The organism is Paenibacillus sp. JJ1722, from assembly GCF_048282685.1.
Classification (GTDB): domain Bacteria; phylum Bacillota; class Bacilli; order Paenibacillales; family Paenibacillaceae; genus Paenibacillus; species Paenibacillus polymyxa_B.
This window is the reverse complement of the sequence record NZ_CP182500.1, coordinates 5,433,077-5,490,747: the sequence shown is the minus strand read 5'-3', so window position 1 is coordinate 5,490,747 and position 57,671 is coordinate 5,433,077. Positions and strand designations below refer to the sequence as shown.

The following is a 57,671-nucleotide window of genomic DNA, read 5'->3' as shown; positions in this document are numbered from 1 at the left end:
TCAAGGTCGTGTTTAATACGGCTGTTCCGGTATTAGCGATGAGAAATGAATAAGTAATCGTCCCGCCAACGCTGGCACGGTTGGAGCTGGCGCTTTTGGTAATCGTCGGCGCTGCAATAACGACAGGTATGGTTACAAGATTGGACAAAGATGATCCGGTAAAGGCCCCGGAAGTGAAGCTGACAGTTGCACGATTGTTGATTTGTGCAGGAGAAGGTAGAGAATTAATGGCTGCCCGAAATACAACCGTAACCGATGCGCCTGGAGCTAAAGTGCCGATCGGAATACCGTTCACAGGTGTAGCAGTCGCAGAAGCAGTTCCGTTCACGGTGACGCTACCAGGTACAAAGGCAACTCCGCTTGGAAGCGGATCGGTAACGACTACATTGGTCACATTGGCGATTCCGTTGTTTGTGGCGGTTATGGTAAATTGAACAGTCTCTCCGACTGCGGTTGCCGCCAGGGAAGAGGCTTTTGTCACGGTCACATTTGGTGAGGATACGGGAATGGTGAGCGTGTTGGACGTCCCGCTTCCGTTCAATATACGTCCGTCAGGCGGTGTGAAGGTATACGTGTAAGCCGCCTGATCGGTCAAATTACCAGAGGCGGGAACCGCGTTGACGAGGGCCTGGAAGGTCACGGGTACAGTAGCACCTGTATTAATCGTTCCTACTGAAAAACCAGTAGCGGGATTGGCAGCAGGCACGGAAGAACCACCAATGGTCACACTGCCCGGTATGAAGGATGATCCGGCGGGAATGCTCTCCGAAAAGCTGAGATTTGCAGCAATGCTGCCCGTGTTGGATATCTGAAACGTGTACGTAATCGTATCTCCAACTGTAGCAGCCGTTGTATTGGCACTTTTAACAATTCCAATAACAGGTTGGTAGATTGGTGTACTGGCAGTGTTGGACGGAACGTTGCCAGAAATGACAGGTCCTCCAGGCACGGTTTGGAAGGAAAAGGATGCCGATGCTTGATTGCCCAGCTGGGTGTTTGCTGGCAATGAAGTGACGGTTGCACGGAATGTAATGGTCACCGTGGAAGCAGGAGCTACACTGCCCACTGTGATACCTGTAGCGGGATTGGCTGTTGGCTGGGCTGTGCCCGCGACAACAACACTGCCGGGTACGAAGGTAGCCCCAGCTGGTATGGTATCGGTAAGTACTGTGTTGGAAGCACTGACGAGCCCCGTATTCGAAATGTTAACCGTATAGGTCACAGTATCGCCAATAACCAAGCCTGTAGAGCTGGCAGTTTTGGTCAGGGTCACCAGTGGAGCATTGATATCAATTTGAATGGCATTGGCATTTACAGTGTAAATGTCACCATTTGTTGTCAGCTGGAGGACACCTGTGGTTTGGCTATTGAGCAGCGTGGAGGAAATATCGACATTGGTAATGTCCCAACCTTGCCGTCCACCCGTGACCTGCGTTCCAGGTGCTCCATTCACGGCATTAGTTGTACCGAAGGTCCCCGTCGTGACCAATGTACCGTCGTCTCCGTTAATTTGGGAAGCGAAAAAATTAGTCGAAAAATTATTAGGCCCAGACAGCGCAGTCAAACTCGATGTGGTAGGTCCAAACAACGCACGGTCACCCGTAATGTCCACGTCACCCTCTTGGGCGCTAATCAGCGCCCTACCACGCAAAGTCCCCTGCACAGGTGTGGCAAAGCCGCTCACCACTACATTGACCGAGCCTGTAGCGGTACTGACCCCTTCACCACCAACACGTAGCGACAGGTTGCGGAAGGGCAGAGACGGGTTATTGTACACCACAGCCAGCGTCCAGCCGGCATGGTTGGTGTTGGTGGAATCGGGAACCGTGATGGTGCCCGTCACATTTCCGACCGTATACGCACCAGCGCCACCTTGAATGACCAGATTTGTGACATTCGCTGTTCTCACATAGGTACTGAGACTAGTGACGTTGACCGATGTTGCAGATTCAGGACTGACCGTAGTAGATAAAGCAGGTGTCTGAAATGTGACAGGGTTGCTGGTGCTGGACAATACATTGGTACTGCCGTTGGCATAACTTCCTCCCCAAATAAGCTCAGCATACAGCACCGTACTGCCCGCAGGGAGCACAAGGAATGCTGTCGATGAGTTACTGGTAAAGGTAGAAGTCGTGCCAAATGGATACGTACCGAAGCGAGAGGCTGTATTAGTTGTGATGAACGCGCCAATGCTGGTCGCTGTTCCCGGCACTCCTACCGAATTAGAGCGTGCCAGCCCAAGTGTATTCCCTATAAAGGTGACAGCCCCCGTCTGGTTCGTTACGTAACGCTGAATAAAAGCCATGGATTAGCTTCCTACTTTCCATCTCTTCCAAATCCGTTATCTTAGGATTTTCGTATAGGAAGAGCCAGCTAGGCTGGGTGTAATAATCCTTTCGTATAAATTGCCTGCGTTATAACCAGGCCTTGCATATCGCACAAGCCCATGTACCTAATCCAGCGGGAAAAGGTCACCCCCTTTTCGATAAAATAGCTTAGCATGAAGCCCAAAATAGTTGTTTGTCGTGACGTCAGCGGGGCAATATTTATATATGCACTCATTATTCACATATGTATGCAAGTCAATTTTAAACATACCTGTTTTCAAAGAATGACGTTATCGGAAGCGTTTTAGCGAAAAAAGAAGAATTTTGTAAAATAGCTTCGAAATGTTGGTCTCTTTTTTTACTTGGCGTTAACATATGTGCTATACTGAAGGAGCAAAGGAGGCGTGCCCTATGAACTTAACAGTACGAGGTCAACAGATCGAGGTTACCGACGCTTTGAAGGACTACGTTGATAAGAAATTCAGCAGACTTGAAAAGTATTTCGATGCACCCCCGACGTCTGATGGAAGTGTAACGTTAAGCACAACCAGAGATTTGCACACTGTAGAAGTAACCATTCCTTTGCCGGGGCTTGTACTCCGTGCCGAAGACGAGAGCGATGACATGTATTCATCCATTGATGCCGTGGTAGACAAGCTTGAACGGCAAATTCGCAAGCACAAAACCAAGCTAAACCGTAAATTCCGTCAGGAAGGCAGTTTGAAAACCCTTTTTGTGGAAGATCCGGCAGGTGGCGTGGCTGTTGCTGAAGATGAGGATGTAGAACTGGATGAGCTGGAAGTCGTCCGCACCAAGCGTTTCTTATTGAAACCTATGGATGTGGAAGAAGCTATTCTTCAAATGAACATGGTTGGACATAATTTCTTTGTGTTTTCCAATATTGACAACGAAGAAGTTAACGTAGTTTACAAGCGCAATGATGGTAAATACGGTCTGATCGAACGAGAATAGCCTGTGAAGTAGGAACTTTTCACATTTTAAAATGAATAGAACGATTTCGATTGAAGCATGCTTCATGGATATTAGGAAAATGAAAACAACACGAGCCTTATCCTTGCGAACCTGGCGGGATAGGGCTCTTTTATATGTTTTTTTGTAAATGTAAGGAAATTTTAACTTGGATAAGCGTAACTAAGTTGTGTATTTCGTGCGTCAATTGTTTTGGTATCTTTAACCGGATGCAAATCTGGAGGCTGCTTGTGTTGCGGCATGTCCTACAAACTGTTACAATTTATGCAAAGAACATCGCACGATGGGCTGGTACAGCCGGGCCTGTCAAACATATCGGGAATCAATTTCATCATGGACCCTTTCTTATTGTGAAATTGATTCTATTAATTGTTTTGCGCGAAAGGGGTAAACCATGCTAGGAATTGTTAAGAAAATCTTCGGAGATACCAATGAACGTGACGTCAAGCGTTTAATGAAGACGGTTGAACTGATCAATAAGATAGAGCCGGATTTCGAAAAGCTCTCGGATGAGGAGTTGCAAGCGAAGACGGCAGAATTTAAAGCTCGGGTCGAACAAGGGACTACGGCTGAAGAAATTTTGCCGGAAGCTTTTGCAACGGTTCGCGAAGCGTCCAAGCGGGTGCTGGGTAAACGTCATTATGACGTACAGATGCTCGGCGGTATTGCGCTGCATGAAGGTAAAATTGCCGAGATGAAAACCGGTGAAGGTAAAACACTGGTAGGAACACTGCCGGTTTATTTGAATGCTCTGTTGGGCAAAGGCGTGCACGTGGTTACGGTCAATGACTATTTGGCGCAACGTGACAGCGGAGAAATGGGACAGATTTATAACTTCCTGGGAATGTCCGTAGGGCTGAATTTGGCCAATATGGATCATGCCGCCAAGCAGGCAGCCTATGCTTGTGACATCACGTACGGTACAAACAACGAGTTCGGGTTCGATTATCTGCGTGATAATATGGTGCTTTACAAAGAGCAGATGGTACAACGTCCGTTGTACTTCTGTATCATTGATGAAGTCGATTCTATTCTCGTCGATGAAGCCCGTACGCCATTGATTATTTCAGGACAAGCTCAGAAATCGACAGAGCTGTATTTCGCGGCTGACCGTTTTGTGAAGAGCCTGAGTGTTGAAGAAGATTACACTCTGGATATTAAGGTGAAGTCGGTTGCTTTGACCGAAAACGGCGTATCCAAGGCCGAGAATTTCTTTGGTCTTGAAAACTTGTACGATCAGGAAAGTGTTACAATCAATCACCACATTGTACAGGCATTGAAGGCTAATGCTATTATGCGTTTGGATGTGGACTATGTCGTAGCTGACGGTGAGGTCCTGATTGTCGATGAGTTTACAGGTCGTCTGATGGCTGGACGCCGTTACAGTGATGGTCTGCATCAAGCCATTGAAGCGAAGGAAAACATCATTGTACAAAATGAAAGCATGACGCTAGCGACGATTACATTCCAAAACTATTTCCGTATGTACCGCAAATTGGCGGGGATGACGGGTACAGCGAAAACAGAAGAAGAAGAATTCAAAAAAATATATGGTCTGGAAGTACTCCAAATTCCAACGAATCGGCCTAACCAGCGTGTAGATATGCCTGACGTTGTATACAAGAGCGTAAAAGGCAAATTCCATGCAGTGGTGGATGAAATCCTGGAGCGCAACAAAAAGAACCAACCGATATTGGTAGGTACGGTTTCTATTGAAAACTCGGAGCTTCTTTCTGAAATGCTGAAACGCAAAGGCGTTCGTCACAAAGTGCTTAACGCCAAGTATCATGCTGAGGAAGCTGAGATTATTTCCCGTGCAGGTGAAGCTGGCGCAGTTACCATCGCTACCAACATGGCTGGACGCGGTACTGACATCGTACTGGGCGAAGGCGTATCAGAACTCGGTGGTTTGCACATCATCGGTACAGAACGTCATGAATCCCGTCGTATTGATAATCAGCTTCGCGGACGTGCAGGACGTCAGGGTGATCCGGGCTCCACACAGTTTTACTTATCGCTGGGCGATGAGTTAATGAAGCGTTTTGGTGCGGACAACGTGCTGAGTATGATGGAGCGTTTGGGCTTCGAGGAAGACCAACCTATCGAGAGCCGTATGATTACACGTGCTATCGAATCAGCTCAAAAACGTGTCGAAGGCAACAACTTTGATCAGCGTAAAGTTGTTCTCCAGTATGATGATGTAATGAACCAGCAGCGTGCTATTATTTACAAGCAACGCCGTGAGGTGCTGGAATCAGAGAACATCAAGGAAATTGTGTTCGATATGATCAAGCCTGTCATTGAGCGCGTAGTGGAAGCTCATTGCGGCGATGACATTCCTGAAAACTGGGAGCTTGAAGAAGTAGCAGAGTATGTGAACAACAACCTGCTTGAGGAAAATACACTTACGCGTGACGACCTGTGGGGCAAGGAAAAAGAGGAGATCGTGGATATGATCTTCGAGAAAGTTACCAACAGATACCACAGCCGTGAAGAAATGATTGGCGAAGATATGGTACGCGAGTTCGAGAAGGTTATCGTATTGCGTGCAGTCGATAGCAAATGGATGGACCATATTGATGCTATGGATCAATTGCGTCAAGGTATTCACTTGCGTGCTTACGGCGGTACCGATCCGCTGCGCGAATATCAATTTGAAGGCTTCGAAATGTTCCATGCTATGATTGCTAGCATCCAAGAGGAAGTAGCCACATACATCATGAAAGCACAAATCGAATCCAATCAAGAGCGTCAGGCTGTCATCGACGAAGACAAAATCTCGACGAGTGGTGAACCTGCGGCTCCTAAAAAGAAATCCGCTCCTTCGCGTCCGCGTAGAAAATAACGGATTGAAATTAAGGGAGAGATCTTGAGATACACTATTCCCTGCAGTGCATATAATGGCAGGCGGCAGTTCAACCACTGACCGTCGGCCATTTTGTGCCATACAGGGGTGAGACTGATGTTTTCAACTTATAGGTCTCTGTTGGAGGATCAGTTTGAACATTGATGAATGGCTAGCTTGATCTCAATTCTTTTTAAACAATTATGACAAGCAAGCTGGTCTCTGCTTGTTTGTCAGTTAATTCAGCAGTTAATCTGGCTCACATAACCAGAGCCAGTTATTTAAAAGCAGTTTGACTTTACGACGGTCGGTAGCGAAGCGGAGGATTTGAATCTGGAGAAGCGTCAGCGTTCGCCTTTGCAGTGAGATCAAATCATTCGCGCAGCGCCTACCCACCAGCCGTAACTCACAACGCTTTTACTCCCCTAACCCTATATTAAAAGGAGAATGTCATCATGATTGATCCAAATGTAAAACATGATTTAAGAGAAATAGGCAAGAAACTAACAAACCTTAGGGGGTCTCTTTGACTTAGATCTCAAACAGGAAATGATCTCAAACTTTGAGGAAAAGATGGCTGCGCCTGATTTTTGGGATGATAACGATAAAGCTCAAGCCGTGATCGCGGAAATGAACGCGGTTAAGTCTTCTGTAGACAGCTATGAACAGCTCCGTCAGGAATATGAGGATGCGGGGATGATGGCTGAGCTAGCTGATGAGGAAGGCGACGAAACACTGGCTGGAGAAATTGAAAATAGTATCAGATCTTTGCTGAGCAAGCTTCAAGAGTTTGAACTCCAATTGCTTTTGAATCAGCCATATGACAAGCTTAATGCCATTTTGGAGTTGCATCCGGGGGCGGGTGGAACCGAGTCGCAGGACTGGGGTCAAATGCTGCTACGGATGTATACACGCTGGGCAGAAAAACGCGGTTTTAAGGTAGAAACGCTGGATTACCTTGCGGGTGATGAAGCAGGGATCAAAAGTGTAACGCTGCTGATCAAGGGCTATAATGCTTATGGCTACCTCAAAGCAGAAAAAGGCGTGCATCGTCTCGTTCGCATTTCTCCATTTGATTCCTCGGGTCGTCGGCATACGTCGTTCGTATCCTGCGATGTCGTACCGGAAATTGCGGATGATGTGGACGTTGAGATCCGGACAGAGGATCTTAAAATTGATACGTACCGGGCCAGCGGTGCAGGTGGTCAGCATATTAATACGACCGACTCAGCCGTTCGAATTACGCATCTTCCTTCCGGCATTGTTGTAACTTGTCAAAATGAGCGCTCCCAGATCAAGAACCGTGAGCAGGCAATGACGATGCTCCGTTCCAAGCTCTACGAGCGTAAGATCGAAGAGCAGCGTCAGCAATTGGACGAAATCCGCGGAGAACAGTCCGATATTGCATGGGGAAGTCAAATTCGCTCCTACGTGTTCCATCCATACAGCATGGTTAAGGATCATCGTACTAGCGTGGAAACTGGCAACGTAGGAGCTGTCATGGATGGCGATCTCGATCCGTTCATCGATGGTTACCTGCGCAGCCAAATTAAGCTGGACGCAGAATAATAGCCTGAACGTTTTCCTACAGTCTGCAGACCATGTGCCTGCGGACTGTAGGAATTTTTGTGTAACGGTATTTTTAACTAAAGGAGAACACGAATGATGTCTCAATTGAATCCCCCCGCTGCCCGCCGAAGACGCCGCAAGCCTCTGATTGCCGCCAGCGGACCCGCACGCAACGTGACCGACATTTTGCTGATTATACTCGGCTCTTTCATTACAGCGCTGACCTTTAACATGTTCTTGCTTCCAAACCGGATTGCATCCGGGGGTGTATCGGGCTTGTCTATCTTGGGTGAGGACCTGTTTGGCCTGGAACCAGCCTATACGCAGTGGGGAATGAATATTCCGTTATTTATAGCAGGGGTCCTGCTGTTAGGGAAAAAATACGGTTTGCGTTCTTTACTGGGAAGTATTATGCTGCCGCTATTCGTTTATGTCACGAAGGACTGGGCAGTTCCGACAACAAATCCGTTGCTGGCTTCGCTATATGGTGGAATCGGAGTAGGGTTGGGTTTGGGGACTGTATTTCGGGGCAGGGGCTCGACGGGTGGACTGGCTATTTTGGCGCAGATTATTCAAAAGTATACGGGCTTTAGTCTTTCTCTCTGTGTCATGTTGATGGATGGCACGGTGATTACACTGGCTGGTTTCGCCCTCTCGCCGGAACGTGCGCTGTATGCGTTGATTGGCTTGTTTGTAACTGGTAAGGTCATTGATGCTGTGGAAATGGGACTGAGCTACTCCAAAGTAGCTTACATCATATCCAATCAGAAAGAAACGATCACGCAGGCTATTTTGCAGGATTTGGACCGAGGATTGACAGAGCTGGCAGGGCGGGGCGGTTACACGAACGAAGAACGTCCTGTTCTTATGGTTGTAGTCGGACAAAACGAGGTAACTCGCCTCAAGACGCTCGTCCGCTTGGTAGACCCGGAAGCTTTTGTGATTATTAGTAATACTCGTGAGGTATTGGGTGAAGGGTTTAAGAAGGAAAGCTAAAACAAAGGGGCCTGTCTGAGACTTGCTCTTAACTGAATCAATGCAGGAGAGCCCACTAATGTAGTAGGCTCCTCTCTCTTTTAGAATAGCTTTACTAGATTCTTTTTACTAATCGTTCAAGCCAATTTGCCGGTTGTCCTTGATTGAAATACGAGGTTAGCGTTCCTCTTACCCCTGTTTTGACCATAAATAGACCGCCTGCTAATGGTTGATCGGCACTATCATTATCTTGAGCAGTCGTAATATATAACTCATCCAGATGTTCACCGCCAAAAGCACACGAAGTCACACAATTGACGGGGAGTGACACCTCAGCAATCACTTCTCCATGAGCAGGATGGATACGGGAGACACGTTTACCACCCCATCGCGCGACCCACAACATGCCCTCTGCATCGATTGTCATGCCATCTGGATACCCTTCACTTTCATCCAATCTAGCCACCAGTTGCTTATTCCTAATCGTGCCTTGTGCCACATCGTAATCGAAGGAGACGACCTCCAATGTTGGAGTATCAATGTAATACATTGTACGATGATCTGCGCTCCAGGCTAATCCATTAGATATGGAAGCTTTATCAACCAGTAAGGAGACATTGCCTTTTGTGCTCAGACTATACAATGCTCCTTGCGCGTGTTCGCCATTTAGGCTCATTGTTCCTGCTAAAAAACGTCCTGTAGGATCGCATTTTCCATCATTAAAACGATTACCTAGTTTACCTTCCTCAGGATCATGGATCAATACTTTGGCCCCTGTCTCAATATCCAAACAATATAGACCGCTAATCAGCGCTACGATCACTTTATTTTTGAGATAAGGTACAACTGCACCAATATGTTCACCAACCTCTATTGTACGATCTGTGCACGTAGAAGGATCATAGATATGCAATTGAAAACCTTCAATATCGACCCAAAATAAACGCTGAAACCGCTGATCCCAGCTGGGACCCTCGCCTAACTTTGCCTTTGCATCTATAACGATATTCGCTGTATATGTTTCGATGTGTAGCACCCCTAACGTTTAAGTTTATTTTCGACCCCAATTATCCGCTTCAGCGGCTCCTCTGCGCAGATTCACTAGATGCAGCCCATGTGACTCCCTTCATGTTCAACAAGTTCATAAAGTGCAGCAAACAGCCAATCGAGATGAATACCAATATATGAGATAATTTAAAGGGAATATCCCCCCCTTTTCTTTATGCAAAACGGCAGACTGTATTCAAGAGACTCTCTGTCTATTTTTTATTTCCTTTATTATAGCTCGTACAGCTTGTCCGTCAAAAGAATAGACAAGAGCGCATATTTTAAATTTGGAGGAATAACATGACATGAGGTGTTGTATTTATATGAATAGAGTCGTATAATAATACATATTTCATAGGAACGGAATGGAGGAAGGTCTGTGAGCAGCAAGTTAAAAGTGGCAATTGTCGGTTCCACCGGGTATGGCGGGGTGGAGCTGATTCGTTTTTTGGTTCATCATCCGCAAGTAGAGATTGTATCTGTTATTTCTTCGTCCAGCGCGGGTGTCCCAATCAGTGACGGGTTTCCACATCTAACGGACATTGTGGTGCAGGATTTGGACGGTGTCGAAGTCCACGAAATTGCTGCCAAGGCCGATCTGGTTTTCACTGCTACGCCATCGGGCGTTAGTACCAAGTTAGTGCCGCAGCTTCTTGATGCAGGACTGAAAGTCATTGACCTTTCCGGGGACTTCAGGCTTCGAAGCGGGGAAACGTATGAAGCATGGTATAAAAAGCCTGCGGCTTCACCCGAGTATCTCAAGCAAGCGGTATACGGACTCAGTGAGGTGTATGCAGAAAAGCTGGCGGGCGTTTCTTTTATTTCAAATCCAGGCTGTTATCCGACCGCAACATTGCTGGGGATTATTCCTGCGCTGAAAGCGGATTGGATTGACCATCGGTCGCTGATTGTGGATGCCAAATCCGGTGTATCCGGCTCGGGTAGGGGAACAAGTCTTGTTTCGCATTATGCGGAAATGAACGAGAATTTCAAGGCTTATAAGGTGAATAAGCACCAGCACATCCCTGAGATCGAACAGGTACTAGGTGATGTTGCGGGCGAGGACGTTACGATTACGTTTACGACACAACTTGTTCCCATGACCCGAGGAATTATGAGTACAATTTATGTCACGCTAAAGGGTGACCATACAGATCAGGATCTTATCGGGTTATACCGGGATTATTATAAAGGGCATCCTTTTGTCCGGGTACGTGGCGAAGGTATATGGCCAGCAACGAAGGAAGTATTGGGTTCGAATTACTGCGACATCGGTTTTGCAGCAGATGCCCGAACCGGGCGTCTTACGATTATTTCTGTCATTGATAATGTTGTGAAGGGTGCCGCTGGACAGGCGATTCAGAATTTAAATTTGATGATGGGATGGGAGGAGAACCTCGGGCTGGGCTTCATACCGGTATATCCGTAAGTAGCAAGTAACCGCAACAAGATGCAGGAAACGTCAGCGAGCGGAATTTCGAATACAGGCAGCTGTCATTCATCGAATATGTTGCGAACGAGGGCACATAATTATGGGCAAAGTAGAGTTTACAGTAGTAAACGGGGGGAACATCGTAACTCCGCGTGGCTTTACAGCCGGGGGATTACACTGCGGACTAAAAAATACGAACCGCAACGATATGGGCGCGATTCGTTGCGAGGTAGAGGCGACAGCTGCTGCGGTGTACACCACCAATGTGTTTCAGGCTGCACCGCTGAAGGTGACCCGCGAGAGCTTGGCAGATGGTCGATTGCAGGCAGTAGTGGTGAACAGCGGGAACGCCAATGCCTGCACGGGACAGCAAGGGGAGCAGGATGCCTACGCTATGCGTTCGGCTGCGGCTCGTGAACTGGGTGTTGCTGAGAGCAATGTAGCCGTCGCCTCGACGGGCGTGATCGGCGAGCATTTGAAAATGGATCGTGTGCTTGGCGGAATATCCTCCTTACCTGACCGTATGAACGGGGCAAACGATGGAGCGGAGCAATTTACCCAAGCCATTCTGACAACGGATTTGGTTAAAAAGGAAGCATGTGTGGCGGTTGAGGTGGACGGTGTGACCGTACACATCGCCGGGGCGGCCAAGGGATCGGGCATGATACATCCGAATATGGCAACAATGCTCGCTTTTATGACCTGTGATGCAGTGATCGGACAGACGGCGCTTCATCAACTATTAAAGCAGGCAACGGATACCAGCTTTAATATGATTACGGTGGATGGGGATACGAGCACGAACGATATGCTAATCGCCATGGCGAGCGGACTGGCTGGCAACCGTGAGCTGCACGTAGGGCATCCCGATTGGGACGCTTTTGCCGAGGCGTTCACCTATATCTGCCGAGAGCTGGCGAAGGCAATTGCTCGCGATGGAGAGGGTGCTACGAAGCTGGTAGAGGTGTCTGTAAGCGGAGCGGTAAGCGATGCGTCCGCCCAAGCGATAGCCAAGACAGTGGTTGGGTCCAGTCTGGTCAAGTCGGCCGTTTTCGGAGCAGATGCGAATTGGGGACGGATTATTGCGGCCGTAGGGCGTGCCGGAGAACCTGTTAATCCAGATACGGTAGATATTCGCTTGGGTGATATTGTTGTGCTAAGCCAATCGAGTCCGGTCGCTTTTGGCGAAGAAGAGGCGCTAGCCTATTTGCGGGGAGATACGGTGCAGATTATTGTTGATTTGCATCACGGGAACGGAACCGCTACAGCATGGGGCTGTGACCTAACCTATGATTATGTGCGGATTAACGCAGCTTATCGGACATAGGTACCAGAATAAAATACGGATTGAATAAGGATAGTAGTTGTTAGAAGCAACGAGCGGATGGAAGTCCAGTATCATTTGAAAATGGCACGGATATGCAGAGAAGAAAAGGAGAGATGATATGCAATCGGCAGTGGAACACGCGGATCAAGCGAATCATGCGGGAGTGGCACGTCGTAATTTTGTGATGAAATGCGGAGGAAGTACGCTGGCTGCGTTACCTGATTCCTTTTTTGAAGATTTGGCGCGTTTGCAGTCGGAAGGTCTTCAACCTGTCATTGTACATGGCGGTGGCCCTGCGATTTCCGACAACTTGGCGAAGCTGGGGATCGAAACGGAGTTTATTCATGGATTACGCAAAACGACCGAACCTGTGTTGGATGTCGTGGAAATGGTACTGGCAGGCAGCATTAACAAGCAGATTGTACGTAGAATAGGGATGCATGGGGGCCGAGCGTTGGGGTTGTCAGGCAGTGATGGCTATTTAATCGAAGCCAAGCCTGTGTCGAATGCCGCTGAGGTCGGTTGGGTCGGAGAGGTAACATCCGTTCAAGCCTCGATTATTACAGGTGTACTGGATATGGACTATATGCCTGTTATTGCACCCATCGGGATTGATCGATCGGGTCAGCGTTACAACATTAATGCGGATACAGCGGCGGGTGCGGTAGCCTCTCATCTGGGGGTCAGTCGGATGATCGTCGTTACAGATGTACCAGGCATATTGAAGAAGTATGGCGGAGAAAAGAGAGTGCTGGACTCTATCACTGTACAGGAGATTGAGGATATGATCAGCACAGGTGAAATATACGGTGGTATGATCCCGAAAGTGAGAGCGGCTATTGCCTGTATCCACGGCAAAGTGAAGGAAGTCGTCATTGTGAACGGTAGCCAACCGCAGGTACTAAGCCGTGTGCTGGGCGGAGAATCGATTGGAACACGCATCGTGCGTATGCAGTAATTACAATATATAGCTTGACCTATATAACCAAACGATAAAGGAGCGTGAACATAATGAGTAAGGAACCGAATACGCTGGTGAGCGAGGAAATGCCAAGTACGGATGGAAGCGGAGTGCAAACGGAAAAGGTGTCGGCAAAAGCGCAGACAGAAAGCTCTCTTTTTCCAACCTACGCAAGATACCCGCTTACACTGGTAAAAGGACAAGGAAGCTGGCTGTGGGATGATCAGGGCAAGCGTTATCTGGATTTCATGTCAGGCATTGCCGTTACCAATCTCGGCCATGCGCCTCAAGCAGTAGCTGAGCGATTGAAAAAACAGATCGATGAACTGTGGCATGTATCCAATCTGTTTCATATTCCGGGGCAAGAACGAGCCGCTGCCTTGCTGACAGCCAATAGCAGCGCGGATGCTGTGTTTTTCTGCAACAGCGGGGCCGAAGCGAACGAAGCTGCAATTAAGCTGGCGCGTCGTTACCACCAGAAGGTAAAGCAGACTGGTCGCTACGAAATCATTACGTTCACGCAATCCTTTCACGGACGGACGCTGGCAACCTTGACTGCTACGGGTCAGGACAAAGTTAAAGAGGGTTTTTTACCGCTTCCTGCTGGGTTCAAAAGTGTTCCGCTTCATGATCAGACGGCGCTTGAAGCAGCCATCAGTGAGCATACGGCGGCAATTATGCTGGAAATGGTGCAGGCCGAAGGTGGCATGTATCCGGTAGACCCTGCTTTCGTAGATGTGATCACAAAGCTGTGCCGCGAGCATGGTTTGCTGCTGATCATTGACGAGGTACAAACAGGTATGGGACGGACGGGCAAACTGTTTTCCTTTGAGCATTATGGTATAGAGCCGGATATCTTTACATTGGCGAAAGGACTGGGCAGTGGTTTCTCTGTGGGTGCGATGCTAGGCAAAGGATATTTGCGTGAAGCGTTCACAGCGGGCAGTCATGGTTCTACCTTTGGAGGTACGCCACTTGCTATGGCAGCGGTTCAAGCTACTATTGAAACGATTATTGATGACAAGCTACCAGAACGTGCAGCTGAGATGGGAGATTACCTTTTCCATAGTCTGCAAAAGCAGCTTGGAGATAGTCCTTTTGTAAAGGATATCCGTGGAAAAGGTCTGATGGTCGGTATTGAGTGTGCAGAACCGGTAGCGGAGCTTGTTTTGGCAGGACAGAAGAAGGGGATTCTGTTCATTACAGCAGGACCGAACGTGATTCGTCTGTTGCCTAACTTGTATGTAACGAAAGACGAAATAGATCAGGCTGTAACATTGATTGCTGAATTGATTCGGGAGCATGTGGCTTAGTGTAAAGGCCAAATCATCCTAGACTAGAGTACAAAAGGAGACGATAGCATGAGCCAGGGCGGCGCACTGCAGCAGATGAATTTGAAGGGGCGGGACTTCCTGGAACTGGACGATTACTCTTCAGAGGAAATCCAGTATTTAATTGATCTCGCCATTGAAATTAAGCGTAAGCACAAAAACGGAGAAACCTATCAGCCGCTAAAAGGGAAAACGCTCGGACTGATTTTCGAAAAATCCTCTACACGTACACGGGTATCTTTCGAAGTCGGTATGTATCAATTGGGTGGGCATGCTCTTTTCCTCAGCAAAAATGACATTCAACTGGGACGCGGCGAACCGATTAGCGACATGGCTCAAGTCATGTCACGTTATCTAGATGGCATTATGATTCGTACCTTTGGGCACGATAATGTTGTAGAGTTGGCACGTTATGCGTCCGTTCCTGTGATCAATGGATTGAGTGATTTAGCTCATCCGTGCCAAGTGCTAGCTGATTATCAAACCTTGTATGAGCAAAAGGGTAAGCTAAAAGGGCTCAAATTGGCTTACATCGGAGACGGTAACAATATGGCTCATTCCCTCTTGATTGGGGGAGCGAAGCTTGGAGTGCATGTGTCCATCGCAAGTCCAGCTGGATACGAGCCTGACCCGAGTGTGGTCGCAGCTTCCCGTGAAATTGCCAAACAGACAGGTAGTGAGATCGTTATAACCCAAAGTCCGCAGGAAGCAGTACAAAATGCGGATGCGATCTACACAGATGTGTGGGCGAGCATGGGCTTTGAGGAAGAGCAGAAGGAGCGGGAGCTTGCTTTTGCCGACTTCCAGGTGAATGAGGAGCTGGTCAAGCTGGCGAAGCCGGATTATTTATTCCTGCACTGTCTCCCTGCGCATCGTGGGGAAGAAGTGAGCGCAGGCGTAATCGATGGTCCGAATTCGGTCATTTTTGATGAAGCGGAGAATCGTCTGCATGCGCAAAAAGCGCTGTTAGTTGCTTTAATGGCTTAAGATTGATAGGTATTGATAGGTAAAGAAGATAAAGGTAAGCAATCGGGGAGGACTTCAACAATGGCAAAAGAAAAAATCGTACTCGCATATTCCGGCGGTCTGGATACGTCGGTCATTCTGAAATGGCTCAAAGAAACTTATGATGCTGAAATCATCGCATTCACCGCAGATATCGGTCAAAAGGAAGAACTGGACGGTTTGGAGGAAAAAGCACTCGCTACGGGGGCCTCCAAAGTGTACATTGATGATCTGCGTGATGAATTCGCCAAGGATTTTATCTATCCGATGTTCCAGGCGGGTGCTTTATATGAAGGACAATATTTGCTCGGAACGAGTATTGCACGTCCATTGATCGCTAAGCGGATGGTCGATATTGCGATTGCCGAGGGAGCAACAGCCATTGCTCACGGGGCAACAGGCAAAGGTAACGATCAGGTGCGCTTCGAGCTGAACGCGGCGGCGTTGACGCCGGATATCAAGGTGATCGCACCTTGGCGGCTGGAAGAGTTCCGCAATCAGTTCCCGGGCCGTGCAGAAATGATTGCCTATGCGGAAAAACACGACATTCCGGTAACTGCTTCTGCAGCCAAGCCATACTCCATGGACCGTAATCTGCTGCATATCAGCTATGAAAGCGGCGTGCTGGAGGACCCTTGGTTTGATCCAAGTGCTCCTGAAAATAAAGAAATGTTCTTGCTCAGCAACGCGCCTGAGGACGCTCCTGATGAAGCAGAATATTTGGAGTTGGAATTTGAAGCAGGTAACTGCGTCGCTTTGAACGGAGAACAGCTAAATCCACTGCAAGTGATGGAAAAACTGAATGAACTGGGCGGCAAACATGGTATCGGACGTGTGGATATGGTGGAGAACCGTTTTGTTGGTATGAAGAGTCGGGGAGTCTATGAGACGCCGGGCGGTACGATCCTGTTCACAGCTCACCGTAAAATGGAATCTATCACGATGGATCGCGAGGTTATGAATCTGCGTGATAGTCTGATTACCCGTTATGCTACCTTGGTTTACAACGGTTTCTGGTTCGCACCGGAACGTGTCGCTTTGCAGGCTCTGGTTCATGAGAGTCAGAAAAATGTCAGTGGTACCGTGCGCGTGAAGCTGTACAAAGGCAACGTTATCGGTGCAGGCGTTAAAAGTCCAGTTAGCTTGTACAACCCGGACATTGCGACCATGGAAGCCGATCCGACACAAGCCTACGATCAAGGCGATGCAACAGGCTTTATCCGCTTGAATGCTCTGCGTTTGAAGGTCAACGCGGGCGTAACACAAAATCATAAATAATGATGTAACCTAAAAAATGTACGGGATGCGGGCCGTTCTTGTCCAAACGACGAGGGCGGCTTGTATTGCAGAGAGGGGATCATGCAATGAGTAAGCTATGGGGCGGACGGTTTACGAAGCAAACGAACAAGCTGGTAGAGGAATATACGGCTTCTATCGGGTTTGATCAGGCGTTGGCGGAAGAAGATATTCAAGGCAGTTTGGCTCATGTGGCCATGCTGGGGAAATGTGGAATTATTCCGCAGGAGGATGCAGACACGATCAAGGAAGGACTGCACACGGTCCTAGAGCGTATCCACCGTGGGGAAATTGAATTTTCTGTTTCGGATGAGGATATTCACATGAATATCGAAAAAAATCTAATCGAGGCCATTGGTCCGGTCGGGGGTAAGCTGCACACTGGGCGTAGTCGTAACGATCAGGTAGCAACGGATATGCACTTGTATTTGCGCGGACGTGTGGTATCGCTGGTGGGTATGCTGCATGATGTACAAGCTGCATTAATCGGGCAGGCAAAGGATAATCTGGACACGATTGTACCTGGATACACACACTTGCAGCGTGCGCAGCCTATTTTATTTGCACATCATCTGCTGGCGTATGTGTCTATGCTGGAGCGTGATATTGACCGACTCAAAGACAGCTACAAGCGGATTAACGTGTTGCCGCTCGGTGCTGGCGCTTTGGCCGGGACCACTTTTCCGATCGACCGTCATTTTGTAGCCGAGCAACTGGGATTTGATGGCGTATATGAAAATAGCCTCGATGCCGTCAGCGACCGGGATTTTATCGTAGAGTTCCTGGCTGGCGCCTCGCTGATTATGACGCATTTGTCTCGTCTGAGCGAAGAATTGGTGCTATGGAGCAGCACGGAGTTTGGTTTTATCGAGCTGGATGATGCTTTTTGCACAGGCAGCAGCATTATGCCGCAGAAGAAAAACCCGGACGTGCCCGAGCTGGTACGTGGTAAAACCGGACGTGTCTATGGAAACCTCATGGGCTTGTTGACTGTACTGAAATCCTTGCCGCTGGCATACAACAAGGACATGCAGGAGGACAAGGAAGGGATGTTCGATACCGTTGCCACGCTGGAAGGAGCCTTGCAACTGTTCGCACCGATGATCGCCACGATGAAGGTGAACAAGGATCGCATGCGTCAAGCGGTCAACCAGGATTTCTCCAATGCAACTGATATTGCGGACTTTTTGGTCGGCAAAGGGCTTCCGTTCCGTCAGGCGCATGAGGTCATTGGCAAAACCGTGCTGTATTGCATCCAGCATGGAAAATATTTGCTTGATCTGACACTGGACGAATTTCAGCAGTTTTCGGATCTGTTCGACGATCGTATTTATGAGGTGCTTCAACCAGAAGCGGTAGTTAATGCACGGAATGTATATGGCGGAACCGCTACTGGGCAGGTACAGGCAGCCATTGGGCGCAGTGAACAGCTCCTGGCGAATACATCAACATGGTTTGAAGGGCACAAGCCGAAAAATTAATCAGTAAAGAAAGATATTATTGTCTTGCACAGTAGCGGGATGCTGTGTAAAATCAGATTTTAAGGAATTAGCAATCTAGGTTTCAAAGGCACCGTTCGCGGTGTCTTTTGTGCTTTTTGAGGTATTTGTTTTATTCATGATCCCAATGATCATGAAATGCATAGATTTCCTGGAAGGTATTTTTCATAGCATTTAATTTATAGTTCTAAATACCTACTAATACGCTAGTGTGAAAGTTTCTAGAATTTACATTTTTGTATACTACGCCTACGATGATTATGGTAGAATAGCACTAAGTTTTTCATTGAATTACCAATTCAATAGGACAAGAACTATATTCAATAAATAAATGTCAAGTTACTAGAGGCACTTTTGATTAGGACAATTTCATAAATGTGTAAATGAAGGGCTTGAATGAGAACATAGGTATGTCCTGGTTTCGGGAGAACGGCAAGTAAAAGCTCTAAAGTCGATGTAGCTGAAGGCAGAGTCGGGATGATCTAGGGAGGTATTATGAGAACTAAAAGGACGGCGCGTCAGTTAAAGAGCGCTTGGTTCGGTTATCGCGCTTCTGAAGCCGATCAACTGATATCTTCATTGCATGAGGAACGGGTGCAAGCGGAGGAGTTACTGCGTGAGGAGCGGGAACTTTTCCACGCGGCGCTGGAACGGAAAAAGCAGCGGGATGCGGAGTTAAAGCAGCTGCTTGCGGATGCGCTTGCGGAAGAGCGGCGCTGGATTGAAAGGGCGGGAATTCATGGGTGACAAGCTTAGGTGGCAGGTTGGAGGAGTTTCAATTCGCCAAACCAAGAGAAGAATAAAAGAAGAGCGTCAGCGAATCGAACAACTGCAACAACAGCTAGAGGCTCAGCGGTTAGAGCAGGCCCCGGTGCTGTACAAGCTTGATTTTCATATTGAAGAGTTAGAACGGCGACTTCAGGATACAGAACTTCGTATCCAGGCGATACAGAACGCCAATGATACAGCAGCAGCTGTGGAACAATTGCTGGATGAAGGGATACAGGATGGACAGGTGCAGGAGGCTCAAGTCCAATATGCCTCTGGGCAGGAACAGACAGCAGCAGGAGCTGCTATGGGCGCTGGTTCCAGTATCCCTGGTACGGAAGGCGAAGAGGCGGCAACAGGAACGCAGAGTGGACGAAACGGCAAGGCCCGTCTGGGGGATCAACTGGTGGAGAACGGGATGATCACCCGCGATCAGCTGACAGATGCCATCCGTAACCAGAAGCGTTACGGTGGCAGGTTGGGTGATATTCTTGTAGAGATGGGCTTCATTACAGCCGAGCAGCTCCAAGAGCAGGTTGACGGCGACGAGTCCAAGGAGCGCCTAGGCGATATGCTGGTTCGTTCCGGCTATATATTACCGGAACAACTGGAGCGCGCACTGGAGTTCCAGGCGAAGAGCGGCGGGCTGCTCGGCGACATCTTGCTGTCATTGCAAATGCTGGAACCTGCGGATTTGTACCGCGCGATTGCTACACAGAACCGAATCGGGCGCATTGGTGAGGAGCTGGCGCTGGATGCGGCGTACAAACTACCCGAGCAAGTGGCAATGGCTTATGGCGTGGTCGTCATCCATCAGTATATGAACCGATATATTGTGGCGGTTAGCGATCCGTTGCCAGAAGAGCGACGCTTGAAGCTGGAGGAAATCCTGGGTATGCCGGTAGAGCAGGTGCTTGCTACGAAGGAAGAGATGGAGCAGCTCTGGGGTAAAATCTACGGTGAAGAAATGATGCAGGAGAGCACGACTGGGCTATTGGAAAAAGAACCGCACAATTCGGCGCGGACGACTTTTACAAAGGGACAACTTTGGGTGTTCGCAGCTATGGGTATGATTACACTGCTCGGTCTCTTGTGGAACAGTTGGAAAACGGTGTTGATCATCAATATGATGATTCAGCTGTTTTATTTTGCGATGACGCTATTTAAATTTGGCATTATTTATCTCGGTTCCCGGCGTGGGGCGCAGCTTCGTTTTACGAAGGAAGAGGTTGACGCCATGGATGAAAAGAAACTGCCGATCTATACCATTCTTGTACCTATGTATAAGGAGGCGGGCGTGCTTCCGATGTTGTTGCGGAATTTGGAGCAGCTGGATTATCCAAAGTCCAAGCTGGACGTGCGGCTGCTGATTGAAGAGGATGACATTGAGACGATCGAGCTACTTCGTGAAATGAAGCTGCCGGCCTATTACACGACACTGGTCGTTCCAGACGGTTTGCCGAAAACCAAGCCGAAGGCATGTAATTATGGACTTATTCGGGCACGTGGCGAGTTTGTCGTGATTTACGATGCTGAGGATCGTCCCGACGCTGATCAGCTTAAAAAGGTCATTGCAGCGTTCGATTCACTCCCTGAGCATTATGCATGTATTCAAGCGAAGCTCAACTACTTTAATAGTACACAAAATTTGCTGACCCGCTGGTTCACTCAAGAATACAGTATGTGGTTCGAGTTACTGCTGCCGGGTATTATGCAGTTAGATACCCCAATTCCTTTAGGCGGCACATCCAATCATTTTCGGGTATCTGTATTGAAAGATATTAATGCGTGGGACCCCTACAATGTAACCGAGGATGCCGATCTGGGCATACGTCTGTATAAAGGCGGCTACAAAACTGCTATTGTCGATTCCCGCACATGGGAGGAAGCTAACAGCCGCGTGGGCAACTGGATTCGTCAGCGGTCACGCTGGATCAAGGGGTATATGCAGACATGGCTGGTTCATATGCGCAATCCGGTTAAGCTGGTGCGCGAAGTGGGCTGGAAGGGCTTTTTCGGCTTTCAGGTGATGATTTTGGCAACTCCGATGTTGCCGTTGCTGAATCCGATTTTTTGGGGCTTGCTTATTTTATGGTTTGGCTGGGAATTATCCTTTATTCCCAAGCTGTTCCCGGGGTATGTGTATTACCTGGCCAGCGCGGAATTTTATATCGGTAACTTTCTGTTCGTATTCAGTAACGTGGCCGGAATGTATTGGGTCATCGGGGAACTGGAAGAGCGCGGTGAACGAACATTTTCATACGCGATGGTCAAATATGGGCTACTCTCGCCGTTATATTGGGTACTTATGAGTATAGCTGCGGTGAAAGCCGCTTGGCAGCTCATTACCAAGCCGTTCTATTGGGAGAAGACGACACATGGTCTGACCGATATGCACGACTTGGATGATACCCCGGCACAGTCCTCCTGAATATGAAGAAAGAAGGAGCAAGAATGGAGACAAAAACACCTTTTTTATCCGTCGTCATTCCCATGTATAATGAAAGCTCGCATCTCGAGCGTTCACTTAAGGTAATTGATGGGGTATTGTCTGTTGTCACCTCACGCTATGAGCTCATCATAGTAGATGATGGTTCCAAAGACGATACGTGGCTCAAGCTGTCCGAATTGTCCCGTCGTATGCCCTCTTTGCTCGCGCTCCGACTGAGTCGGAACTTCGGTAAGGAACTGGCGTTGTGTGCAGGTTTGGAAAATGCCTCTGGCGATGCAATCATTGTCATGGACGGTGATTTGCAGCATCCTCCTGAAATGATTGGTGAAATGGTACGTTTATGGCAAAATGAAGGTTATGATTTGGTCGAATGTGTGAAAGAATTTCGGGGAGAAGAGTCGGTGGGCAAAAAGCTCGGAGCTTCTTTGTTCTACGCGACCCTGAACCGCTTGACGGGCTTTAATCTCAAGGATGCCTCCGATTATAAGCTACTGGATCGACGAGTGGTGGATGCCTGGATGGCGATGCCAGAACGGATGCCGTTTTTCCGTGGGATGACGGCCTGGCTAGGTTTCCGTAAAACCCAGATTTCATTCCGGGTGGCTCCACGTGAAGAGGGGCCAAGCCGCTGGAGTCCGTTAGGGCTGACTCGACTGGCAGCAGAAGCGATCGTTTCGTTTTCGACAGTACCATTGCGGGTAGTGAGTCTGATGGGCCTCATTTTTATGCTGATTTCAGTCGTATTGGGGATTCAGACCTTAATGCGCAAATTAACGGGTGATGCTGTGACCGGTTTTACCACTGTCATTTTGCTGCTCTTGATTATTGGCAGTGTACTCATGCTGTCAATTGGTGTGGTAGGAGAATATATTGCCGCCATATATCACGAAGTCAAAGCTAGGCCTCGCTATCTGATAGCAGATAAACGGGCGAATGCTGACCGATTGTGGGTGGACAGGGAGTTTAATCAACATGATCAGACGTTCATATCTAAAGTATCCAATCATTAAATACGGTATTGTGGGGCTGCTGGGTACAGGTATCCATGTTGGTGTGCTTGTGTTGCTGGTGGAGTTGTTTACGGTACCAGCAGTAACGGCTACTACAATCGGATTCGTGGTTACATTGCTCGTTTCGTATGTGCTGAACCGAAACTGGACGTTCGAGCCTACCGGCGAGGGAAGCCGCACCCAGTTTCTTAAATATTTATTGGTCTGTACCTGTGGCTTGCTCTTAAATGCCGCTCTGATGTACGTGACCATTCACTGGATCGGTTGGTCGTATCTGATCGGTGAAGTACTAACTACCATCATCGTGCCTGTTCATAATTATATCTGGAACCGTTACTGGATCTTCTCCGTTCCGCAACAGCGTCAGAAAGAGGTTTCATGATTTTAAGAAAACACGGAAAATTGCTATCATTGTTTGCTTGTATTACTACTCTTGAACTGGCCGTGGGTGTGTATTTTGCATGGCATCTTGGCTATATGCATACCGATGCGCTCAGTCGAGTGGCTAATGCATTTTATGTGCTGTACAGTCGTGACCCACACTTGGGTGCTATCGGGTTTGTATGGAATCCGCTGCCCAGTTTGATGGAACTGATAGTGCTGTTGTTTTATCCTTTATTTCCAGTACTCGCTTCCCACGGGCTGGCGGCAGTGATTGTGAGCAGCCTGTTTGCAGGGGCGAGCACGGCATTATTGTATGCGACGGGCAAACAGTTGGGGCTTCACGGTGCAACCAGTTTGCTGATTGCGCTATTATTTTCACTGAATCCATTTATGTTTCTGTTTGGCTTCAACGGCTTGAGTGACTCGCCATATATCTTTTTCATCCTGTTGACAGTGAGTCGATTTTGTATGTGGTTGAAGGATCGCAAGGCGGCGAATTTGATCGTATCCGGTTTTGCGCTTGCACTGGCATTTTGGGTACGCTATGAAGCGGTCCCGCTTGGCGTTGCGATGGCTGTGGGTGTATTGTTGACGATCTTTTTTCTGCACCGGTGGCGTACAAACAGAGAGAGGGTTAGAACGGAATTGTCTTTAAAAGAGCGCCTGTACAAGGTGGAGGCGACATGGCTTCTATTATTGTTGCCACTTGTCTTTTCCGGCCTGCTTTGGCTCTTTTTTAACTGGATTATCATGGGCGACCCACTTTACTTTTTACGCTCGCAGTATTCCAATTCCACACAATCAGCGGCTTTGTTGGAGGATCAACGCTTTGTGGCCATGTTTGCCCACCCTGTGCTGATGCTAAAGTTTATCGGGCAACGAACCTTATGGTATGCTGCTCCGTTGATTGCCATTTTGCTCATACGACTATTGGACAAACGTCTGTTGAGTTGGAGCACGCTTACGCTATTAGCAATCTTTTTATCGGTGCCTGGACTTCAGCTTTTGCTGATGCTCAAGCAGTCTTCTTTTGGCTGGTTCCGATATTTTATGTATGTATTCCCGATTACGGTTGCCTGGTTGCCGTATGAGCTAAGTTTATTAAAGGGAAAAATGAGGGGAATTGGAATCTCTCTGGTAACAGTTGGGATGTTGGTAACAGCAGGTTTGTTATCCTACGCACTGACGAACCCCGCGATTGCAGCGGATGAACACAGCTATTTGACGCATAGTGGCAATGAAAGCTACGAACGGCAAATTATTGAGCGGAAAATAGCGCCGTGGCTGGATGAGCATTATGGTTCATCCCTCATTTTGACAGATTCCTATGCCGCCTATCCGATTATTTTGAGTAGTAAAATTCCAAAGAAATTTATGATTACGAGTGATTTTGACTTTGGGGAATCTTTAATGGATCTGCCTGCTTCCAAGGTGGATTATGTCTTGGTTACGCGCTTGGTGGATGGGGTACCGCTGGATCAGGTGAACCGGAACTATCCTGATTTGTTCGAAAAGGGAACGCCGTGGGCCTCGTTGGTACATGACTTTGACGGGCAGTGGCGACTGTACAAAATAGAGCATGAAGAATCGAAATAATTATGATATTTTAGTGCATCGTAGCGGAGGGAAGCATACAGCTGTAGGGTGTGATTAGGCTACAGCTGTATCACCGCAAGAAGTTTGAGGGGGAACGAGAGGAATGTCCTTTCGCAAATGGTCTGCAAGCAGATGGATGGCTATAGGTCTGTTTGTATTTATACTTGCATTGGAACTGTCTGCGGGCATCTATTTCAGCTATGTTCTGGGATATATGCACACAGACGCGCTCAGTCGCGTAGCTAATGCATTTTATGTGCTGTACAGCCGTGACCCGCATCTGGGCGCAATCGGATTTATCTGGAATCCACTACCCAGTCTTCTGGAAATGGTGATTCTACTGCTGTATCCAATCTTTCCGGCATTAGCCACCTATGGATTGGCTGCTGTCATTCTTAGTGCTACCTTTGCCGCTTTGACCGCTATGTTGCTGTATCGGGCGGGGGTCAGAACAGGGCTTAGCTCAGGGATGAGCATCATGCTGGCACTGTTGTATGCACTGAATCCGTTTATTTTACTGTTTGGTGCCAATGGGCTGAGCGATTCGCTATACATATACTTCATTATGATGACGGTGATTGAGTTTGCATTGTGGCTCAAGGATCGCATGACGGCAAGTCTGATTGTTTCTGGATTAGCGCTTGCCATGGCGTTCTGGACTCGCTATGAAGCGGTTCCTCTGGGCGTGGCAATGGCGGGTGGAGTGGTATTGGCGATCATGTTTCTACATCGAAACATGGGCAGACGTGAACTGGCCTTGCGAGAAAAACTGCACAAGGTCGAGGCAACCTGGTTACTGCTTCTGCTCCCTGTGGTCTTTTCCGGGCTGTTGTGGATTTTCTTCAACTATCTCATTATGGGGAATGCTTTTTACTTCCTGAATTCGGAGTATTCGAACACAGCCCAATCGGCAGAACTGCTGAATGATGATAAGTTTGTAGAGATTTTCTCCAATCCGCTGGTGGCCTTGAAATTTATTGCTTCCAAAACACTCTGGTATTCGGTACCGTTGTTTGCTATTCTGTTCATTCGTCTGTTGAGTGGACGCTTGTTCCGATGGGGAACATTGATTATTTTGCTGCTGTTCCTGTCAGTGCCAGGATTGCAATTTTTACTCATGATGAAGCAATCTTCGTACGGATGGTTTCGTTATTTTATGTACGTGTTCCCAATTACCGTAGCCTGGTTGCCCTATGAGCTGAGCCAGCTTCAGGGACGATGGCGGAGGGCAGCCTTTGGCCTGGTGTCCGTCAGTCTGCTGCTTACCGCTGGATTACTTTCCTATGCATTGACTCGCCCGGATATTGCACCGGATGAGAACAGCTTTCTCACACGAACGGGGAATGTGAACTATGTGAGACAGGAGTCAGATCGTAAGATTGCCGTCTGGTTGGATGAGCATCTGCCGAAGTCTACCATTATGACCGATTCGGCTTCAGCCTACACCATGATTGTCTACAGCCAATATCCAAAACGCTTCCTGATTACCAGTGATTATTTGTTCAATAAGGCATTAAGTTATCCGCAGGATAACCATGTGGATTATATCCTTGTACCTAAGATCATGTCAGGCATGCCACTGAGTAAAATCAATATGGTATATCCGAATTTATATGAAAAAGGCGCTCCTTGGGTCCAGCTTGAACGTGAGTTTAACGGTGAGTGGCGCTTGTACAAGGTGCTACCCAAGTCACTAACTAAAGGATCTCCATCGACGGAGACCACAACAAATCCCTAATGTGCATAAAAATCCCCGAGCCTATCCCTTCGCCATGGTGCGATGAGGGAAGCTGCGGGGATTTTTTTAACCTGTTTAGTGCTCTTTGAGCGGTAGCCACGCCAGTACATCCTGAATTTTCGCGTCCCAGTATCCCCATTCATGAGCTCCAGGACCTTCTTCGTAGGTCAGCGGAACTCCGGCAGTATTACATGTTTCACGAAAAACCTGATTTCCCTTATATAGGAAATCCTCCGTGCCGCAGCATTGGTAGAGCCGGGGAAGTGAGGTCCCCAAAGCAGCATGACGTTGTAACAGTTCCAGCAAATCGTGATCCGTTCCACGTATTTCATCTGGACCAAAAATGTTAAGCCATTCCGCTGGACTCATCGCATTTTGCATAGGATCGGTGCGTGATGCGTGTAAATCCATGACTCCCGAAAGGCTGGCAGCGGCTGCAAAACGCTCTGGATGCTGGAGTGCCAGTTTGAAAGCACCATATCCACCCATAGAAAGTCCGGCTACAAAATTATCTTCACGCTTGTCGGACAGAGGAAAGAATGAACGTGCCAAAGCCGGCAATTCTTCGCTGATAAAGGTCCAATAAGCCGCGCCTTGCTCCATGTTCGTATAGAAACTCCGATGTACCTGGGGCATGACGACAGCTAGGCCCAATGAGGCGACATAGCGTTCAATGGAGGTTCGACGTAACCAGGTTGAATCATCGTCCGATAGGCCATGCAGCAAATACAGCGTCGGATGTGGCCCGGTTCCTTGCTTGCCTTCCAGTCCAATTTGCGAACGGGTTGCCTGAGGAAGAATAACATTCATGGATGTGCTCAGACCAAGAACTTCAGAATAAAACTGACATTGAATAAGAGCCATAAGAAGACCTCTTTTCTTAGGGTTTTGTGACCTCATTGCAGTGTTCCAGCATATGACCGAATATTCATTCAGTATACCTTAGCTTGTCTAAATATACATATCCAAGTGAATAACTAGGCATTAAGTCCCGTTTCTTATTTATCCTACATAAGGAGGGGGTATGGTTATATGGGACGATTTTTTTAATTTGGGGGTTATTTGGGTTTGATTTCTGGTAAAGTGTTTAAAAAAGAATGATGAATCCAATCAGAGGAGGAATTTATAGCATGGGAAAAAAGTTAAGAAATACAGTTACAGGTGTATTGAGTACAGGTCTTATTCTTAGCGCATTCAGCGCAGCGGCAGCTGCTCCTCAAACTACAAGTGGACATTGGGCAGGAGATCAGGTGCAACGCTGGTCAGCCACAGGACAATTGGACGGCGCGGTGAAACCAGATGCGGCAATCACACGTGCAGAGTTTATTGTTCTCCTGAATCGCAGCTTGGGTACGTTCACGCAGGATACTCCAGCAGTGACTGACGTAACGTATGCGGACAGTGTAAAAGTAAACGGTAATGGAAGCAGAACGTTCACAGATGTACCAGCCTCTCACTGGGCATACAACGAGCTGACAAGTGCCGTGAATGCAGGTTACATAAGCGGCTATGCAGATAACAAGCTCAAACCAAATGGTAAGGTAACACGTCAAGAAGCTGCGGCTATCGTAGGCAAAGCTATTGGACTCACTGCCGGTAACGCAGCAGATGTTACTAAATTCATTGACTCCGACAAAATTGGAGCTTGGGCGAAGAAAAGTGTAGCGGCAGCTGCGGAGCAAAAAATCATCAACGGTTATCCGGATGGTAAATTCCAGCCACTGAAGTCGCTGACTCGTGCAGAGGCGATTGCTATTCTGGATGCTGCTTCCGGTTACAACCTGAGCCCTGTTGATAATCTGACGACGACTCCTGGTGGAACGGTGACGGATTCCACATACGGCAATGTGACAGATTCCACTTATGGTAACACGTCGACTACTTCTGGCAGTGAAACAGAAGATAGCAGCACAAGTACCAGCACAGATAGCACGACTACGGACAACTCTACAACCATAGATACCAACACAGATACTGACACAACTACGGATACGACTACAGATAGCACTACAGACACAGCTGCTGACGCGGTTGCAACTACGAAAGCACTGAAAGTCAACGATGTGTATGACGGAGAAGGTACAATTACGGGGACAGCTAAAGCAGGTTCCACAGTAACCGCCTATTCCAACGAACTGCCTATCGGTAGTGCAGTAGCCAAAGATGATGGCACATTTAGTATCAGTGTGCTTGCTCAAAAAGCAACGGTTAGGCTGGTAATCAAAGCTGAAGATGCAGACGGTAACGAAAGTGAGCCTGTAGAAATTTCTGTTTTGGGTAAACGCAGCGAGTAATTTATAGCTAAAATCCCCCTTTCACTCTGTCTGGAACAAGTCCAGCCGACAGTGGAAGGGGGATTTTTCGTTTATTCGCTTATACCGTCCTCGACAATAGACTTCTCGGGTTCACGTGTTTGTGGCTCAGACGATGTGCCACCGCCATAACTAGCTATAATGCGTTGCTGCGCTCGATACGTATCGCGGCTGATTCGGGTCCGATTTACGGTTTTTCCGTCCACCTTTTTTACCCGGAATGTTTCTACCACATATCCTTCTTTGCCCTGCCGAAGTACTTGATAGAAGCCGGGGGAAAGGGAGTCATTACGGAATCTCTTCTCCGGTATGGGAAGTATGCGAACCGTATGGGATTCCAGTTCATACGAAACATTGGACGGAAATGTACCAAAAAATTTAACAGTAAGCGTTCGGTTTTGGACAGCCGCACGAAGTAGTAAATGCTTGCCTGTATTGTTTCTAAAACGAAAATTAATGGACCCTGTAGCAAAAGTCGCATCCTGACCTTTGGGCAGGTAGCTGACCGGCAAGGAATGGTTGCGGCGCTCAACAATGTCCAAACCGACTCGCAGTGCTGCATTATACACCGTGCTGGATACCTGACAAATCCCGCCGCCTATGCCGGACTCCAACTGACCGTTCACGATCACTGGAGCTTCACGAAAGCCATGAGTGCGCTCGGCCTTGGCAATCAATTGACCGTAGTCGAATATGTCGCCTGACTTGAGAATTAAACCATCAACGGTGCTTGCCGCTGAATTGACGTTATACACACGTCCTTCCGAGCTGCTGCCGAGACTGGTGGAGAACTGGACGATTTTACGCTCAATCCCTTCGTTACGCAGGCTGTCCACCGAAATTTTCGGCTCCAGCTGAAGGAACGGTAATTCCACTCGTATCGGCTCCTCAGAAGCGGTAAAATCCTTGGGCAGCGCCTTATCCAGTGCGGCGTCCAGTTTGGGCCAATCCAGACGTCGCGCAGAGCGCCCCGGAATATAACGAACCTGATCATTCCCGTCAATCTGACGCACAGCATTGATAGGCATGCCATATCGTTGCTCCTCCCAATCGGCTCCGAATTGGGCTTTCAATATCTCCTTCTGTCGGAAAGATGCGATAGACCATTCCTTTTCGAAGCTAAAACGTGTCTGCACACGAGTCCATAGCTGCTCCGAGCTGAGCGCCTTCACGGCATTCCGAAATGCCTCCGCTTTATAACGAATCCCTGCTTCCCCGAGTGTAAGTTTTATATCCTGTGCACTGCTGTCACTGTCCGTCAGAAGCAGTGGGCGTTGCTTTAATGCATCCAGCTTTTTATCCACCAGCCGGAGAGCGGCTGTGTAATCCATGCTTCCTACGTTGACTCCTCCGACCCTCACTCCCTCCGGCAGCGTTTGTCTGTCGGCGTACAGATGAAGTCCCCCCCACAACATGGCCAGCGCCAGAACACCAGCCCATATCCAAATGACAGATAAATGAATTTTTTTCATAATGCAGATGTCTCCTGTCTGATAAGCTTGATAGCGTACTCGTGTGCCATATTATTCATATATATGTGCCAAAAGCAGAAAACTTTCGGTACTATTTAGGTAACAAATTTGTTACAATGATAAACGGTATGATGAAATAGAGAAGTTTTTAAAGGAAATGCATGGAATATGTCGAATGGATATTAGGTTATACGTAATATGATTAAGCAGCGGGAAGTGATCGAGTGATTGAAATGCAGGATGTGTGGAAGACCTATACTAACGGAACCCACGCACTTCAAGGAGTATCGGTCAGAATTGACCGTAATGAATTTGTATACGTAGTCGGCCCGTCTGGAGCGGGGAAATCGACTTTTATGAAGCTTATTTATAGAGAAGAAGTACCTACCAAGGGGCAAATTTCAGTCAATGGTTTTAATATCGGGAAGCTCAAGCAGCGTAAAATTCCCTACGTTCGTCGTAACATCGGAGTCATTTTTCAGGATTTCCGGCTTTTGCCGCGTTTGACGGCTTATGAGAATGTGGCTTTTGCTATGGAAGTTATTGAAGCTCCCAAGAAGCTGATTCGCAAACGGGTACCAGAAGTGCTTGAACTGGTTGGCTTGAAAACAAAAATGAATCGTGAGCCTGCCCAGCTTTCCGGTGGGGAGCAACAGCGTGTAGCGATTGCACGGGCCATCGTAAACAATCCTTCCGTGATCATTGCCGATGAACCTACGGGAAATCTGGACCCCGAGACATCGTGGGAGATCATGCAGTTGCTGGACGAAATTAATTTTCGGGGTACGACCATTGTGATGGCGACCCACAATAAGGACATCGTGAACTCCATGCGTAAACGCGTAATTGCTATTGAGAATGGCAACATCGTAAGGGATCAGGTAAGAGGGGAGTACGGATATGACTTTTAATACCTTCTTACGTCATGTGCGGGAAGGTTTCAAAAACATATTCCGCAATGGCTGGATGTCCGTGGCATCCGTCACCTCGATTATTGTGTCATTACTTATATTGGGCGTATTTATCATGCTGGTGCTCAACGTCAATTCCCTGGCTGATCAGGCAGATAGTCAGGTAGAGGTTAACGTATTTCTGGAGCTAAATGTAGAGCAGAACATGCGCGAAACACTGCAAAAGGAAATCGCGGCGATGCCGGAAATCAGCAAAACGACCTTTGTGACTAAAGCTCAGGGTTTGGAGGAGCTGCGCAAAGATTTGGGAGACAGCGGCAAGGAGCTGCTGGAGGGTTTTGACAAGGACAGCAATCCACTCCCGGACAAAATTGTGGTAGAGGTTATTGAACCAACAACGGTTCCATTTGTGGCTGAAAAGATTGAGAAGCTGAATACGTTGCATCCAGAGAAACCGATTTTAAAGGTTCGTTATGGAAAAGGCACCGTAGAGACGCTCTTTACGATTACGAAGCTCATACGTAATGTAGGCTTTATATTCGTCGCCGGACTGGCGATCATGTCCATGTTCCTTATCTCGAATACGATTCGCGTGACCATATTGGCACGACGCAGAGAGATTGGCATTATGAAGCTGGTCGGTGCGACCAACTTTTTTATACGCTGGCCGTTTTTTATCGAAGGCGCGCTTATTGGTCTTATTGGTTCCCTTATTACTGTAGGTATTTTATTTACTGGCTATCAGCGTTTGCTGACCGCCGTTCAGGGCGATATAGCTCTGAATATGTTGAAGCTTATGCCACTTGAAGGCATTTGGATTCAGTTGAGTGCATTGCTGATTATTTTGGGTATGCTGGTCGGAATTGTTGGCAGTACCCTGTCCATGCGTAAGTTCTTAAAAGTATAAAGAAGCGTTGGCTGGACGTCGTGGTCGGTATCAATTAGAACGGGGAAGCCCGGTGTTATTTTGCGATAAAGGATGGGGAGTGCAAGTTGAAAAAAACAGGATCTGTGTTGGCCGCTACCTTGGTAGCCGCATTGCTAATCCAGCCTTCTGACGGATATGCCAAAAGCATGAGTGAAATCAATTCGCAGCTGAACCAATTGGAAAAGCAGGCCCAATCTGCCAAGCAACAACAGGAAAAGGCTGCTCAAGATAAACAGTATGCTCAACATTACAAAAATAAAACCGTGCAAAACCTGAAAATTGTGCTTGCTCAGATTAACAGCGTCAGTGATCAGCTGACTCGTGTTGCGGTTCAGATTGATCAAACGGAAGATAATCTACGTGCGACTAAAAAAGATTTAGCTGAGGCAATTGATCGTATCCAGTCACGGGAAAAAATGCTGGAAACTCGTGTGCGTTTGATGTATACGGATGGAACCGTCTCATATATGGACGTGCTTATGTCTTCGTCCAGTTTTAGTGACTTTCTCAGCCGGGTAGATTCCTTGAAAACGATCGTGGAGCAGGATCAAATCCTGTTGGACGAGCATAAAAAGGACAAGGCACTGGTCGTAAGCAAGAAGAAACAGCTGGACACGGAATATAAAAATGCCAAGAAGCTCTATGCGCTCAAGCAGGACGCCAAAGCAGAACTGAATTCGAAGGAAAAAGAGAAACAAAGACTGATTTCCAATTACGATCATGATATTGCTGAGTCAGATGAAATCAGTGAAGAGCAAAATGACATGCTGGTAGCACTCGCTAACAAGCGTGTGGGTCTGGTGCAGGAGAAGAACAAGCTTAGAGCGGAGCAGGCTGCCAAAGCAGCACGCGCTAGAGCGGCTGCACGTGCGGCTGAAGCCAAACGATATGCATCTTCATCCTCAGGTGCCGCCTCGAATTCCAGCCATGCGGCAGCCAGTACGTATACAGGCGGAACGGGCACATTGGCTTCGCCTGTATCCCATTACCGACTTTCATCTACTTTTGGCATGCGGGTACATCCGATTACCGGCAAGCTTAAAGGCCACACAGGTGTTGATATGGCGGCTCCTCAGGGAACCGATATTCATGCAGCCGAAGATGGTGTTGTCATTGTTGCCGAATGGTGGAGTGGCTATGGAAATACGGTTGTGATTGACCATGGAGACGGGCTATGGACCCTATACGGACACATTCGCAATGGCGGTACGGTGGTTCATACCGGGCAGACTGTGAAACGTGGTCAAAAAATTGCAGAAGTTGGTTCGACGGGCAATTCCACAGGACCTCACTGTCATTTTGAGGTGCGCGAAAATAACAAACCTGTAAATCCAATGAACTATTTATAGTAGATAAGGTAAGCCCTATTTATAGCCATTACGGTTGTAGATAGGGCTTTGCTGTAATGGTTAATATCCGATGAAGAATATGTGCATTGAGACACGGAGTAGGATACAATTAACATATTCCGTACAAGCTAGACGTATACTTCGTGGATGGATATGCGTTGTAAGGCAATAGGATACAAGATAATGAGAAGGCGGTGGACGATTAGATGTTGAAAAAAAGTACAGCGATACTCTTGATGGTGATCGGGCTGCTTGGCGGCAGTCTGCTCACTTTTGCCTATACTGGAACGACTACAGTAGGGAACAGCGCTCTGGGCGAAGGACTGCTGGCGAGTGTGACAGGTAGCAGTTCTACCTCCAGAAGTGATATCCGCAAAATCGAGACGGCGATGGACCTGATTCAGGGACAATATTATCAGGATGTGGATCGTACCAAGCTGGTGGATGGCGCCATCAATGGTATGATGGAGTCGCTCGGCGACCCGTATTCCTCTTATATGGGTAAAGAAACTGCCCAACAATTCGAGCAATCCATTGAAGGTTCTTTTACTGGGATCGGAGCCGAAGTAGCTGCCGAAAACGGGAAAGTAGTTGTAGTCACGCCAATTAAAGGCTCCCCGGCAGAGAAGGCAGGGTTACGCTCTAAGGATATTATTTTGTCTGTTAATGGTGAAACACTGGACGGATTGGATCTAAACAAGGCCGTTTCCAAAATCCGTGGGCCTAAAGGCAGTCAGGCAAAAGTCAAAATTCAGCGCAGTGGCTCTCCTGATCCGCTCGAATACACGATTACCCGTGACAACATTGATATGGAAACTGTAACGGCTCATATGGAAAGCGACGGTGTAGGCGTCATCACGATCACCCAGTTCTCCTTGAATACAGCAGAACGTTTCAAGGAAGAGTTAGCGAAGCTCGAAAAACAAGGGCTTAAAGGGCTCGTCATTGACGTGCGTAATAACCCGGGCGGCGTGCTTTCCGTGGTCATTGATATTGCACAGCAATTTGTACCTTCTGGCAAAACGATTGTACAAGTGGAAGACAAGAATCAGAAGCGTGAAGAAGAGAAATCCAAAGGATCACGTAAGAACTATCCAGTGACTTTGCTAATGAATAAAGGCAGCGCAAGTGCGTCCGAAATTCTGGCAGGTGCTCTCCAGCAATCAGCAGGTGCTGTGTTGATCGGGGAAAATTCCTTTGGTAAAGGTACTGTACAAACCAGCTATGACAAGCAAATGGGTGACGGTAGCCTGCTCAAAATCACGATTGCCAAATGGTTAACGCCAAATGGAACGTGGATTCATAAAAAAGGGATTAAGCCGAATATCGCGGTGGAACAGCCTGAATACTTCACAGCAGCACCGTTGAACAAGGAAAAGTCCTTGAAATACAATATGAATAGCAGTGATGTGAAAAATGCACAAATCATTCTGCAAGGCTTGGGTTACAAACCAGGTCGCGAGGATGGCTATTTTGACAAAGTAACGGAAAGCTCTGTTATTGCTTTCCAAAAACAAGCGAAGCTGACGGCTAGCGGCATCATTGATGCGAAGACAGCAGCAGCGATGGAAGCCAAGCTGATTGAGAAAATTCGTGATCCGAAAAATGATAATCAACTCAAGCAGGGGATTGAAGAGATTCGGAAGGAAATGAAGACAAGCGCAGCGAAATAATAGTGAGGCTACAACAAGGGGGGCTGGAAACAGCCTCCTTTTATATTGGGATTTATTTGAAGTCTGTCGGTTTGTCTTCCCTACGTTGGCAATTTCATATAGAATAAATGGATATGAAATGTACGTGATCCGCTATACAGCGGGCCAGGGGCATAAGGAGTGTGAATGGACTTGGAATGGGCATTACAATGGGGATGGAGCGTCTTGAATGCTTGCTTGTACCTGCTTTTGCAGCCGTTTTATTATATCTCAATACTCATTGTAGCACTTGGTTATCGTCGGCAAATGCTGCTGGAGCGCAAGCTATTTCATACCAAAATGCATAGCTGGGCTGCAGAGACCTGGCGTGTCGTATGGAGTGGTTTGCTTGCTGGAATGGCGCTATCTGCTCTGGGAATGTTCGTCAGTGTGCATCTGAACTCGGCTTCCATCGTGTGCCTGTGGGTAGCGACATTACTGCTCATGCTGGTACGCGTCCGTTACCTGTGTCTCGCTTATTCGGTAGGTCTGCTAGGTGTGGTTCAGTTTTTCTTAAACGTGGCCAGCGGCTGGCAACCTGGGGGAGCGCTCGGAACATCAGTAGCAGCCATCCGCGGATTGGATATTCCAGCACTGTTGGTGTTGGTCGCCGTGCTGCATGTGGCTGAGGCGCTGTTGGTTCGCTGGCAAGGGGGGAAGGCGGCCACTCCGCTGTTTGTCGAGGGCAAACGGGGAAGATTGGTTGGCGGTTATCGTATGGAAGACCTCTGGCCCATTCCGTTGTTGTTGTTGGTACCGACTCAGGGAGGCTTCATGCTTCCCTGGACACCTTTGTTCGGCGGCGATGCCGGAACCGGGTATATGCTGGCAGCCTTGCCAGTCCTAATGGGCTTCAGTAGCGTGACGCTAGGCCAGCTACCACGACAGAAGGCGGTACTTACTTCGAACCGTTTGCTCCTGTACAGTGTGGCTTTACTTCTGCTGAGCTTGCTGGCTGCTTGGTGGAATCCGCTGATATTGTTAGCAGCGTTATTCTCCTTTCTGGCTCATGAGGCGCTGATCTGGTATGGTAATATAGAGGAAAGTCGTCTTAGCCCGATGTTTGTCCATCCGGAGCAAGGGATGCGTGTTCTCGCTGTGCTGCCAGACAGTCCAGCGACAGCCATGGGCATACTGCCGGGCGAGGCCATTTACCGCGTGAATGGGGTTGTTGTGAATACCCGTGCCGAGTTACACCAGGCCTTGCGGATCAACTCTGCTTTTTGCAAACTGGAGGTACGCAATCTGCAGGGCGAGAGCAAGTTTGTGCAGCGAGGCATGTACGATGGCGATCATCACCAGCTAGGGGTCGTGCTTGCACCGGATGCAGACGCGAGCTGGGCCGTATCCATACAGCCAGCCTCCATCTATCGGATTGTTGCCATGCACATAGGCGCACGACGACGTAAAGCTGGACAGGCATCGCAGGCAGAGGGTGCACATTTGGATACCATGGACAAATAGATGTTACAACAAGAGGGTAGTCATTATTTGATTAGAGTCGAATAAGGCTACGCTCTTTTTATATGCCGACAGTAGCCTGCTTGAAATCAATATTCTGATCGGTATACAATGAATATGTAATAAGAAGTGTTGATGAACCGAATGCCTATCATGTGTGTCAAGCAGGGAGAGAAAAAGATGAACGCGATTCACTTTATTCGAGAGTACATCAGGCATCCACGTAGCGTAGGCGCTGTTATACCCAGCTCAAGACAGTTGGCCAAACAAATTGCCACACCGATTTACTTTGACAAAGCATCGTGCATTATTGAATATGGTGCAGGGACCGGTGTGTTTACGCAAGAGCTTATTTTGAACAAGCGTCCAGAAACGCTACTTTTAGTGATTGAAGCTAATGAATCGTTTTACAAAACGCTACAAAGCAAGTACGGACACCTGGAGAGGGTACACATTATTCATGGATCGGCTGAGCATGTAGCGCAGTATATACGACAGTATGAGGTCCCAAAAGTGGATTATGTCGTGTCAGGGCTCCCTTTCACCAGCTTGCCCGCTGCATTATCCAGCCTCATTTTGGGACAAACGGCTGAGGTTTTGGGCCAGGAAGGCAAATTTATTACGTTCCAGTACAGCAAGGTCAAACACAATTTTTTTCGCACCTTTTTTGCTGACATTCAGATTAAAAAGGTAAACTGCAATGTCCCTCCCGCTTATGTGTTCACTTGCAGCCTGTAACCTTGCAGCTATGTAGAGGATTAGAATAAATACGAATGTGAATATACGGATAATTATGAGAAGACTTGGTCAGCGTCATTAAAATGCTGAAACAGTCTTTTTTTGTTGTGCACTTTTATGGATATATAAGAAGGGGATATGTTAAAAAGCAAAATTCATTTAAGGAATCATATTTTAAAATGGGGCTTAACCTATATATTACATAAGATGGAACCCGCTAGATTTTTGTAAGATTCATGATAAATCTGAACTTTTGTTAAAGGAGATTTATATATGGTAAAACCGCTGATATTCATGCGTTGGTGTGAGTACTATGAGTTAAGTGAGCGTGAGACGGATTTTGTATCTTTTTTTATGATGAATTTCTCGGCTGCCCGTTCAGGCAATCAACCGAAGCTTAGGGAGCAGTTTGTTGAAATTCAGAAAAAAACCTTTCCTGAGTACCCGTTTGATATTACCCCGGAAGAACTGGATTACTCCAAATTCGAAGGCTTGATGAAGCAAGTGTTGAAAATTCATTTTGACACGGCCGAGCTGCTATACTCCTTTTATCTCCAAAAGCTGTGCGCACCTTTAGCAGAATACATTTTATCCACTGGAGAATCAGAGCCTGCACGCATCTATTATAAGCTTATTCAAAAGGATAAAGTGCGCTAGGGAAGACGAGTGTGGATGAGCAAGAGCTATTGTGATACCTCAAGCTATATGGTTATTTAAGAAATTAATACTAGCTAATTAAAACAATAGTTAAAAATGTCAATATACCTTTGTGTTAAGGTAATATTATAAATCCAGTTTCAAAGAAAGAGGGTGTTGTTTTCGGCTGGAACTTTCAAGCATGGATATGACGCTGCAACGGAACGATAAGCTCGTTTGGGGACAGGGAAGGGGCCTTAAAGCCTCAAGGAGGGGCATTCATATGGGTGCCGCTCTTTTTAAATTGAAGGGAGGAAGCGGCATGAAGGCGAAAAATAGTAGTAGTATTTGGTCCAAACGTTCCAAATGGCTGCCTGTCGTCATGGCATGCACGATTATAGTAGGGGGTGCTCTACCGACTCCAACTGTAGTTCACGGTCAAACGGCAAAGACTGTTACCATTAAAGTCGATACATCCAAGGATCGTAAGCCTATTAGTCCTTATATTTACGGTACGAATCAGGAGTTGGCAGGCGATGAGAATCTGACTGCCAGACGACTTGGTGGCAATCGAATGACCGGATATAACTGGGAAAACAATATGTCCAATGCAGGAAGCGACTGGATGCAGTCCAGCGATAGCTATTTATGCGACAACGCCGGATTGACAAAAGCCGAATGTGAAAAGCCAGGTGCGGTGGCAACCTCGTTTCACGATCAATCGCTGAAGCAGGGCACATATTCTTTAGTCACACTGCCGATGGCCGGTTATGTGGCCAAGGATGGAAACGGAAGTGTGCAGGAAAGCGAAAAGGCTCCTTCCGCTCGGTGGAATGAGGTCGTAAACGCTAAAAATGCGCCGTTTCAATTGCAGCCTGATCTGAAAGACAATCAGGTTTATGCGGATGAATTCGTCAACTTTTTAGTGAAAAAGTACGGCGTTGCTTCAACAAAAACGGGCGTGAAAGGATATGCGCTCGACAATGAACCCGCTCTCTGGTCGCATACGCATCCGCGTATTCATGGTGAAAAGGTTGGAGCCAAAGAGTTGGTAGACCGGTCGGTAAGTTTATCCAAAGCTGTTAAAGCGGTTGACGCGGGTGCGGAAATTTTTGGGCCCGTTCTTTACGGTTTTGGCGCCTATAAAGATCTTCAAACTGCACCTGATTGGAACTCTGTAAAAGGCAACTACAGCTGGTTCGTGGACTATTACCTGGATCAAATGCGTCTCAGCTCGCAAGCCGAAGGCAAGAGATTGCTGGATGTCTTTGATGTACACTGGTATCCTGAAGCGATGGGCGGGGGCATACGAATTACAAATGAGGTAGGCAACGACGAAACGAAGAAAGCCAGAATGCAAGCGCCTCGTACTTTGTGGGACCCGACCTACAAGGAAGATAGCTGGATTGCTCAATGGAACAGTGAATTCTTGCCTATACTGCCTCGATTAAAGCAGTCGGTGGATAAGTATTACCCAGGAACCAAGCTGGCTTTGACTGAGTATAGCTATGGTGGCGAAAATGATATTTCCGGCGGTATCGCTATGACTGATGTGCTGGGCATCTTGGGCAAAAACGACGTCTATATGGCAAACTACTGGAAGTTAAAGGATGGTGCCAACAACTACGTTAGTGCCGCTTACAAACTTTACCGCAATTATGACGGAAAAAGCTCTACTTTCGGTGATATCAGCGTTCATGCACAAACGTCGGATATTGTTAATAGCTCGGTGCATGCTTCCGTAATGGATGCATCCTACAAAGAACTGCACCTCGTTGTCATGAATAAAAGCATGGACAGTGCATTCGACGCCCAATTTGATCTTTCCGGCGAGACGACTTACGGTTCCGCTAAAGTATGGGGCTTCGACAAAAATAGCTCGCAAATTAAGGAAGCAGCGCCAATCACGCAAATTTCAGGCAACCGCTTTACCTATACAGTACCGCCTTTGACGGCTTATCACATCGTGTTGACTGCTGGCAATGATACGCCTGTAGAAAATCCTGAAAGCTTTGCGCTGAGGGCTGAGGCTGGCGATGGGAAAGTCGATTTATCCTGGGACGCTTCCAGCGGAGTTGTAGGTTACAGCGTACAGCGGGCAACGTATGAAAACGGTCCTTTTGCTGCTGTAGCATCCAACTTGGTCGAAACGTCTTATACGGATACGAACGTAACGAACGGTACTTCTTACTATTATAAAATAACCGCAAAAACAAAGGCAGGAACGAGCGAATCTAATGTTTTGAAAGCGGTTCCGCGAACGCCTGTAGACGAACAGGATCGCTATGAAGCCGAAGATGGCACGCTGAAGGGAACCATTGTGGAATCCAGCGGGACCGGCTTCTCCGGTACTGGTTATGTAACTAATTTCCACAATGCAGGGGATTCCCTGACGATGACGATCCAGGCAGAGGCGGCAGGCTTGTACAATCTTACAATCGGCTACCGTTCGCCTCATGATGACAAACGCACCAACTTCTCTTTAAACGGCAAAGCGTCTGGCGAGCTGGTACTTTGGAAATCGGCTGATTTTAAAGAAACCTCCGGTGGTAAGGTTCTGTTGAATGCAGGGGCGAATACGATCGGTTTTGAAACAGGCTGGGGCTGGTATGATATCGACTACGTCAAGCTGGAGCCAGCTGCTGACCGTCCACCACATGCAGTAACCAAAACGCTCACCAATCCGAATGCGACGGTAGAAGCAAGAGCATTGATGAACTATCTGGTTGATCAATACGGGAAGAATATGCTTTCCGGTCAAGAGGATATGCCCGAAATTGATTGGCTTCAAGCGAATGTAGGTAAAAAGCCGGCTATTGCGGCACTTGACCTGATTGACTATTCCCCAAGCAGAGCGGAACACGGTCTTAGTTCCACAGAGACGGAAAAGGCGATTGAATGGGATAAGCAAGGGGGCATCGTTACCTTTGCATGGCACTGGAACGCGCCGAAAGGTCTGATCGATACGCAGGGAAAAGAATGGTGGAGAGGCTTCTATGCCGATTCGACTACATTCGATATAGAATATGCGATGAATCATCCAGAGTCCGAAGATTATAAATTGCTTATTCGCGACATCGATGTGATTGCAGGGCAATTGAAGAAGTTGCAGGATGCGAAAGTTCCTGTCCTGTTCCGTCCTTTGCACGAAGCGGAAGGCAAATGGTTCTGGTGGGGCGCTAAAGGTCCTGAGCCTGTTAAAAAATTGTATATTTTGATGCACGATCGTTTGACTAATGTGCACAAATTGAACAATCTGATCTGGGTCTGGAACTCTGTTGCTCCCGACTGGTATCCAGGGGATGAGTATGTGGATATTTTGAGCTTCGACTCTTATCCGCAAGCAGGAGACTACAGCCCACAAATTGCAAAATACGAAGACCTTGTTACGTTGGGTAAGGACAAAAAGTTAGTTGCCATGAGCGAAAACGGACCTATCCCGGACCCTGATCTGATGAAGGCGTATCAAGCCCATTGGAGCTGGTTCGCTACATGGTATGGGGATTTCCTAAGAGACGGCAAACAAAACAGTCTTGAACATCTGAAAAAAGTGTATAATCATCCGAACGTCATTACGCTTGAAAAGCTCCCAACCAACTTAAAAACGTATGGCATTACCGAGCAACCATCAGTACCGGGCAGCTTCACGCTGAACGCAGCGGGCGAAACGGCGAAAGTAAAGCTGAGCTGGACAGCATCAGCGAATGCAGCAAGCTATGAAGTGAAGCGTTCTACGGCTGAAAACGGCGCGTTCGCCACAGTAGCGAGCGATGTATACGGAAGCAGCTACACTGACACAGCCGTAACAGCAGACACGACGTACTATTACCAAGTCGTAGCGAAGAATGATGCAGGTCAAACGGTTTCGAACACGGCTAGCGCAGCGCCCAAAGCGGATACTCAGCAGCCGACAACGGGATTGGTGCTCCAGTATCGCACAGCGGATACAAATGTGAACGACAATCACTTGAACCCGCATTTCCAAATTTTAAACAAAGGTACAATCTCCGTACCGATCAACGAGTTGAAACTTCGCTACTACTACACGATCGACGGTGACCGTGACCAGACATTTAACTGCGACTATGCGGTGCTGAGCTGCTCGAAGCTGAATGGTAAGCTGGTTAAAATGGATAAAGCTGCAACCGGTGCTGATTATTATTTGGAAGTCAGCTTCAACTCGAATGGAGGCGTGTTAGCACCTGGAGGAAGCACGGGCGAAATTCAAACCCGTATTCATAAAACAGACTGGTCGAACTACAACGAAAGTGACGATTACTCGTATAAAGGCACGCAAACTTCATATGCCGATCATACGAAGGCTACGTTGTATCATAATGGTGTACTTGTTTGGGGAACCGAACCGACAGCTAATTAAGACAGGCGTCCATCGTTGAAATGAGCAGGGGATTTAGTATCCCACCTGCTCATTTTTTTGTACAAAAATACTCCAAGAGATATGTTTGATTATTATATTCAGGTTTAAGAAATCACGAACTAAAATTACCTTATAATGTTAGTAGAGACGAAAAATATAATTCTTCAAGCTAAAGAGGGGGATTAGCATGGAACATACACCTACGATCCGCTCGAAGATAGAGACAGAACTAAAGCAAAGGGGGCATACATTTAGCAGCTTCAGTAAAGTATCTGGAATTAACCGTGGTATATTTAGCACCATGCTTAACAGCAACCCACCTAAGCCGATCTCGGTTCGGCAGATGGACTTGATTACCAAGGCATTGGGATATCCCGAAGGCTGGCTGTATGAGTTATACATAGATGAATGCTTTTATGAGGGAAAAGGACACTGGAAACGGATTAAGCCTTTTTTATTACGTTGTGTAGAGTTAGGGAGGGAAGACTGTATTCAAAAGGTACTGTCAAGACTAACCGAGGACTTGTCCTATGTACCGACGATATTTGAGCTTGCAGAAGAACTACACGAAGCAGGAAAGAAAAAGGAGTCTACTCCCTTTTATGAGTGTGTAATTGAAAATGAAAAATATTACCACTCGGAGCGGTTGGCAATCTGCCAGTATCGTTTGTTTTGTTATTCTCTGAATACTGACTTGGATAATAATCGTCAAGCAACTATAAAGTTTGCACCGTTTCGGAGGAATCTTCCCGAGAATTACCAATTAGACGCGTTGTTAAAATTGACTAATGCATATTTCCAATTTTATGATTATGAGGCGGCTATACACTATGCGAAGGAACTTGAGGTACTAGTCACAAGCATTTATTGGCATCAAGCTCAAGCGAGGGCGAAGAATCGCGAAGTTATACGTTTAAATACAGAAAGACATCTAATCGTTTATTATGGTCAAGCCTATTTAATGCAGGGAAACTCCTTCGAAAAACAAGGGCTATATGAAGCAGCTATGAAGTTCATACCTTACTATGAAAATTTAACTGAATTTGAAGGTCTAGATGAGATTGGAATGATAGAGGCACAGAAATTCGAAATATGGGGAATAGCAAACCGTTTGAATTTAGAAATTCTGATGGGGGATACGGCTAGTTTGCCTGCCTATGTCGAACTTATTAGAAATAATCCTCAGGAAATATTACTTGGGCTATTGACTATTATAGAATCGGCCAATCATTACAGTTACTCAGTAGACGAAACTCTGGCTCTTTTTGCTGAGAATATTAATGAATTTAGGGAGCTACGTACAAATATTTCGTATTATCATACAAATAATGATCTGCTGACATATTCTCGTTTTTTTCTTGAGCTTAGTCGATACTATTTCAGTAAAGGAAGCTATACCGAGGCAATAGACAGTATGCTGATTAGTTTAAAAGCCTCCTCAGAGTTAAATGATAAGAATTACTATATCAAGTCCATCACGCTATTATTTGAGAAATATAAGGATCACTCGACCGAAGAACAACGGACAGAATATAAAAAAGTGTTACAAGCAGTGGAAATTAGTATGAGGCAAATGACCTCTTAGAACAAAAAGGGCTGTGTTTCTCTATCTAGAGTAGGGAGATCACACAGCTCTTTTAATTTTTCGTACATGTTAATTGAGTGAAATTTACCATTCCTCATGTGTATCAGGGGTGTCGGAGTTACTCTCCAAAAGCTCGCTTGTGAAGAGGTGAACAGTTCCTTCAATATGCGATAAGCTTTATTCTGATCCGCTTCACTCTGCTGGGAAAGGATATGAATGCATTCCCATATCCAGGGCTGACTTTTGAGTTCTTTAAAAGGATTAAAATCAAAAAATGCAAATACATTAGTGTCTAGCGCTTCGGCTATTTTCTCCAAAGTTTTAATTTGTACATTGACCTCACCGCGCTCCAACTTGCCGATATAGGAACCTGTTGAATCGGATGCTTCTGCTAACTGTTCTTGTGTAATACCCCGCAATTTTCGAAATTGACGGATTTTCGTTCCTAATAGTTTCGTTGTTTCCATAGACACCCACACTTCTATAGTATGAGTGTAGACAAAGCTAGATTAAGCGTGGAGGTAATTGAATTGCCTTAATTATTCGATATTTAGTTCTTGTAAGAACTATTTTAATAAACATCAAATTCCATAATATAATAAAACAGTGTAGAAAAGGGGTTGACCATCATCCAATTTATTCATATAATTTCTAGTATATTGTAATTGATTGTCGAGGAGGGTGATTTTTTAAAATCATCTGAATACGCCGGGGGTGTTTTTATTGGAAAATGCAACCACGATTCGTTCGGAAATTGAGAAAGAACTAAAACTTGGTGGCTACACTTTTAATAGTTTTGGACAAGCTACGGGGCTTAACCGAGGCATATTTAGTGCTATGCTTAACGGCAATCCGCCTAAACCTATCTCGGTAAGACAAATGGACTTGATTACCAAAGCGTTTAATTATCCAGAGGGCTGGTTGTATGACCTGTATGTGGATGAATGTTTTTATGATGGAAGACCACATTGGAAAAGGGTCAAGCCGTTCCTGATTCGTTGTGTTGAAGTGGGAAACCTGCGATGCGTGGAGAAAGTGCTCTCACGCTTAATGGAAGATCTTAACCACATTCCAACAATCTTTGCTTTGGCAGAGGAGTTATACGAAGGGGGGAAGCTCCAAGAGGCAATTCCATTCTATGAATGTGTCATTGAAAATGAAAAGTATCAGCATTCTGAGAGATTGGCGATAAGCCATTATAAATTGTTTGTTGCTTCTGTGGGTCAAGATCTGGAGAAAAATTTGGAATCTGTTCTGAGATTTATTCCTTATCGCAATCGCCTACCAGAGAGTTATCAGCTAGATGGGCTTTTAAAAATTATCAATATATATTTTTATCTACATAAATGGGACAGCGTAGAGAAGTATGGAGATGAGTTGTGTACTCTCGCCAAAACTGTTTATTTAAATCGATATGAAAATAATAATACTAAAAGACGTGTTAAGGACGAATTTAAAACAGAGAAAAATCTTGTTTTTTATTACGGATACGGATATTTATCTAAATCTACAGCTCTCCAAAAAATGGAGAAATTTGAGGAAGCACAATCTTATATTAAATATTACGCGGATTTAAGTTGGTTCAAAGGACTTAACTCAGAAGGCGAGCAATATGTAAAGATGTTCAGTCTTTGGGCAAAAGCAAACTCTTATACACTTGATATGCTTTTAGGAAAAAGAGATGTTTTAGTAGAATATATTTCTTTTCTCAATCAACATCCGGAAGAGAAATTATCTGGTCTTTTAACTATCTTGGAATCAGCTAACAAATATAACTTCTCGGTAGATTATGTACTTGAAAGTTTTTCAGCAGAGATTGATCAGTTCAAGTTTCTTGATGATGTAAAGAATAGAAACTATTATTGTTGTTTTTTATACCAAAGGGCAATTTATGAGTATAAAAGTAATAATTTGGAGAAAGGAACAAACTATGTTCTGGACTGTCTTGCACTTTCATTGATTAGTCGGAATGATAGTGACTTTAAACAATGTGTTGCGTTGTTTGAGGTTTACAGAGAATTTGCTACTTATGAACAAACAAAGAGATACGAAAATATAATTAAGGAGGTGAATATCTATGAAAAAAGGTTATTTGGTGGTACTAGCCTTAGGTATTCTATTTTTTAGTATATTCCCTTTCTATAATCCAAGCAGTGTAGGAAGTTCTAATGAAATTATATTATTTAATCATGGCATGGGTTGAATAATTCATAGAACAGAATCACTGTTCTCGAAGCCAATTCCTTTGAATTGGCTTTTTTGATTCATCCCGTTAAAGGGATGAATTGGGTTTTATTATATTTTTAACCTGTAGGGAAGGTATCAGCTTGTAAACTAATGTAAATACCACACCGAACAGGAGGTTTATTGATGTGAAATGGAAACAATTGGAGGAATGCATCGAAGAAAAGCGGAAGGAACTAAATGATTTGGCGAATGAGGTGGGATTGAAGGATCGGCGGGTGTTAATCAAGTCCATGGAGTTGGATCGACTCCTTAATAAATACAGTGACTGGAAATATAGCTATCGCAGACAACAGAGCATACCCCAAAGTTCACAAATACAAGAGAAGCAACACGAGCTTGTCCTATCTTATTAATCTTCAAGTATCATGACAAGATAAAACCTAACTTCACCAGGGCTTCTAATACATAGTGGGATATAGAATAAACAAAATAATCTCTATTGCATCTCGTACGCCGCTCTTATACATGTTGTTCGTACGGTTTATTGTTCTGCGTCTACATCAGAGCGGAAGCCATGTATTAATGATGAATGATGAATATGGTATAAAAAACCTCCCGATTCACGTTATTGCGTGACTCAGGAGGTTTTTGGGTTTTACTGTTGAAGCTGGCGTAGTACGGTGATTTCGACACGGCGGTTTTTTTGTCGTCCAGTTTCGGTGCTATTGTCACCAACCGGCCGGGTATCTGCATAACCCGCATACTGAAATCCTGAGGGTGAAAGTTGCTCTCTGTCGAGAAAGAATCGGAGTACAGATAGTGCCCGTGCGCCGGAAAGCTCCCAGTTGTCCTTATACGTCGATGAGTTTGAGGAGCGCGTAAACGGAATGTTGTCCGTATGGCCCTCAATGCTAATTGGTGTTTTCAAATCTCGAAACAGACTGGCCAACTTGGATAGCGTGTTGGCAGAGCCTTGTTTGAGTGCAGCTCTACCTTGATCGAATAAAAAGCGGTCATTCAGCGTAATGACAATACCACGCGGCTGATCTGACACAAAAATCTGGTTTTCCAGTTTGTTGTCCGTAATATATTCTTGAATGACACCCATTAAATTTTGCAGCTCTTTTTCCTGCGTGCGAAATGCTTGTTCACGTTCGGTGAGCTTAGTCGATCCAGCCTCCTTTTTATCGGCTGCCGGTTGCTTGGTCGTGGGTGGATTCTTGCTGGTGTAACGATCGGCAGTACCTGTAATGCCCGAGCCTTGCTCCAAAATAGAATCTCCTTTGTGGAACGTATCCTGGAGGGATTGAACAACGACATCGTATTTTTTAGCATCCAGACTGCTCATGGCATACATCACAACGAAAAATATGAGCAGCAGGGTGATCAGATCGGCATAGGTAATCATCCAGCGGTCACGATGGTCTCCGCCGCCTCCTTGACCCCCACGGCGCTTACCGCGCGCTCTCATGGAAGTCCTCCTTTGGAGAAGCGTCCTCTGTGAGCGAGCGACGAGGCGGTTTGCGATCTATATTTTGCTCTGAGCGGATAAAGAACTCCAACTTTTTGCGTACAAGCTTTGGATTCTCTCCGTTTTGAATAGCCAGAATACCTTGCAGCAGCAAATCCATAGTGATAATTTCACTCTCACTGGCTGCTCTTATTTTGGATGCGATGGGCAGGAAGATCAGGTTGGCGCTAGCAACGCCGTATAGTGTTGCGATAAAAGCAACAGCAATAGACGGACCAAGCGCAGTAGGCTCGGTCAGGCTGCCCAGTACATGGATCAGGCCCATGACAGTACCGATAATCCCCATCGTAGGGGCATAACCGCCTGCGGATTCAAATATTTTGGCGTACCCTTCATGTTTGTGTTCAATGGCATCTAACTCAAGCTCTAAAATCTGTTTGATCTGCTCCTGCTCGGTGCCGTCGATGACCAACTGAAGACCTTCACGCAAAAATGCATTCGGATGCTCTGATGAAGTACGCTCTAGCGCAAGCACACCGGATCGGCGTGAGGTGGCCGCCATGGAAACCAAATCTTCTATATATTGCTTCGTAGGATTGTCCTCACGGCTAAATGCCATCCGTAGAGCGGTGGGGATCGTCTTCAGCTTGGAAGCTGGGTAGCTGATCACAACTGCGGCGAAAGTTCCCCCAAATACAATTAGAGCCGATGTACCTTGAAGCAGCCCTGTAAATTCGCCGCCTTCCCATAAGAAGCCACCGATTAATGCTATGATTCCGGCGATGATGCCCAATACGATGGTGATATCCAAAATTTAATTCACTCCTATTCAAGACTTATCGTTTGCATCCACGGTAAGAAAGAGGTATAATACGGGAACAAACATTCTTATCCAACCATATTTCCCAAGTATCATTGCTCGGGAAATATCGACATAGAGTTACAGGTAAAGACGTTAAAGCTCGACTGGTGTAAAATCATGATGTTTCCATTTTAGACGATAAGGGTGATGCAGGGCAATGAGTGATATCGTTGTTAGCGATAAGACTTTTGAAATTCAGTCGGAATTCCAACCTCAAGGCGATCAACCTCAGGCCATTTTTGAATTGGTAGAGGGAATTGCAGAAGGAAAGAAGCATCAAACGCTATTGGGTGCTACGGGAACAGGTAAGACGTTTACCATCGCACAGACCATTGCCAAGTTGAATCGGCCTACGCTGGTTATTGCACATAATAAGACTTTGGCTGCTCAACTGGCGAGTGAGTTTAAAGAGTTCTTTCCGAATAACTCAGTCGATTATTTTGTCAGCTACTATGATTACTATCAACCGGAAGCATACATTCCGTCTTCCGATACGTATATTGAGAAGGATTCCAGCATCAATGAGGAGATTGATAAACTTCGCCACTCAGCGACAAGCTCTCTGTTTGAGCGTCGTGACGTTATTATTGTAGCGAGTGTCTCCTGCATTTATGGTTTGGGTTCCCCGAAAGAATATTCAAGCTTGCTGCTTTCGCTTAGAGTCGGCATGGAGAAACCCCGCAATCAGATTTTGTCCCGCTTGGTCGATATTCAATATCAGCGGAACGATATCAACTTCGTGCGGGGTACTTTCCGTGTACGGGGGGATGTTGTCGAGATATTCCCGGCTTCCCAAGGGGAACACGCTATACGTGTAGAACTGTTCGGGGATGAAATTGAACGAATTACCGAGATTAATGTGCTTACGGGTGAATTGATCGGTGAACGTGATCATATTGCCATTTTCCCGGCATCTCACTTCGTTACTCATGAGGATACGATGAAGGTAGCATTGGTCAACATTGAACGTGAGCTTGAAGAGCGGTTAGCGGAGTTGAAGGAGCAAGGGAAGCTGTTAGAGGCGCAACGTTTGGAACAACGTACCCGCTATGATATCGAGATGATGAAAGAGGTTGGTTTTTGTTCCGGCGTCGAGAATTATTCAGGTCCACTGACATTCCGTGAGCGAGGAGCAACACCATATACGCTGATGGATTATTTCCCGGATGATATGCTGATCGTTATCGACGAGTCCCATGTTACGTTGCCGCAGATTCGTGCCATGTATAACGGTGACCAAGCACGTAAGAATGTACTGGTAGAACATGGCTTTCGTTTGCCATCTGCATTGGATAATCGTCCGTTGAAGTTTGAAGAGTTTGAGGACAAGGTAAGTCAAATCGTCTATGTATCGGCTACTCCAGGACCCTATGAGATGGAGAAATGCGAAACGATGGTACAGCAGATTATCCGTCCTACCGGGCTTCTTGATCCGATTATTGAGGTGCGTCCGAGCAAGGGGCAGATTGACGATCTCATTAATGAGATACGGCTTCGCATGGAACGTGAGGAACGGGTACTGGTGACCACACTTACGAAGAAGATGTCTGAAGATTTGACTGACTATTTAAAAGAAGTGGGCATCAAGGTTCGATATATGCACTCCGAGATTAAGACGTTGGAGCGGATGGCTATTTTGCGGGATCTTCGTCTAGGGACCTTCGACGTACTAATTGGGATCAACCTGTTGCGGGAAGGTCTTGATTTGCCGGAAGTATCGCTGGTGGCAATTTTGGATGCGGACAAAGAAGGCTTCCTGCGTTCTGAGCGCTCTCTGATTCAGACGATCGGACGGGCAGCACGGAACAGTGACGGTCGTGTTATTATGTACGGCGATAAGATTACCGATTCTATGGATAAAGCGCTAAAGGAAACGGAACGTCGTCGTGCGATTCAAATTCAGTATAATGAAGAACATGGGATTACCCCGCAAACCATTCGTAAAAAGATTCGTGATGTTATTGAAGCAACTAAGGTGGCAGAGTCAAAGAATGATTACCTTCCTAATGAGACGGGTAAACTTTCCAAGAAGGAGCGTCAATCACTCATTCAGCGTCTGGAAGCAGAGATGAAAGACGCCGCCAAGAACCTACAGTTCGAGCGGGCAGCCGAGCTGCGTGATGCTTTGCTGGAGTTGCGAGCTGATTAAACATTGAGAATAAGCTAGAAGCAAAACATATGAAAATAAAATGTTTGATTGCTTTGCTTTTAAAAATAGTGAGGGCGGCCTATGTGGTCGTTCTCTTTGCGATATATCACTTCCATGGGATAATCCAATGCGATATAGCATGACGTGAACTACGGCTAAGGAGATGAAACATTTGGCGAATGAAAGCATCATCATCAAAGGCGCACGCGCGCATAATCTCAAAAATATTGACGTGACGATTCCACGGGACAAGTTCGTCGTCCTGACAGGGCTTAGCGGCTCAGGTAAATCGTCACTGGCTTTCGATACGATCTATGCGGAAGGGCAACGTCGGTATGTGGAATCTTTATCTGCGTATGCCCGTCAATTCCTCGGGCAAATGGAGAAACCGGACGTTGATTCGATTGACGGTCTGTCTCCTGCCATTTCCATTGACCAAAAAACGACAAGTCGGAATCCGCGTTCTACCGTCGGAACGGTTACCGAAATCTATGACTACCTGCGGTTGTTGTTTGCCCGGGTGGGTCATCCTCATTGTCCTGAACATGGCATTGAAATTACTTCACAGACCGTTGAACAGATGGTGGACCGCATTTTGCAGTATCCTGAAAAGACAAGACTGCAGATTCTGGCTCCATTGGTATCCGGCCGCAAAGGTGAGCATAAAACACTGTTCACTGATATAGCCAAGCAGGGCTTTGTACGGGTACGTGTGAATGGAGAACTACGTGAATTGTCTGAGAAGATTGAGCTGGAAAAGAACAAGAAGCACTCGATTGAAGTGGTCGTAGACCGCATCGTAGTCAAGGAAGATGTGCGTGCGCGTCTATCCGACTCTATTGAGACGGCACTAAATCTTTCAGGTGGGCAGTTGCTTGTAGACATTATGGGGCAAGAGGAGTTGCGGTTCAGCTCCAACTTTGCATGCCCGATTTGTGGATTCAGCATAGATGAACTGTCTCCAAGAATGTTTTCCTTTAATAGTCCGTTCGGCGCTTGTCCGGATTGTGATGGGTTAGGAGTTAAAATGGTGGTTGACCCTGATTTGCTCATTCCCGATCCTGAAAAAAGTGTCGAGGATGGGGCTTTTCAGGCTTGGAGTGGTGGAACTTCCACTTATTATCCTCAATTTTTACAGTCAGTATGCGAGCACTACGGTATTCCACAGGACATTCCTGTTAGTCAATTGACGACAGAGCAAATGAACCTCATTTTACATGGAACGGGAGAGCAGAAGATCCGTTTCCGCTATGAGAATGATTTTGGTCAACGTAAGGAAGCCTATGTGACCTTTGAGGGGATTATCCCCAATCTGGAGCGTCGTTATCGTGATACGGCTTCTGAGGGTATACGTGAATTTATTGAAGGCTTTATGAGTGCAAAGCCATGTAACACTTGTAAGGGACACCGACTGAAAAAAGAAAGCCTGTCGGTAACCATTCAAGAGCGTAATATAGCTTTTGTGACAGCTTTGTCTATCGGTGAAGCCTCAAACTTTTTCCATACACTGGAGCTGAGTGAGAAGGAGAAGTCGATTGCCAATCTCATTTTAAAAGAAATTAACAGCCGCCTGGGATTCCTCGTTAACGTTGGTCTGGAATACCTGACTTTAAGCCGTGCGGCAGGCACGTTGTCAGGCGGTGAGGCACAGCGTATCCGACTGGCGACACAGATCGGGTCCAGTCTGATGGGTGTGCTTTATATTTTGGACGAGCCTAGTATAGGATTGCATCAGCGAGATAATGACCGTCTGATTAGTGCTTTGGAGCATATGCGGAATCTTGGCAATACCTTGATCGTGGTGGAGCATGACGAAGATACGATGATGGCGGCGGACTATATCATTGATATCGGGCCAGGAGCTGGAATCCATGGTGGGATGATCATGTCGCAGGGGACTCCGCAGGAAGTCATGGAAGACCCGAATTCCTTAACCGGGCAGTATTTGAGTGGACGCAAGTTCATTCCGGTCAATACCGAGCGGCGCAAGCCTGCTGATAAATGGTTGGAGATTCGCGGAGCCAAGGAGAACAATCTCAAAAATGTGAATGTCAAAATTCCATTGGGTGTTTTCTCAGCTGTTACTGGTGTATCTGGTTCTGGAAAATCGACGCTGGTCAATGAAATTTTGTACAAAACGTTGGCGCGTGATCTGAACCGTGCGAGAGTACGTCCAGGGCAGCATAAAGAAATTCGCGGACTAGAACATATCGAAAAGGTTGTTGAGATCGATCAATCGCCAATTGGTCGTACACCGCGTTCCAATCCTGCAACGTATACTGGTGTATTTGATGATATCCGTGACTTATTCTCGCAGACGAACGAGGCCAAAGTACGAGGCTACAAGAAAGGCCGCTTTAGCTTTAACGTTAAGGGAGGTCGTTGTGAAGCTTGTAGAGGCGATGGCATCATCAAGATTGAGATGCATTTTCTGCCGGATGTGTATGTTCCATGCGAAGTGTGTAAAGGCAAGCGTTATAACCGGGAGACCCTAGAGGTTAAATACAAAGGGAAAAGTATTGCCGATGTGCTGGAGATGACGGTAGAGGATGCAACGGAGTTTTTTGTAAATATTCCGAAGATTCATCGCAAGATCCAGACACTGATGGATGTAGGTTTGGGGTATATCAAGCTGGGTCAGCCTGCGACTACCTTGTCTGGCGGTGAAGCACAGCGTGTGAAGCTAGCCTCCGAATTGTATCGTCGCAGTACGGGCAAAACCATTTATATTTTGGACGAGCCGACAACCGGCCTGCATGTTCACGATATTGACCGATTATTGACGGTGCTGCATCGTTTGGTTGATTCAGGAGAGACGGTGCTTGTCATTGAGCATAATCTGGATGTGATTAAAACAGCCGATTATCTAATTGATTTGGGACCGGAAGGCGGAAGTGGCGGTGGAACGATCTTGGCTACCGGGACACCGGAGCAGCTCGTGAAAGTCGAAGAATCCTATACAGGTCGATACTTAAAGCCGATCCTTGAACGGGATACAGAGCGTAGTCAAGCGCTTCAGACAGTCGATCTATAGATACCGTTTAGCATAGTTTTAAAAGCCCTGCACAGGCAGGAAGGCAGAATACGAACTAGTGTATTGATGCCTTCGTCTTGGCAGGGTTTTATTTTTTTTGTAAAAAAAGAAAACTTTTATCAAATTCCTGCGTTAAAGCATGTGACACATAGTTTACCAAGCGCTGGAATAATAAGTATATACGTATATTCATCGACAGAAAGTCTCTGAGTGGTCTCTAAATTTTGGAGTTTTGGATGTTTAGGCTCGGGCTTGAAGAGGTAAATATATAACTCATGATTATATAGCATCATACGAAGTTCCGTGCCCGCGTGACAACCATTACAAGTTGAAGCGAAACCGTCTGTAGTTTTATCACATCTAAGAGGTTCATACAACATCTCTGAGGAAGTCATGAAGGGAGCTGGAACGCTTGAAGGTTAAGCAAAGTAGAGTTTTACGTACACGTGTGTATACATGGGCAGCAGGAGCTGCTTTGGCGGCATGTTTGATGGGATATAGTGCTGCACCGTCCTATGCCTCCGAGGTGTCCGAGGCGTTTGCGCCCAAACAAGCCGAAATCGAAACAAGTGCGGCAATTGGTAGTATTAAGGATTTAGGAAACGCTCACAATTACATTCAACCCGCAGCGAATGGTGGGTTCTTTATGCTGAACGTCGAGGACGATACAGAAGCAAGTGTAGTACACGTCACATATGGCAAGCTGGACAGTTCTGTGGAGGCTGTATGGAAACATCAACAGGATCTGAACGTACAACCCGGAACAAGCAGCAGTGGAGTCCAGCGGGAGACGTCGGATGGGGGCTTGCTGTTTCTGATTGATTATACAAAACCGAACGGAATACGAGATGTGCAGGCTTCACGATTGGACGAGGATGGAAACACCTTGTGGTCCAAAACATTACCCACAGATGGCTTGATATCTCATGGGCAGGATTCGCAGGTTGGTTTGGAGCCACTGGAGGATGGCAGTTTCCTGGTCTCCTATCTAGACCTTGCGGAGCAGTCCTTCACTGTACTCAAATACACTGAAGCTGGCGATATACAATGGAATCGAACGACGGCCGGAGTGACCTCGGGTTGGCTGGTCGGCAGTCACAATGGATATTACGCGCTTTTGAACAGTTCAGATGGTCCCGTTGGGGTACAAGCAGATGTATATGGTCGCGATATTCGTGACATCCATCTGGACTTAGGATCAGGTAAAGAAATTGCCGCAGTACGTGAGTTGCCGAGCGGTCATATTGCTGTAACAGGGCTTAAAGGAAACAGCAAGCGTACACAGGTGCTAAGTAATGGTCTGCAATTATTTAGTAATACAGAGGACTATGCGGCTGACCGGGTGTATCTGCCTGAGGAGCAGTTGTATGTCCAGTTCAGTGATCAATATGATCCACTGGGTAAAACCACGAAGATGCATGGCATCACCATTACAGGCTTGAAAGGAAACGGTACGAAGGTGTGGGAAACGAGGACTCATTATAAGGAGGATAATTCCTTCGGCATCCGGTATGATACGGGATTGATATATAAGATACCTTCAGGCTACGCAGTGGTGACATCTACAACAGGCGCTCATAAGCCAACAGTACTCGATTTTGCGAAAATATTGATACCGGAGTAATCCGGTGTCTTTTTTTATGAAAGTGAGGGAAACAATATTGCGGGGCTCCATGAGGATAAGAAACAGCCTGCTTGTATATGTCATACAAGCAGGCTGTTAATAGACTCTATATTTAGGATGCAACGTGGCTGGACTGTAAAATAGCAGACAGCTTTTCCTGAAAAGTCGGAATCCCTACACGCTGTACATATGCGTAAAAGCTTTCGCCAGCGCTCCTGTTTTCTTTGTAGAACAGAATGAGCTCTGCCAGTACAGGTCCAACCTGATCCCCGCGTACGCGACCTTTGAGCGCTTTGTTAAACTGGGCGCCTGCTCCAAGCGCTCCGCCGACAGCGATGTCGAACGCGTCGACCAAGCCTTCCGGTGTCTTTATGAGCGAGCCTTGCAGACCAATGTCCGCAATATGCTTTTGACCGCAGGAATTCGGGCAACCGATAAAATGAATGCGCACCTTTTCATCCAATTGCACGTGCTGATCCAAATACTCGGCGACGTCAACCGCCCGTTTTTTGGTTTCCACAATCGCCAGATTGCAAAACTCATTTCCTGTGCACGATACCGTACGGCTCATAAAATGCTTGGGCTGTGGTGTCAGGCGTTGCAGCACGGGGGCTGCCAGTAGTTCATCCACTTGCTCATTCGGCACGCCGCTCAGCAAAATATTTTGCGACATCGTGGTACGAATCTGCCCATCGCCATAGCGGTCAGCCAGTTCGGCCAGTTCATGCAACTCGTCAGCACTAAGGCGACCGACAGGCACGTTCAGACCGACATAGTTCAGACCTTTTTGAGCTTGAGGATGCACACCGTCAAAATAGGCGGCTTGCCAGCCAATCGTTTTGTCCTCGCCTCGTCCGGGCATTTCACCGATGTGCTCGGTGAGCTTAGCCAGAAATTTGTCCGGGCCCCAATCGGCAACCAGGAACTTCAAGCGGGCATGATGCCGTTTTTCCCGATAGCCGTAATCACGGAAAATGGTGGTGACAGCAATAGCAACCTTTAGAACTTCCTCAGGACGAACAAACAAATCCAGAGACTGTGCCATATGCGGCTTGGCGGACAAACCTCCACCAACCATCACATGGAAGCCGACCACTTCTTTTCCATCGAGGATCTTGGTGGCCGGAGTGAAGGACAGGTCGTTAATTTCAGCCTGTGCATTGTTGTACGTATTACCGGAGATAGACATTTTGTACTTACGCGGCAGATTGGAGAAGTCTCGGTTTAATAAGAAAAAACGATTTACTTCATCTACAATCTCCTGGGTATCCACCAATTCATTGGGATCGATGCCAGCCAGCGGATTACCGACAATGGTACGCGGGCAGTCTCCACAGGCTTCAAAGGAATACAAATTGACTTTTTCCAGCCTTTCGAAAATATCGGGCAAGCTTTCGACCGTCAACCAGTGAAATTGAATCGCTTGGCGAGTGGTGACATCCACAAGACCGCGTCCGTATAGCGCGGATATGTCCGCCAATGCATGTGCCTGTGCTGAAGTCATGATCCCTGTGTTGATGCGGACCCGCATCATGAAATGACCATCTTTGGGCTTTTGCTGATATACCCCAGCCCATTTGAAACGGTCCATATCGTCCGCAGAGATCGAGTCATAGCCTTCGTTGGCATAGTTTTCGATAATGGTACGGATAACGTCGAGACCGTCCTTTTCCAGCTTGACTAATTCGAATTTGTTAAGCTTATCGGGATGAGCGTTCCAGATTGGTTCGTAGGCCATTCTTTTAACCTCCTGTAGGTGCTTATTTATACTTTAGTGTTTTGGATAGAGGACTCATGATTTTATTCTTTATTTCCGACAATAAAACTAAGATATAATGTGATGGTATCATAGTTGGTTATGCCCGTAAACGAAGGAATGACCTAAACGGTATAACGATTATTTATCGTTTTTGCTTATTTTTTTGATATAAGGATTTGGAAAATTTATAATATAAATAGCATGAGAGGACAGGGATGTAGCAAACGGAGTCTTTTAGAAAAAGATAGGGCTTAAAGCGATTGTATACGTGTCCCCTCTATGGTAGATTTGGACTAACTGATAGAACAGGGTCATGTAAGAGAGGAAATGGTGAGTATATGCGTAAGATGGGGAAAAGGGCAGTTGTTCTGGCTTTGGGCAGCGCTCTATGTGTTTCTGGAACGGCAGGTGCAGCTAGCAGTGGAACTGCGTTAAAGGCCAAAGTCATTAATGGTGGGGTCTATGTTAACGTAAGCGATATGAATAAAGCATTAGGAACCAGCGGCGCATATAACAGCGCAAATGGTACATATACGTTATCGGCCGATCGTGTGCCGCAGGTTGTTAAAAAT

At 46.7% G+C, this 57,671-nt stretch carries 41 protein-coding genes (2 of these 41 running past the window's edge); 33 read left to right on the top strand and 8 right to left on the bottom strand.

The features are described from left to right. A protein-coding gene (locus ACM1ND_RS24405; protein ID WP_418026694.1) for an adhesin crosses the window boundary here: on the bottom strand, positions 1-2,305 show its beginning. It extends 8,771 nt beyond the left edge of the window; only the first 2,305 of its 11,076 coding nucleotides appear in the window; the start codon lies at positions 2,303-2,305; its stop codon lies beyond the left edge, outside the window. A 433-nt stretch (positions 2,306-2,738) separates the two neighbouring features. Here ACM1ND_RS24405 and hpf point away from each other — a divergent pair, with 433 nt between their 5' ends. The 4 genes from hpf to ACM1ND_RS24385 all read left to right on the top strand — a co-directional run bounded on the left by hpf (position 2,739) and on the right by ACM1ND_RS24385 (position 8,727). Further along, positions 2,739-3,299 (top strand): ribosome hibernation-promoting factor, HPF/YfiA family, encoded by a 561-nt coding sequence (hpf, locus tag ACM1ND_RS24400; RefSeq protein WP_023990642.1) that lies wholly within the window; start codon positions 2,739-2,741, stop codon positions 3,297-3,299. Positions 3,300-3,711: 412 nt separating this feature from the next. After that, complete coding sequence (gene secA / locus ACM1ND_RS24395) at positions 3,712-6,162, top strand: preprotein translocase subunit SecA (RefSeq protein WP_023990640.1); 2,451 nt, start codon at positions 3,712-3,714, stop codon at positions 6,160-6,162. Positions 6,163-6,617: 455 nt separating this feature from the next. After that, a protein-coding gene (prfB, locus tag ACM1ND_RS24390; RefSeq protein WP_103744773.1) for a peptide chain release factor 2 occupies positions 6,618-7,731 on the top strand; the annotation gives its coding sequence in 2 pieces (ribosomal slippage) (positions 6,618-6,689 and positions 6,691-7,731; 1,113 coding nt in all). A gap of 96 nt (positions 7,732-7,827) precedes the next feature. Further along, positions 7,828-8,727 (top strand): YitT family protein, encoded by a 900-nt coding sequence (locus ACM1ND_RS24385; protein WP_023990638.1) that lies wholly within the window; start codon positions 7,828-7,830, stop codon positions 8,725-8,727. A gap of 94 nt (positions 8,728-8,821) precedes the next feature. Here ACM1ND_RS24385 and ACM1ND_RS24380 read toward each other — a convergent pair whose 3' ends face one another. Then, the gene (locus ACM1ND_RS24380; RefSeq protein ID WP_013312255.1) at positions 8,822-9,742 is read right to left on the bottom strand and encodes an SMP-30/gluconolactonase/LRE family protein; all 921 of its coding nucleotides are present in this window, start codon (positions 9,740-9,742) and stop codon (positions 8,822-8,824) included. A 390-nt stretch (positions 9,743-10,132) separates the two neighbouring features. Between ACM1ND_RS24380 and argC the strand changes: the two genes are divergently transcribed. The 13 genes from argC to ACM1ND_RS24315 all read left to right on the top strand — a co-directional run bounded on the left by argC (position 10,133) and on the right by ACM1ND_RS24315 (position 26,552). Next, positions 10,133-11,182 carry an N-acetyl-gamma-glutamyl-phosphate reductase gene (gene argC / locus ACM1ND_RS24375; protein ID WP_076264494.1) on the top strand — a complete coding sequence of 350 codons (1,050 nt, stop codon included), beginning with the start codon at positions 10,133-10,135 and terminating at the stop codon, positions 11,180-11,182. Positions 11,183-11,285: 103 nt separating this feature from the next. Then, positions 11,286-12,512, top strand: a complete 1,227-nt coding sequence (argJ, locus tag ACM1ND_RS24370; RefSeq protein WP_264454454.1) for a bifunctional glutamate N-acetyltransferase/amino-acid acetyltransferase ArgJ — start codon at positions 11,286-11,288, stop codon at positions 12,510-12,512. Positions 12,513-12,630: 118 nt separating this feature from the next. Beyond that, positions 12,631-13,470 (top strand): acetylglutamate kinase, encoded by an 840-nt coding sequence (gene argB / locus ACM1ND_RS24365; RefSeq protein WP_264454455.1) that lies wholly within the window; start codon positions 12,631-12,633, stop codon positions 13,468-13,470. Between the two features lie 53 nt (positions 13,471-13,523). Then, positions 13,524-14,786, top strand: a complete 1,263-nt coding sequence (locus ACM1ND_RS24360; protein WP_023990633.1) for an acetylornithine transaminase — start codon at positions 13,524-13,526, stop codon at positions 14,784-14,786. A gap of 48 nt (positions 14,787-14,834) precedes the next feature. Continuing rightward, positions 14,835-15,791, top strand: a complete 957-nt coding sequence (gene argF / locus ACM1ND_RS24355; RefSeq protein ID WP_023990632.1) for an ornithine carbamoyltransferase — start codon at positions 14,835-14,837, stop codon at positions 15,789-15,791. A gap of 60 nt (positions 15,792-15,851) precedes the next feature. Continuing rightward, on the top strand, positions 15,852-17,087 hold the full coding sequence (locus tag ACM1ND_RS24350) for an argininosuccinate synthase (RefSeq protein WP_023990631.1): 1,236 nt from the start codon (positions 15,852-15,854) through the stop codon (positions 17,085-17,087). An 86-nt stretch (positions 17,088-17,173) separates the two neighbouring features. Beyond that, positions 17,174-18,586, top strand: a complete 1,413-nt coding sequence (gene argH, locus ACM1ND_RS24345) for an argininosuccinate lyase (protein WP_418026691.1) — start codon at positions 17,174-17,176, stop codon at positions 18,584-18,586. Positions 18,587-19,099: 513 nt separating this feature from the next. Continuing rightward, positions 19,100-19,351, top strand: a complete 252-nt coding sequence (locus ACM1ND_RS24340; protein WP_023990629.1) for a hypothetical protein — start codon at positions 19,100-19,102, stop codon at positions 19,349-19,351. Beyond that, on the top strand, positions 19,344-21,803 hold the full coding sequence (locus ACM1ND_RS24335; RefSeq protein ID WP_053326222.1) for a glycosyltransferase family 2 protein: 2,460 nt from the start codon (positions 19,344-19,346) through the stop codon (positions 21,801-21,803). The genes ACM1ND_RS24340 and ACM1ND_RS24335 overlap by 8 nt, the downstream gene beginning before the upstream one ends. A 23-nt stretch (positions 21,804-21,826) precedes the next feature. Next, a complete protein-coding gene (locus ACM1ND_RS24330) occupies positions 21,827-22,834 on the top strand; it encodes a glycosyltransferase family 2 protein (RefSeq protein ID WP_023990627.1) in 1,008 nt (335 codons plus the stop codon). After that, positions 22,797-23,216 carry a GtrA family protein gene (locus tag ACM1ND_RS24325; protein ID WP_023990626.1) on the top strand — a complete coding sequence of 140 codons (420 nt, stop codon included), beginning with the start codon at positions 22,797-22,799 and terminating at the stop codon, positions 23,214-23,216. The genes ACM1ND_RS24330 and ACM1ND_RS24325 overlap by 38 nt, the downstream gene beginning before the upstream one ends. Further along, positions 23,213-24,814 (top strand): ArnT family glycosyltransferase, encoded by a 1,602-nt coding sequence (locus ACM1ND_RS24320; RefSeq protein ID WP_418026689.1) that lies wholly within the window; start codon positions 23,213-23,215, stop codon positions 24,812-24,814. The genes ACM1ND_RS24325 and ACM1ND_RS24320 overlap by 4 nt, the downstream gene beginning before the upstream one ends. A gap of 103 nt (positions 24,815-24,917) precedes the next feature. Further along, a complete protein-coding gene (locus ACM1ND_RS24315) occupies positions 24,918-26,552 on the top strand; it encodes a glycosyltransferase family 39 protein (protein WP_076156394.1) in 1,635 nt (544 codons plus the stop codon). Between the two features lie 75 nt (positions 26,553-26,627). Here the strand turns inward: ACM1ND_RS24315 and ACM1ND_RS24310 are convergent, their stop codons facing one another. Next, positions 26,628-27,416 (bottom strand): alpha/beta hydrolase, encoded by a 789-nt coding sequence (locus ACM1ND_RS24310; protein ID WP_418026687.1) that lies wholly within the window; start codon positions 27,414-27,416, stop codon positions 26,628-26,630. A gap of 266 nt (positions 27,417-27,682) precedes the next feature. Between ACM1ND_RS24310 and ACM1ND_RS24305 the strand changes: the two genes are divergently transcribed. Beyond that, positions 27,683-28,846 carry an S-layer homology domain-containing protein gene (locus tag ACM1ND_RS24305; protein WP_028542121.1) on the top strand — a complete coding sequence of 388 codons (1,164 nt, stop codon included), beginning with the start codon at positions 27,683-27,685 and terminating at the stop codon, positions 28,844-28,846. 71 nt (positions 28,847-28,917) lie between these two features. On the opposite strand, the gene ACM1ND_RS24300 is transcribed toward ACM1ND_RS24305, so the two are convergent. Then, positions 28,918-30,336, bottom strand: coding sequence for a VanW family protein (locus ACM1ND_RS24300; protein ID WP_418026685.1), 1,419 nt, complete (start codon positions 30,334-30,336; stop codon positions 28,918-28,920). 224 nt (positions 30,337-30,560) lie between these two features. Here ACM1ND_RS24300 and ftsE point away from each other — a divergent pair, with 224 nt between their 5' ends. The 9 genes from ftsE to ACM1ND_RS24255 all read left to right on the top strand — a co-directional run bounded on the left by ftsE (position 30,561) and on the right by ACM1ND_RS24255 (position 44,013). Further along, positions 30,561-31,247 (top strand): cell division ATP-binding protein FtsE, encoded by a 687-nt coding sequence (gene ftsE, locus ACM1ND_RS24295; RefSeq protein ID WP_023990620.1) that lies wholly within the window; start codon positions 30,561-30,563, stop codon positions 31,245-31,247. Next, entirely contained in the window at positions 31,237-32,154 is a 918-nt protein-coding gene (ftsX, locus tag ACM1ND_RS24290) for a permease-like cell division protein FtsX (RefSeq protein ID WP_013312238.1), read from the top strand. Before ftsE ends, ftsX begins: the two co-directional genes overlap by 11 nt. A gap of 86 nt (positions 32,155-32,240) precedes the next feature. Beyond that, positions 32,241-33,524, top strand: a complete 1,284-nt coding sequence (locus ACM1ND_RS24285; protein WP_023990619.1) for a M23 family metallopeptidase — start codon at positions 32,241-32,243, stop codon at positions 33,522-33,524. 206 nt (positions 33,525-33,730) lie between these two features. Then, positions 33,731-35,197, top strand: coding sequence for a S41 family peptidase (locus ACM1ND_RS24280; protein WP_023990618.1), 1,467 nt, complete (start codon positions 33,731-33,733; stop codon positions 35,195-35,197). A gap of 165 nt (positions 35,198-35,362) precedes the next feature. Further along, positions 35,363-36,679: a PDZ domain-containing protein gene (locus ACM1ND_RS24275; RefSeq protein ID WP_068938863.1), complete on the top strand. Its 1,317-nt coding sequence runs from the start codon at positions 35,363-35,365 to the stop codon at positions 36,677-36,679. A 177-nt stretch (positions 36,680-36,856) separates the two neighbouring features. Beyond that, positions 36,857-37,414, top strand: coding sequence for a class I SAM-dependent methyltransferase (locus ACM1ND_RS24270; RefSeq protein ID WP_023990616.1), 558 nt, complete (start codon positions 36,857-36,859; stop codon positions 37,412-37,414). Between the two features lie 273 nt (positions 37,415-37,687). Then, the gene (locus tag ACM1ND_RS24265) at positions 37,688-38,071 is read left to right on the top strand and encodes a hypothetical protein (protein WP_418026683.1); all 384 of its coding nucleotides are present in this window, start codon (positions 37,688-37,690) and stop codon (positions 38,069-38,071) included. A gap of 301 nt (positions 38,072-38,372) precedes the next feature. Next, on the top strand, positions 38,373-42,428 hold the full coding sequence (locus ACM1ND_RS24260) for a glycosyl hydrolase (RefSeq protein ID WP_418026681.1): 4,056 nt from the start codon (positions 38,373-38,375) through the stop codon (positions 42,426-42,428). Between the two features lie 187 nt (positions 42,429-42,615). Next, complete coding sequence (locus ACM1ND_RS24255) at positions 42,616-44,013, top strand: DNA-binding protein (protein ID WP_418026679.1); 1,398 nt, start codon at positions 42,616-42,618, stop codon at positions 44,011-44,013. Here the strand turns inward: ACM1ND_RS24255 and ACM1ND_RS24250 are convergent. After that, on the bottom strand, positions 44,010-44,480 hold the full coding sequence (locus tag ACM1ND_RS24250) for a helix-turn-helix domain-containing protein (protein WP_418026677.1): 471 nt from the start codon (positions 44,478-44,480) through the stop codon (positions 44,010-44,012). The genes ACM1ND_RS24255 and ACM1ND_RS24250 overlap by 4 nt on opposite strands. Positions 44,481-44,736: 256 nt before the next feature. Between ACM1ND_RS24250 and ACM1ND_RS24245 the strand changes: the two genes are divergently transcribed. Further along, positions 44,737-46,140 (top strand): DNA-binding protein, encoded by a 1,404-nt coding sequence (locus tag ACM1ND_RS24245; RefSeq protein WP_418026675.1) that lies wholly within the window; start codon positions 44,737-44,739, stop codon positions 46,138-46,140. 245 nt (positions 46,141-46,385) lie between these two features. Then, positions 46,386-46,613: an aspartyl-phosphate phosphatase Spo0E family protein gene (locus tag ACM1ND_RS24240; protein WP_023990607.1), complete on the top strand. Its 228-nt coding sequence runs from the start codon at positions 46,386-46,388 to the stop codon at positions 46,611-46,613. Positions 46,614-46,855: 242 nt separating this feature from the next. Here the strand turns inward: ACM1ND_RS24240 and ACM1ND_RS24235 are convergent, their stop codons facing one another. Together ACM1ND_RS24235 and ACM1ND_RS24230 are read right to left on the bottom strand one after the other, a co-directional pair. Continuing rightward, positions 46,856-47,671: a flagellar motor protein MotB gene (locus tag ACM1ND_RS24235; protein WP_103744781.1), complete on the bottom strand. Its 816-nt coding sequence runs from the start codon at positions 47,669-47,671 to the stop codon at positions 46,856-46,858. Then, a complete protein-coding gene (locus tag ACM1ND_RS24230) occupies positions 47,655-48,482 on the bottom strand; it encodes a flagellar motor protein (RefSeq protein ID WP_023990605.1) in 828 nt (275 codons plus the stop codon). Before ACM1ND_RS24230 ends, ACM1ND_RS24235 begins: the two co-directional genes overlap by 17 nt. 208 nt (positions 48,483-48,690) lie before the next feature. On the opposite strand from ACM1ND_RS24230, the gene uvrB reads away from it, so the two are divergent. The 3 genes from uvrB to ACM1ND_RS24215 all read left to right on the top strand — a co-directional run bounded on the left by uvrB (position 48,691) and on the right by ACM1ND_RS24215 (position 55,340). Beyond that, entirely contained in the window at positions 48,691-50,682 is a 1,992-nt protein-coding gene (gene uvrB / locus ACM1ND_RS24225) for an excinuclease ABC subunit UvrB (protein WP_023990604.1), read from the top strand. A 172-nt stretch (positions 50,683-50,854) separates the two neighbouring features. Then, positions 50,855-53,716, top strand: a complete 2,862-nt coding sequence (gene uvrA / locus ACM1ND_RS24220; RefSeq protein WP_023990603.1) for an excinuclease ABC subunit UvrA — start codon at positions 50,855-50,857, stop codon at positions 53,714-53,716. 412 nt (positions 53,717-54,128) lie between these two features. Next, complete coding sequence (locus ACM1ND_RS24215; RefSeq protein WP_076295824.1) at positions 54,129-55,340, top strand: hypothetical protein; 1,212 nt, start codon at positions 54,129-54,131, stop codon at positions 55,338-55,340. 112 nt (positions 55,341-55,452) lie between these two features. On the opposite strand, the gene ACM1ND_RS24210 is transcribed toward ACM1ND_RS24215, so the two are convergent. After that, the gene (locus ACM1ND_RS24210; protein ID WP_418026672.1) at positions 55,453-57,078 is read right to left on the bottom strand and encodes a nitrite/sulfite reductase; all 1,626 of its coding nucleotides are present in this window, start codon (positions 57,076-57,078) and stop codon (positions 55,453-55,455) included. A gap of 359 nt (positions 57,079-57,437) precedes the next feature. On the opposite strand from ACM1ND_RS24210, the gene ACM1ND_RS24205 reads away from it, so the two are divergent. Further along, on the top strand, positions 57,438-57,671 hold the 5' end (the start) of the coding sequence (locus ACM1ND_RS24205; protein WP_071643227.1) for a S1C family serine protease. 1,011 nt of this gene lie beyond the right edge of the window; 234 of the gene's 1,245 nt are visible here — the first part of the coding sequence; the start codon lies at positions 57,438-57,440; the stop codon falls past the right edge of the window.

Bases quoted from the DNA above. Each gene is read 5' to 3' on its own strand.
- uvrB (WP_023990604.1), top strand. From the start codon at position 48,691: ATGAGTGATATCGTTGTTAGCGATAAGACTTTTGAAATTCAGTCGGAA.
- argB (WP_264454455.1), top strand. From the start codon at position 12,631: ATGCAATCGGCAGTGGAACACGCGGATCAAGCGAATCATGCGGGAGTG.
- argJ (WP_264454454.1), top strand. From the start codon at position 11,286: ATGGGCAAAGTAGAGTTTACAGTAGTAAACGGGGGGAACATCGTAACT.
- ACM1ND_RS24325 (WP_023990626.1), top strand. From the start codon at position 22,797: ATGATCAGACGTTCATATCTAAAGTATCCAATCATTAAATACGGTATT.
- ACM1ND_RS24260 (WP_418026681.1), top strand. From the start codon at position 38,373: ATGAAGGCGAAAAATAGTAGTAGTATTTGGTCCAAACGTTCCAAATGG.
- ACM1ND_RS24385 (WP_023990638.1), top strand. From the start codon at position 7,828: ATGTCTCAATTGAATCCCCCCGCTGCCCGCCGAAGACGCCGCAAGCCT.
- ACM1ND_RS24315 (WP_076156394.1), top strand. From the start codon at position 24,918: ATGTCCTTTCGCAAATGGTCTGCAAGCAGATGGATGGCTATAGGTCTG.
- ACM1ND_RS24250 (WP_418026677.1), bottom strand. From the start codon at position 44,480: ATGGAAACAACGAAACTATTAGGAACGAAAATCCGTCAATTTCGAAAA.
- ACM1ND_RS24350 (WP_023990631.1), top strand. From the start codon at position 15,852: ATGGCAAAAGAAAAAATCGTACTCGCATATTCCGGCGGTCTGGATACG.
- ACM1ND_RS24305 (WP_028542121.1), top strand. From the start codon at position 27,683: ATGGGAAAAAAGTTAAGAAATACAGTTACAGGTGTATTGAGTACAGGT.
- ACM1ND_RS24270 (WP_023990616.1), top strand. From the start codon at position 36,857: ATGAACGCGATTCACTTTATTCGAGAGTACATCAGGCATCCACGTAGC.
- argF (WP_023990632.1), top strand. From the start codon at position 14,835: ATGAGCCAGGGCGGCGCACTGCAGCAGATGAATTTGAAGGGGCGGGAC.
- ACM1ND_RS24360 (WP_023990633.1), top strand. From the start codon at position 13,524: ATGAGTAAGGAACCGAATACGCTGGTGAGCGAGGAAATGCCAAGTACG.
- ACM1ND_RS24275 (WP_068938863.1), top strand. From the start codon at position 35,363: ATGGACTTGGAATGGGCATTACAATGGGGATGGAGCGTCTTGAATGCT.
- ACM1ND_RS24335 (WP_053326222.1), top strand. From the start codon at position 19,344: ATGGGTGACAAGCTTAGGTGGCAGGTTGGAGGAGTTTCAATTCGCCAA.
- argH (WP_418026691.1), top strand. From the start codon at position 17,174: ATGAGTAAGCTATGGGGCGGACGGTTTACGAAGCAAACGAACAAGCTG.
- ACM1ND_RS24340 (WP_023990629.1), top strand. From the start codon at position 19,100: ATGAGAACTAAAAGGACGGCGCGTCAGTTAAAGAGCGCTTGGTTCGGT.
- ACM1ND_RS24235 (WP_103744781.1), bottom strand. From the start codon at position 47,671: ATGAGAGCGCGCGGTAAGCGCCGTGGGGGTCAAGGAGGCGGCGGAGAC.
- hpf (WP_023990642.1), top strand. From the start codon at position 2,739: ATGAACTTAACAGTACGAGGTCAACAGATCGAGGTTACCGACGCTTTG.
- ACM1ND_RS24320 (WP_418026689.1), top strand. From the start codon at position 23,213: ATGATTTTAAGAAAACACGGAAAATTGCTATCATTGTTTGCTTGTATT.
- ACM1ND_RS24300 (WP_418026685.1), bottom strand. From the start codon at position 30,336: ATGAAAAAAATTCATTTATCTGTCATTTGGATATGGGCTGGTGTTCTG.
- ACM1ND_RS24330 (WP_023990627.1), top strand. From the start codon at position 21,827: ATGGAGACAAAAACACCTTTTTTATCCGTCGTCATTCCCATGTATAAT.
- ftsX (WP_013312238.1), top strand. From the start codon at position 31,237: ATGACTTTTAATACCTTCTTACGTCATGTGCGGGAAGGTTTCAAAAAC.
- ACM1ND_RS24255 (WP_418026679.1), top strand. From the start codon at position 42,616: ATGGAACATACACCTACGATCCGCTCGAAGATAGAGACAGAACTAAAG.
- ACM1ND_RS24265 (WP_418026683.1), top strand. From the start codon at position 37,688: ATGGTAAAACCGCTGATATTCATGCGTTGGTGTGAGTACTATGAGTTA.
- ACM1ND_RS24280 (WP_023990618.1), top strand. From the start codon at position 33,731: ATGTTGAAAAAAAGTACAGCGATACTCTTGATGGTGATCGGGCTGCTT.
- secA (WP_023990640.1), top strand. From the start codon at position 3,712: ATGCTAGGAATTGTTAAGAAAATCTTCGGAGATACCAATGAACGTGAC.
- ACM1ND_RS24210 (WP_418026672.1), bottom strand. From the start codon at position 57,078: ATGGCCTACGAACCAATCTGGAACGCTCATCCCGATAAGCTTAACAAA.
- ACM1ND_RS24310 (WP_418026687.1), bottom strand. From the start codon at position 27,416: ATGGCTCTTATTCAATGTCAGTTTTATTCTGAAGTTCTTGGTCTGAGC.